Here is a 57,671-nt window from a genome sequence, read left to right on the forward strand (position 1 = left end):
AGGTACGTACGGTTCGGGGGAGAGTTCTTGGAAACCTACCATAGTCAATATGGCAAGGCGCCGGGTTCTTATCCTACGCATATACGACAGAGCAAACTGAAAAGGTAAAGGTCAAACAGTATGCAAAAAAATATGGGAGCATCAAAAAAGGGATCCAAGTGCTGGCTGGCGAGTTATTGGCTTCGGCCAGGGCATAAAACCTAAAAGATCATGTTAAAAAGAGCAGTTTTTATTCTGATGGTGTGTGCGGCTACGATCGCACCGGCGGGGGAGGCCCGAGCGGCAGCCGGGTGGGCGGCGATCATCAAAGCAGCAATTTCCAGGGTGGTCAAGGCAGTGGATTTACTGATTCAAAGAAGGCAGAATGCGGTGATCAAACTCCAGAATGCGCAAAAGGCGCTGGAGAATACAATGGCCCAGTTAAAACTGGATGAAATTGCTGACTGGGTCAAAAAGCAGCGGGATTTGTACAAGGAGTATTACGATGAGCTAAAGAAAGTGAAGGCAGTGATTGCCTACTACTTTAGAATCAAACAGATCGCAGAAAAACAGGTGCTGTTCATCGATGAGTATCAAAGCACATGGGCGCTTTTTCAAAAGGACAAACACTTTACAGCTGCCGAGCTTTACTATATGCAAAAGGTCTATGAGGGGATGCTGGATGAAACGGCAAAAAATGTGGACCTGCTTACGCTGGTGGTGAAATCTTTCAGTACCCAGATGTCGGATGTCAAACGGATTGAAATTATTGACAGGGTTGCTGCTCAGGTGGATAAGATCTACGACGAGCTTAGTAGCTTCAACCGCGAGAACAAGGTGCTGAGTCTGTCCAGGGCTAACAGCAGGTTTGATGCGCAGGTAGTCAAAGCACTCTACGGAATCGAATAGTGATGAGGATTATGAAAACAATATCTATTGCAATTTTAGTGCTGCTTTGCTCAAATCTTTGCCAGGCTCAGAATTTCAGGGAGTGGTTCAGACAAAACGCCACTCAGAAAGACTATCTTATCGGGCAGATTGCCCAGCTGAAAGTTTATTTGGAGCTGACAGAGAAAGGCTACAAGATTGCCAAAGAGGGCCTGGACATCATTGGTCAGATCAAGGAGGGTGAGTTCAAGCTGCACAAGAACCGTTTTGATTCGCTGCTGATCGTGAACCCGAAGGTCGGCTCATCCTCCAGGCTTCAGCAGATCACAGAACTTCACGGCAGAGTGAACGATACCTGTGAGAAGCTGCCTTCTGAGCTAGATCAGGTGTTTAACCCCGGCCAGATGGCTTATATCGAATGGGTTTTAAAGCTGGTGTATGACGACTGTCAGTCGGTGATCAACAACCTTTTTCTGGTGATCAGAAATGGCAATCTGTCGATGAGCGATGATCAGCGTATAGAGAGGATCGAACTTGGTTTCCGGCAGATGCAGGACAATTACAGTTTTGTGAAAAGTTTCGATCAGAAAACAAAGCTGCTTGCTGCTCAGATCAGAAATGAAAACGCTGAGATCGGGTTAAGAAAAAGTATCCATTCCTTAAACTGATGCGTGTTATGAAAAAACTGCTTCTGCTGTTTTGGCTTCTGATCTCATCGGGCATGGCTCCCGCGCGAGCACAGACGGCCGAAGTCACACAGCTGATTTTGAATATTGAAAAGCTAAACGAGCTCAGAAAGATTCTGCAGGAGCTTAAAGCGGGTTATGAGATTCTTTTTAAAGGCTACAATGTGATCAAGGATTTGTCTGAGGGCAATTTTAAGTTACACGAAGCTTTCCTGGATGGACTTTTGCAGGTGAGCCCTGCGGTGAGAAACTACTCGCGGGTAAAGGATATTATCGCTTCTCAGCTTGCGCTCGCAGATGAGCTGGGCAAGGCGCGCGGAAGGCTTAGGGCTTCAGGTCAGTTCACACAGGATGAGCTTGCCTACATTGGAAAGGTATATAATCAGCTTACATCGGCGAGTCTTAAAAACCTTGATGCGCTGACAATGATTCTGACAGCGAAAAAACTCAGGGCGTCAGATGATGAGCGGCTTTCCGCGATTGATCAGCTTTATGAAGAGATTACCGATCAGCTTTCTTTTCTAAGGCATTTTAACGGCAGCGCTTCGATGCTGGCTGCACAAAGAAAGAATGCCATATCGGATACACAGATGCTGCAGGAGCTCTATGATCTGAAACGCTAAAATCACAACAAATGAAAACAAAGATTTTTACAATCACAGGATTTGTGATGCTGGCAGCGCTATGGCCGCATTTTGTCCAGGCGCAGGGTTTCTCTGAGCAGGTCAGGGGCCTGAACGGTGTACTGGACAGCTTGTACAGTGAGATGCTGCCGCTTTGCGGTAAGCTGATCAGTGTAGGCCGTGGCATAGCAGGGTTTGCAGCGATCTGGTACATCGGCTCGCGGATATGGCGCCATCTGGCCAGCGCGGAACCGATTGATTTTTACCCGCTTTTCCGCCCGTTTGTACTTGGTTTTGCGATCCTGATTTTCCCTTCTGTGATCGCGCTGCTTAACGCGGTGCTCTCTCCGACAGTCAGGGGAACGTCTGGTATGGTGCAGGATTCGGACAAAGCGATTGCGCTGCTTCTAAAAAAGAAAGAGGACGCAGTTAAGTCCTCTGCGTTCTGGGAGATGTATGTAGGCGATGATCAGAAAGGATCGCGTGAAAAGTGGCTGAAATACACCTATGGCGATGGCTACTCGGAAGGTTTTACCGACGGGATATCAAATGATATCAAGTTTTATATGGCCAAGCAGTCTTATAATTTCAGAAACTCAATCAAGGCCGCGCTCAGCGAGGTCCTAAGAGTGGTATTTGAATCGGCGGCTTTGTGTATCAATACGATCCGAACATTTCATTTGATTGTGCTGGCTGTGATAGGGCCAATCGCTTTTGGGATCGCCGTCTTTGACGGGTTTCAGCATACACTCACTGCCTGGATTGCCCGCTACATCAACATTTATCTGTGGCTTCCGGTGGCCAACATCTTCGGTGCGATCATTGGCAAGATCCAGGAAAAAATGATAGCGCTTGACATCCGTCAGGTGCAGCAGAGCGGCGATACTTTTTTCAACGCCCATGATATGGCCTACCTTATTTTTCTGATCATCGGAATAGTGGGCTATTTCTCGGTGCCCTCGGTGGCGGGCTACATTATTCAGGCGGGTGGTCAAAATACGCTACTACAGAAGGTAACGACCCTTTTTGCCAATACGGCCATGGCGAGCGCCAACTCGGCATTTCCGGCATCAGGTGGTTTTGGAAGAATGCCACAGAGGCCTCACAAAGGCCAAGCCAACAGTTAGAACCACTTAAACATAGAAAAACGCCATGTTTCAAAAAGCCAAAAACATTGATACGGCATTCAAGCATATCAGGAATTTCACTTTTGTGGCCGTGATCAGCTCCGCGATCTTTTGCTGCTTTACGGTTTTCAAAAGCTTGAAAAGCATTGAAACGGCTCAGTCCAGGGTCTATATTCTGGAGTCAGGAAAAATTCTTGAAGCTTACGCATCTGAGAGAGGGGAGAATATAGAGGTGGAAGCAAGGGATCATATCGCAAGTTTTCACAGGCTGTTTTTTACGCTTGATCCCGATGATAAAGCGATTCAGTCCGGTGTTGCCAAGGCGCTTTATCTGGCGGATGGTTCGGCGAAAAAGCAGTATGATGATCTGCGTGAATCGGGCTACTATACGGGTATCATTTCCGGAAATATCAGCCAGCAGCTTCAGATTGACAGCATCCGGGTACAGACACAGAGCTATCCCTACAGCTTTCATTGCAGCGCCCGCCAGCGGATCATCCGCCCGACCAGCATCGTTACGCGCAGACTGATCACCGAAGGATCACTTCGGACTGTATCCAGATCTGATAACAATCCACACGGATTTTTGATCGAGAAATGGATCACGGTTGAAAACAAGGATATAGGCGTTCAAAGCCGGTAAGGGGCCAAACCGAATTTATCAATCATTAAAACAAGGCAATCATGTTCTACAAATTCAATGCGCACCGCGTAGCGAAAGCTGATAGCGAAAAAGATAGCACTGCGGCCCGAAGAATCTTTCAAAAGCTAACTGCTTTACAGCGGCGCTGGGCAGGTTTGATGAGCACCGGGGCCGGAAAGCTCACATCAAAAGGACTGAAGGCGGTATGTATCATGCTGTTTTTGGCAGGCAGTGTTTTCTGCGGACGGCTGATTGTGCAAGGTCTGATGCATTCTGGCAAATCAAAAATACACGGTGGTGCTGGAGTGATCCGGAATTTTGCCGATGAAATCCAGAAGCGGCAGCGGGCCGAGTACCAGATCAAAATGTATCTGGACAGTCTGGAAAAGGCGGTGGTAGAAGATAGTTTGAATCAGTTAAACCAAATCAAAAAATAACCATGGAAACAAGAGCACATTCGGCCTTATTTGAGCAGAATAAAAAGTTTTACACCTATCTGCCGCTACTGCTACTGCCTTTTTTGACGCTGGCCTACTGGGCGGTAGGAATTAAAATGATCTACAAGAATCAGGTAGCACAAAATGAGCCTCAGGGGCTGAACACGAGCCTTCCCGATCCAAAACTTAAAGACGAGACCGCTTTCAGTAAGCTTACCTACTATAAAAAGGCGACGGATGATTCTGCCAAGATCCGCGAGCAGTTAAAGAAGGATCCTTACAGGAGCGCAGAATTGGCCAGCCGAGACGAGCTCGCAGAAGGGCTTACGATACAGGGGCTTGGGGCCCCGCAGGATCTGAAGCAGAAAGCAAAAACGGTTTCCTATAAAGGCAAAACCTACGGGCAGGGCAGACAAACAGATATCATCAGTAAACTCAAATCTCTTGATTCGGTGCTGGCACAAAGTACCCAGCCGCAGTTTGCAGAGCCGGCAGAAAGACCACTCAGCTCAGATGATTACCTTGCTAAAAAACAGTCACTGATCAGAAGCCTTGAAATCCAGCAGAACACCGCCCAGGGGGACCCCGAGCTTTTAGAGTTAAACGGTATGCTTGAAAAGATTCTTGACATTCAGCATCCTGACAGAGTTGCTCAAAGAACCAGGCAGCAAAGCGCGCAGCTCCCGTCTTTTGCGGTCACAGCCGCCGCAGACCAGACGCCGGTAGCAGACTTCGGCGCTGATTCTACCGGCGACCCGGTTTCACAGATCAGCTTTCAGGCCAACGGATTTTTTTCTTTGGATGATGCTGTTAGTGGCAGCACGGACAACGCCATCAAAGCAGTGGTGCACGAGCAGCAGACGCTGGTGACGGGTTCTAGCATCAAACTCAGACTTGCTACAGATATCTATGTACAGAGAGTGCTGATCCCCAAAGACAGTTTTGTGTACGGGACAGTGAGCGTTAACGGGGAGCGGCTTATGGTTGATATCTCTTCGATCAGACTGAATAGCTCTCTGTTTCCTGTCAGGCTGTCGGTGTATGATATGGACGGGCAGGCCGGGATTTATATACCGGGATCAATATCAAGAAATGTGGCCAAACAATCTGTCAGCCAGGATATACAAGGATTATCTGTGGGCACTCTCGACCCATCAATCGGTGCTCAGGTGGCAGGGGCAGGTATACAGGCGGCCAAGACGCTACTGGGAAGAAAAGCCAGACTTGTGCAGGTATCTGTGAAGGCGGGCTACCAGATTCTTTTAAAAGATGCTGGTCAGAAAGCGATCTGAATTTAAATCACCGTAAAACAAAATTGAAGATGATTAAAAAGAGCAAATTAAGCGGCATAGTGTGCCTGCTTTGGCTGGCTACAGCAGCCATGGCTTTAGGCCAGGACGTAGAGCTTTATGTGATTGAGCCCTTTCCGCTTCAGATCACCTATAACAAGACAGTGAACGTGATCTTTCCTTACGCGATCAAAAGTGTTGACAGGGGTAGCCGTGATATACTGGCTCAGAAGGCCAAAGGGGTTGAGAATATATTACAGCTGAAAGCGGCAGAAAAAAACATGAAACAGACGAATCTGACCGTAGTGACTGCGGATGGAAAACTGTTCTCTTTTGTGGTCGACTACACAGAGCAGCCCACGCAGTTGAATATAGAGCTGATTAAGGTTTTAGAAAACTCCAGAGGAGCAGATGCGCTTTTGGAAAAAGAGCCCAACCAGCAATATCTGAAACAGAGCGCTGAGCGCGTAGCGGCAGACAGGAACAAAATCAAAAGGATCAGTGACGGCTCGGGTAAGGTTAGGCTTTCTTTGACTGGCGTTTACATCGATAAGGAGGTGGTTTTCTACCGGCTTAGGATTGCTAACCGCTCTAATGTTTCCTACGGAATTGAGAGTTTGAGGTTTTTTATCAGCGATAAAAAGCGTGTAAAAAGAGTAGCTACCCAGCAGACAGAAGTTACCCCCTTGCATGTGCATGCTCAGACGCCAGGCATTGATGCTAGCAACGAGCACGAGATGGTGTTTGCAGTTCCCAAGTTCACAATTCCGGATGCCAAGCAGCTGACGATTCAGTTGATGGAAAAAAATGGAGGGCGTCATCTGCGCTTACAGGTGCAAAACAAGACGATTATCAAGGCCAGACCGGTGCTTTGATCAGTTGATTTTTTAAAAGATTCAAACCAGCAGGGTCATGAACGAGAAAAATTTTGAATATCTAAAAGACCAGATCAAGTTTACAGGATTCGGTCAGGATCTGGAAGCAGCGCTAAAAGCGAACCTTGCCAAAGCACAAAACGAGTTCAGGCTGTCGCATACAGCGCAGCATGGGAAAGACGAGCTAAGCTCATCGCTTCATTTTAAAAAATCTGCCCAGAGTGATATGTACTTTTTTAACAGCTACGATGCTGCGCTGAAAAAGGAAAATGCAGAGCAGGCTATCAAGCAGACCTTTTATATCAACCGGCAAGCAGGAAATATCACGCAGAAGGAAGCCTATAATCTGCTCGACGGCAGGGCTGTGAACAAAGATCTGATCAGTAAAGAGGGGGCTTTGTATAACGCCTGGGTGCAGCTTGATTTTAAGGACACTGCGCAAAACGGAAACTACAAGTTTAAGCAGTTTAGTGAAAAGTACGGTTTTGACCTGGAGAAATCAGTTGCGAAACTGCCCATCAAAGAGCTGTCTGATGTCAATGAGAAAACCAGAGTTTTGGAATCACTTGGGAAGGGTAACCGGCAGGCTGTCACCTTTCAACAGAACGTAAACGAACAAAGGGTTTTTCTTGAAGCCAACCCGCAGTTTAAGACTGTGACTGTGTATGATCAGAATAACCGCCGGCTGACAATCGACGGGCTACGGCAGTCTGAAAGGGAGGGGGCTTCCCAGAAGCAAAACGAGAAGAAAGACGCCAAACAGCAGCAGAAGGCGGATAGCGATCAGACAGCACCTAAAACCAGAAAGGGTAAAAAGGTATCTGTTTAGACAGCCCCACAAGGTATGAAGCAATGAAAGTGAATAACACTTACTGAAAGGAATCGGAATAAATCTATGCAAAACGCAGCAGCACTTTTGAAACGGTTCTTTTCTGATATCGAAAAGGACCCGCGCATTGGAATAAAGCACATCGGGCTTTATACGGCCCTGATTCTTCTTTGGGAGAATCAGGGATCAAATGGCCCGCTTGCAGCGTATTCAAGCCAGGTGATGCTGGCTGCCAAGATTTCAAGCAGCGCTACTTTCGTCAAGCTTCTGCACGAATTAGCTGAGTATAACTACATCCGTTACGAGCCTTCCTACTACAAATTCAAACAGAGCCGGATATTTCTGACCGGTATTTAAAAGTCAGTAGAAACCTTAAAGTAAAGTACTATGCAGATCGAACTGGTTACCAAGGAGGACCTGCAGCTTTTTCGTCAGCAGCTGCTAGGCGATTTAAAGTTGCTGATGAATACATCCGAACCAAAGGCCTCTGAGTGGCTGAAAAGCGCCGAAGTCAGAAAGTTTTTAAAAATTTCGGCGGGTACACTTCAAAATCTGCGGATCGCAGGCGTATTAAAGCCGGTGAAAATTGGCGGATTGCTGTATTACCGAAGCCGGGACATTGAAGATTTGTTGAACAAGAAAGCCTGATATATATGAAAACCGATATGCTTTTACGCGCATTAAGTGAGGCCTCCAAGGACGAGAGACTAAACAACTGGCATCTGGCTATCTACCAGGCTCTTATTATCATGTTTGCAAAGAACAGGTCAGAAGGTGCATTTTCAATATCACGAAGCAAGGTAATGAAGCTTTCCAGAATAAAGGCGGCTGCAACTTACCATAAGTACATTCAGGAGCTAGAGGGCATGGGATACATTCAGTATACACCATCGTATCATCCTAAGAACGGAAGTACAGTCAAGCTGATCACTGTCTGAATTTGTATCTGATTTGCTATTTAAGCATTCGGGCTACTTTACTCAAAGGAAGAAGCAGCATTGCAGGTATGCATTTTATATGCCGGTTACTTTCAGAGCTGATTTCAGTAGATGCTTTCCGTTGAAAATCAGAGATTAAATCATATCGAACGGATTCAGATTAGATGTTTGCCATTGGGTGATGGAGAAAAAGAGGGTATAACAGCTTATCTATCAGGAGCGGTATACTCGCGGTAATAAGGTGACGTAATGTATTTCATTCCATGGAAATCGGTGTCGTTTTTAGGAGAGAAGCTGATTTCAAATGAATAGGTGCTGCTTTTGCTGAATGTATCTTTTGGAAAGTTCAAAGAAATAGCAATGCTTTCTCCGGCAGGCAGATTTGGAACAGTCCCTGATCCTTCGACAAGGTGATGGCCGTTAAGCGCCTTCCATCTAAAAATTGTCCCTTCAATATTTCTAAAACTGAAGTTGTTTGTTACGGTCAGAATGCCCTTCTCTGGGGCTTTGAGCTCTGATTCAATGTGTCTGTAGATTTTCTGTAAGTTGCTTAGCACCTTTCTGTTATTGTTGGAGTTGACAGTGCTGTCACCCAGATAAGTTTCATATTTCAGAGTCAAAACACCTGGTAAATCATTGGCGCCGTAGAAAGTATTTGGATATCTTGCAAAGAACGGAATATCCTGATTTAACTTTTTTACTTTAGATCTGTCATCGCTATTTACGTAAAAAAATATAAGTGATCCGAATTTAATGTTTGGAACGTAACCGCCACTGTTGTGGTCGTCGCTGAATATATCTACGTACTCATTAAAGGATCCACTAGCAGTAGCAGTTGGCAAAAGGCTGTGTTCCATTATTGTGTAAAAACCCAGACTGTCACAAAGAGTCAGCCATGATGTATCTAACCTGTTAACTATTGCTGTGTTGGTATTAGAAGATTTGAGGGCTAATATGTCTCTTATCATTTTCTCTTTGTCGGAAAATGTACTTTTGTATCTGACAGTGTTTAGCCTGACAGGTCTGCCGTTAAGAAACGGCAAGCCGTTACGAACAGTGAATTTTGACAAGCTCTGATAAAACTCATAGTCCTGCTGATCCTTTCTATTGTCAATTATCGGCGTAATTTTACCTAAATACCAGGCAGGACTTTCAGCATTCCAAAGCACGAGTTTTCCGTGAATAAGCTCGTCAGCATGAGCAGTTAATAATTTAGGGGGTAAATCTTCTGGTTTGGCTATGCCAAAGACTTTTTTTGAAGTAAATATAATTACTGTGTCTTTATACTGTTTTCGTATAGATGCTGGATTTAGGGAAATACATACAGTTTCGTTGATGTCTTTTGCACTGTATGTTCCGGACTTCCAAATGTATCCACGGCTGTATGTTGCCAAGTCAATCACATCCTTCGCTGAATCCCAACCGCCGTGTTCCAGAACAAGGGTTGGGTTGATTATTTGAAGTTTAACATTAGCTGTATCATAAAGCTGCGCGACGGATTTATCAAATGTCGTTAACAAAATCAATCCAAGTATAAGTGTAAAAATTCTCATGTGTTGTCTGGATAAGCATACTGAAATTTCAACGCTGATATACGTTTTGTATTATACGTTGTCCTGACACAAGTGGTAGAGCTTCCGTATATTTTGCGAGTCACAATCAACGACGGACAGGTTATCAGAATCCGCATACGTTTTGGGGGTGAAATCAGTATTGTCAAAACTTTATGTTTATTCTCTTGTCTAAGCCGAATTGTGTAGTTACAGAAAACCAGGATGGTTATTGGTAGCGGGTCATTTTGCCTAAGTAGGCAAAGCTTGCTAAACCGGAAGGCAAAAGAAGAAGGATTTCACACCTTTTAGAAGCCGCTGTGGAACAGATAGGAAAGTAAATTGTGTCTCACCTAACTCATGGCAGCTACCAAGATGATACATTGATTTGAGAGGTGACGAATTGATATGCTTTTGAGCCATTCTACAAAATCTGATCGCGTCCGGCGCCTGTCTTTGGAACCGGACGTTACTGACGAAAGTAGTAGGGGACTTGCTGGAAAAATCTGAATAATGACAGTCCTATCAGGATTAGCTGTGGCTAGGTCTGCTTTGTAAAGCGTTCATAGACTGAGGTAATTGATACTTGTTTTACGCCATTTTTTGTGTACAAATACCGTTTATTGACAATAACCAGCCTGCCAGCAGGATCTACGACCACAGACTCGGGTTTTACCCATCGATAAGGATTCTCCTTCTCACCTGGTAGTACATGGAGCAACTTCCGGTCTGAGGAAAAATAGAACTGGCGCGCCGTGCCTTGCCGCACAAAAGACATTTGTAGTGAAGGATGATAATCCAGACCCGGACCACCGGCCCATTCTTCGTTTTCCACTTGAATATACTGCTCTGGCCACGCCTGACTAAATATATATGCTGTTCCGGCAGAAAGGTTACCGACATAAATGCGCACTTCTACGTCAAAATGATAGTTTTTTTCTGAAGGCAGTACATCGATCTCCTCAAACAAGTTAGTGGAAGATACACCGTCCATATTTATATCAACGGCTTCATTACTGACAGAGCTAACGATACCATATTTTCCGTGGAACTGATTTTGGAGCGTGGCAACTTTTTGAGCCTCGATAATTTCGGCATCCAATACAGCCTCATCTTTCTTGCAGCCCAATACTGCCAAAAGGAGAATAGGACAAATAAGAAGAAGTCTTTTCATGATTATGGGTTCTTGTTTGATCGAAATTTATAAAAATTATCCAACGAAAGTACAGTGGAGGTTACATAATAATTTCTTTCCGCAGCCTTCTTTATCAAATTGATCTCCGAGCCAATTTTGTACCAGTCTTTCCGCGACGAAATGCAGAGATGAGTTGATTGTACAAAACGAAGACCTTGGCCCCGGTCAGCCTATCGCCACTTGTTCTGTGTTTTATAGTCTTCCGGAAATTAAGTTCTCGGATAATTATTCCGGGTTTTGTCCTACTCAACCTTTTAGATAGTCAAGATCCTATGCTTTTTTTATTCTTTAAAAAGTTCAAGTACTCGAAAAGAGGGTCCCGAAATGGCCTTCTTAAGTATTCATTTTCTTGCTGTTGACAAATTTACTTAGGATTAAAAACGTAACCAGGAACATTATTGCCTGAATGATAAACACAGGATACAGTAGGTCGGATTCTGCATAACGATAGCTAAAACTAATCATAGATATTGGTAGGGTTATTAATAAACCTAACTCGGACCAATCTCCATGGAAGCGGTCATTGGGATAGATTGAACAGACCGAGAAGGTGCCAAATCCAACATATATTAAGGCGATATAAAATGCTAATTTTCGGTTTAGAAGATAATTCATCATAGTTGTATATCAGGCCTGTATTTCCTGTAAGTCTTGCCTCATTTCCTTGTTTTCAGAGCCTATCCAGTTCACCTGCTCGTCGGAATTCACTTTGTCTTACACCTGCTTGCAGCCAACTCCACGCATACTTGCCATCAATTGCCCCCGATCTTATTTAAGTGTTTTGCTGGTTTCCCCTTACCAAAAGGGTTTTGTGTTGCAAGTACTTGGCAGTTAGTTGGTAGCCTACTTTTGACTCAATACTATTACCAGAATCGTAAAAGTAACTTTTGTAGAATGATGATTAGTTGTTTTCGCTGAAAAGATTTTGCTTGCCTGCAAGGAAATACGGTGGTTTCTGTACCAGGAGACTTACCAGTCTTGGTTCGCTTTTTTGTAAGTGGCTGTATGTTGAAGCATCTTTTTGGATCTGAGCTGAAAGCTTAGATGATATTATAAGGACTAGCAAAATCTATGAAAAAGGAAAACCCGGTAACATTTCTTTACGTTACCGGGTTTTCTTTAAGAAGTATTTTTCACATTAAGCACTCATCTACAAAGGATAGAAACCCTTCGCTAGTCAGTATCAAATGATCTAAAACTTCTATATCCAGAACTTTGCCGGCATCTTTTACGCGCTGAGTAAAATTTCTGTCTGCATGGCTTGCTTTGAGCTGGCCTGAGGGATGATTGTGGGCCAGGATCAGGCACGCTGCATTTGCTTTCAAAGCAGCAATAAAGATCATTCTTATGTCCACTGCAACACCTGTCAAGCCACCCTTGGAAACTTCATAGATACCTAGCACACAGTTGGCGCGGCTTAGAAGTATGATTTTGAAGCTTTCGCGAAGTTCCATTTCATCTTCATTCCAGCTGTCTTTCAATATCCTGTACGCATCTTTTGATGTAGTGATTTTAGGACGGTCTGATGCTTTGATTTGGCTTTTGTATACCAGTTCTACTTCAGCTACCATAAGCATAGATGATTTGTTTTGCGTACTTTCCATAATTTCATGATTTAAAGTGATCAGATTCATTATGGTGCAGCAGTTGCCAAGGGATGCTAAGGAAGACAAAGCAACGGAATAAATGAAGGGCATTTGCGGGCGGCAATGTGTTTATGCCGGAATTTTGACTTTCTTCCAGCAAATCCCGGTGGCTAACTTAGCAGCAGAATTGATGTGTGATTCTCTAACAATATTTGGATTTAGTGTCATTCAGAATTTGCCAAATACACATCTCGGTTCAGGAGCATTTCTTGATTGCTGAAGTTGGAGTGTGGCCAAATGCCGCATTTCGGCTTTGAGTAGTTCGGTTTGTGGTGATGTGTTTCCTTTGACTACACATTTGCTTTTCTGTTGACGAGCTAAATTTGTTTTCCTGTCGCTCTTGGAATGACGATAAGGGGTAGTCTACAGCGCTCTGCAATCTGCTACCGAATTGAAAATCTTTGAAATTCATAATGTAAGCTTTGTTATTGATATCATCCGACATGCTGCATGTGTTCAACTTTGTTGCATCAAACAACAAAAAGAAATCGCATTATGAAAACGCAAAAGACATGGTTTATTACCGGGGCGTCCCGGGGGTTTGGTCTGGAAATCACCAAGGCGGTATTGGCATCCGGTGATAGGGTAGTGGCTACTGTTCGCAGCAGACAGGAAGAACTGCTGACAAGTTTCGACAGAAATGCGGAGCTGCTCGTGGTAACAATGGATGTGACGAATGAACTACAGGTTAGTGAGGCGGTGAAGCAGGCAATTAGCAAGTTTGGAAAGATAGATGTTGTGGTTAACAATGCCGGATACGGGTTGCTCTCAGGTGTGGAGGAGGCCACTAACGAGGAAGTAAAGCAGAACTATGAGGTCAACGTCTTTGGAACACTGAATGTAATCCGTGCAGTACTGCCTTTTATGAGGAAGCAGAGGTCTGGTCACATCATAAACATTTCCTCTATCGGAGGGCTTGGGGCATATGTAGGCTGGGGCCTTTATGGCTCGACCAAATTTGCCATTGAAGGAATTACTGAAGCACTTGCCCTGGAAGTAGCGCCGTTGGGTATTTACGCAACGGTAGTCGCTCCCGGATTTTTCCGCACCAATTTCCTTGATGAATCATCACTTTTCAGCAGTAAGCGGGTTATCGATGATTATGCCGAAACTGTTGGGGCCATGCGCGATTTCGCTGCCAAGGTAAGCTACAAACAGCCGGGTGATCCTCTTAAACTGGCCCAGGCATTTGTGACACTGGCGAATGCGGCAAAACCGCCGGTTCATTTGCCGTTAGGTAACGACACGCTTGAACGCTACCGCTCCAAAACAGCTGCCTTCGAAAGAGATATAGCCGAATGGATTGATGTCATTACAGGAACCGACCATGACGATGTAAGAGAAGACAGTTAATTCTTCGTGTGATTAATAGGGGATAGGCGGAAAAACCAGACCTTCGCTTGTATCCAGGTTAGGGTACAAGTGAAGGTGTATGAACCCGACTTATGAATGAAACATTGATAGTAACAGAAGGCAGTAAACTACTTTAAGTCCTGATTTTGAATAGATTTGTATAAAAGAACTATTGACAACGATGATCAAAACAACCCTGGATGCGAATGTGATCGATACCCTGCGCGATTTGCCGGATATGATCCCTGTTTTTCGAGACTACTACGAAAACTGGATGATCCGGGTTTTTGACAGAGAGCAATATGAATGCAGGAATTACCTGTCGCCCAACCGCAGGGATTTTTATAAAATATTGCTGATCACTAAAGGTACGGGTGTGTTCACAATGGGGCTTAACACCTATTACATTGAAGAGCCGACGTTACTCTACATTCATCCCAACGACATCATTTCCTGGAAGAACTTATCAGAAGAATCCGGAGGCCATTATGTATTGTTCAAAAAGGATTTTATCAACAAACACGGCCAACTCAAATCGGTGATTGACAAGTTTGCACTGTTTTCAGATAAGTCCAGGAGTGTGATCCGGTTACAGGATAATGAAGTCCCGGGTGTCACTAGGTATTTCGGACAAATGCAGCAAGAGGAAGTGGCGGACAGTGACTTCAAGGAAGATGCGATGCAGGCATTTTTGCAGCTACTGATGGTTGAAAGCATGAGGGTGGCAAGATATCCTAGACCCGATCAGGTGACAGCAGACTTTACCCACGTTCATCATTTTTTTGATCTTCTGGAAAAGGAAATTTCAGGTATCAATTACAGCACACCAATCCGTATCAAGACAGCCAAAGAGTTTGCTGGAAGCATGCAAATGCATCCGAATTATCTCAATCAGCTATTGAAAAAACATACAGGGCAAAATGCAAGTACACACATTCAAAACCGCATTTTGGATGAAGCAAAGGCGCTTTTGGTACAAACAGATTGGAGTTTGAATGACATTAGTCACAGTATAGGTTTTGCAGAGCAGCCCGGTTTCAATTTGTTTTTCAAAAAACATACCGGATACACACCTGCTGAGTTCAGAAAAAGCATCTAGCTTCTAATGCTCTGTATACAAAGGTGTAGTTTACTTCCCTAAGTATTTTTTGGCAAGACCTTAAGAGGATACCAGTATGTAAATGTACGCTACACCAAGGAGAGTTTTGGCGAATTACAATATTCCGCTTGTTATAATTTATCTTAAATTTTGTCGGTTTGTATCCCGGATGAATTGGATTTGGAAATTTCTTTGGACACTATTAAATATAATTGTGTTTGTAGCAGTGAGGCATTTTTCTCTTTTGAGTATGTTTTTGTTAGGAATGGGAGCGGCTGACCACTACAAGTACGAGAGTTTTGGTTACCTGCCTGGTACAGCAATACAACTTGTGATTTTACTCATCCTGTCTATTAAATAAAGAGTGAAAAGGATCAAAGGTTGGTATCAGAATCTAATCGTTGCTGCCATTCTGATCTTCTTGTCTATTTCAGGTTTTCTAAGCCTGATTCCCTATTCAGTTATACCCTTTTATTTTCTGATGTCTTCTGCCATTTGAACAAGTTCTGCAGGGCGATCGTCCATTTGAGATTAGTTGATTATATACGTTTTACACAACCCTGCGGTGGGAAGTCCAGCTCTGCGTGCTTCCATAACGGGCAGAGGTCGCCACAATTATGTCTTTCAGATATTAGAGACTGGACGTCTTAACCCTGATTACTTGATATTTAGGCATACTATTAGTCGTTTTCTCAGCAACGATTGTGTTACTGCTCTTGTTGGCAACTCTATGTCTCAAAAATAAAATTCTATGTTAACTAAAACTTTCCTGATGCTATTTAGGCCACGCTGCGTAGAACTGAAATGTGTCCATACATGACCGCATTGTCAGTATCGTCTAATCGTGTGGTTATTCTAAATCAGGTCATTGTTATAATCAATTATCCTAACAAATATTCTTCCATGTTATCGGGAGAAATAATAAAGGTTTTCGCACCGGCGTAATTATCTGTAAACGTTTGCGGAAAGCGTCGTTTTTCTCTTGCGCTCCATTTAAACTCGAACGCTGATAGCTCGTCTCCGTGCTCTTCTATAAGATCTATTTCTTGCTGCTGGGTTGTACGCCAAAAATATGAGTTTACGTCTATATCATTATATTGCATATATTTTATGCGTTCTGAAATAATATAATTTTCCCACAAAGCACCAACATCCGTTCTTGATGTAACAGGCTTGAAATTATTGATAATTGCATTCCGTATTCCGTTATCATAAAAGTAAATTTTTTTACCTTTTTTGATTTCATTGCGAACATTCCTGTTTAACGCAGGAAGACGAAATACAACATAGGCTTTTTCGAGTAAATCAATGTATTTATCAACAGTCTTGCTGTCACTACCTATTGTTTGACCAATTTCCTGATAGCTGACCTCGCTTCCTACCTGTAGGGCAAGTGCTTTTAGCAGCTTTTCCAAAAGTAGGGGCTTCTTGATTTGCTCCAGCATCAATAGATCTTTGTACAGATAACTGCTTGCAAGAAGCTTCAATAGCTCTCTTTCTTCTCCTGTATTAGTTACAATTTCCGGATAACTTCCATAAATCATGCGGTGTTCTAGGAGCCTCTTTTCCTGTATCAGCCCGTTTTGCTGTACCATTTCGGCAAAACTCAATGGATACAGCATAAACTCATATTTCCTTCCCGTAAGTGGCTCATTTACCTTACTTGATAACTCAAAAGCGGATGATCCTGTCGCGATTACCTGTACGTCCTTAATCTGGTCTGTAAATAATTTGAGTGTAAGGCCAATATTGGGTATACGCTGAGCTTCATCGATAAACAGAATCTTTTTATTGCCAACTACCAAGCGTAACTTCGCTGCAGTCGTGCTGGTTAAAATTTCACGGACATCAGAGTCATCTCCATTGAGATACATGAATTCTTTTCCGGCGAGCACCGACTCCACTAAGGTCGATTTGCCAGATTGCCTTGGGCCAAATAGCAGAATAGCTTTTCCCTTAAACAATCTTTGTTCTATGCTAGTATGAAGTGTTCTAATAATCATATCACTGGATTTAAATCCTGAAATTACATAATATTATTGGATTTGAATCCATTTAAATAATTATAATAGAATTGTATATCGTTAAAATATCCTGTAAGAGGCTGCTAGATAACTGCCGGTCACCAACCGATTGCAGTGGGGCAGCTTAGAAAGGCAAACCGAGGATATGGATTGGAGCAATGTGTTAAGCCAGTTTTACGCTGAAATGCTGGCATAAGCTCAACAAGTCATACCTTTCTGAACCATCACGAAACTTACGTATCCCTATCCACTTCGTATCGAAAACATGGTTCAAAAAGTAGGTTCAGTCAAAATTTTGGTTTTATATTTGTGAGACTAACTTTTTGATACCAATGAACAAAGTTTTTGGATATGCTCGTGTTTCTACCGTTGATCAGAGCACAGACACACAGATTGAGGCTCTGGAAAGATATGGATGTGACAAGATATTCCAGGAAAAGATCAGTGGCCTTTCCGTGCAAAGACCTAAGCTTGACGAAATGCTTTCTTTATTAAGACAAGGGGACACGGTTGTTGTATCCAGATTTTTCAGATTGGGTAGGGGCAGGGATCATCTTATTAGCCTGGTTGGAGATTTTGCCAGAAAAGGAATTGTGTTCAAGGCGCTGGATCTGGGGATTGATTCGTCCACTCCGGCAGGCAAGATGGTAATTGGTATTTTTGCATCGTTAGCAGAGTACGATAGGGAAATGATCCTGGAGAAGACCAGAGCGGGACAACTGCTAGCAAAAGCGAAAGGAAAACATGTAGGTAGACCCAGTGGTGTAAACGAGGTTAATTTCTTAAAAGTTAAACGGGGCTTTGAAAAAGGTCTTTCCGTTTCGGAGATTGTAAGTTTGACCGGTATAAGTATATCTAGTGTGAAGCGGTACCGAAAGCAAATTTCCGGGAATGGCTTCTAATTTATTTTGCAAGTGGCACTTGCAAAATTGCCAAAAAATAAAGTCTCCCTATTGATGGTATATTGGCATGAATAGCTGAGAGATTAGGATAGGGTTAAGGTCAGTTAGCATAGTTGAGCTGGACCGTAGTCTAAGCAAACTGAGGTTTATTAAGAATAGCCCTCTCCATTTAATAAAGATTTCACGAATTCATGATCTGAAAGATCTGCATACCACCATTTTCCTGGGAATCTTTTTTCGTCTTCAAATCGACGTAAATAGGCTCTTTTGAAAATATGTAGTAGTAGAATATACCCCTTTTTTAGCTCATCATCTGGTAAATTTATCACCTTGGGTAATCCAATTACTAGCCGGTGAGTGAGCAAAAGCACACAAGGAGTCAATGTCGGTTTCAGAGCACTATCCTGAATAGCTAACTCGACATCAGTATCAATAGGCTTAGATTGCCAGATTAGATCGCGCAGGTGCCACAAAACCATTCGCCTCTCATTTTCTGTTAAATTGGAAAATGGGCTAAGTAAGTCGCCTATTGGCCGAACGGATTGAGCAAACTGGTTGAGAGCTATATCGGCTTCAAGGTATCCGGCCTACCAACTACATATTTGTTAGTTGCTGAACTTTGTTAAAGTTTTGCGGATATAGGTCGGTAATGTTTTTATGATTGATTGTGGAGATGTTCAGCAGGGTGTTTTTTAGCCAATTGTACGGATTGACATTATGTTTTTTGCAGATCGCGAAGAAAGAGTATATCATGGCAGCTCGCTGTGCAGCATCGTGTGATCCGGCAAAAAGATAATTTTTCCGACCTAGGGCCAAGCCACGTAGGGAATTTTCAATTTGATTATTGTCGATCAGCAGATTTCCATCGTATAAATACGCACTGAGCGCATCCCAGCGATTATAACTGTACTGCATCGCCTTTCCAATCTGACTTTTAGGCAATGTGCTTTTAATTTCTTCAAAGATCCATTTTCCCAGCTCATTGAGAACCGGAAGGGATTCGGTCAGCCGTAGCTCTTTGACTTTGTCAGTATCCAACATCTGTTGGCTGGCTTTTCGCTCCACCGCGTATAGTTGCTGGATCATTGATAGCGCTTTTTGCGCTTTGGTTTTGTCATTATCCAGCGCTCGCTCAAATTCTCTGCGGATATGCAAAGCTTTGCATATCCGCAGATATGTAAAGAAGAATAATATGCAAAGTTACCCTTGCAAGATGCTGCTTTTCAGCAAATTACCTTCAGTTAACTTTGCATAATGTTTCACTTACCAAACTCTTTAAGCCACCCCATCAGGTTATTGTTTTTCAGCCAGGAAGGGATATTTTCTGGCTTGACTTCGGAGTAAGCACCTTCTAAGGCTTCACGTTTTTTCCTTGAATCAGCTCTCGCGTATATTTCTGTTGTTTTTACGGAAACGTGACCAAGGATATCCCGTATATATACCAGATTTACTCCAGCTTGCAGTAAGTGCATTGCCTTGCTGTGGCGAATCACATGAGGCGTGACAGCGCCTTTTACCATGTCTTTTACTCTTTGTTGAGCAAGCAACACATATTTTGACAGGATATGGCTGATTCCAGCCCGTGTCAATTTTTCTCTTCTGCTGTTACTGAATAGCGGATGTTGGGCTGCGCGAGGTTCAAGAAGATCATTTTCCGCCATATAATCCCTAAGGAACCCCACCTGCGCGTCCATCAGAGGAACTATTCGTGATTTATTTCCTTTGCCCCGCAACCTTACCGTACACGGGCTGTCAAGACGTACCATGGCTGGCGTCAGGTCAATGATTTCCTGCACCCGGGCACCGGTATCATACATGATCGAGAGTAGTGCCAGATCCCTTCTGCCACGTTTCTGGGATAGATCAGGGCCATCCAGGATAGCCTTTATTGTATCCAGCGCCAGATATGTGACCGTTGGTGATGCCGTCTTTTTCAACGGAATGGAGAGAACCTGACCACATGCGTGTAAATACATCGGATCTTCGTATTGAAGATACTTGAAAAATGAGTGCAGGGCTGTTAACCGTGCATTCCTTGTAGAATCGCTGCACCCTCTTTCTGAGTGGAGCCAATCAAGGAAAGCCAGTATATTGTTCTTGGTTATATCCTTTATTTCAATCCTTTCGGCAGTAATCCCCTTTTCGCTTTTCATAAATGTTATCAGCAACATGAAGGTGTCCTTGTATGATAACACCGTATTGGAACTAACCCCACGCTCTGCGGGGAGATACCTGGTCAGGAAGTCGGTCAGGTATTTGGGAAAGACAGTAGTCTTCATAACATTATTTTTTTAGGGAATACATAGCTGCAAACAGCATTTAAGTCTTGTAAAAGTCCGGGATGCATTTCAGATGTAAGCCTGACATATTGCTCGGTGGCATCCAAGGACCGATGTCCCAGGCAAGCCGACAGTATAGGCAGTGCGTAGTTTAGATCTAGTCCATCGCCGGCCATTGTATCCAGTGCATGGACGCTGTAGGTATGGCGCAGATCATGCACGCGAGGGCCCATTCCCTTTCCCCAATGGGGGATCTCAGACTCACAAAGGATTCTCCTGAACCAATTGTAAACAGACTTTCTGGGGCATACTTCGCCATTGTGCGTACGGAAAAACGTATGTGCTGACGGCTTTGGGTATGCATATAAATCACGATGGATACGGTAGCCTTCGCACACATCAGCAAGCGAAGCCGAAATCGGTATACGGCGGTCACATCCGTTCTTGGCGCCTTTGATAAAAATGGTTTTATCATTTAAGTTTACATCCATATCCCTAAGCGCCAATGCCTCGCCTATACGCATACCGGTACCGTAAAGCACCCTGAAGAGTGCAGGGATGGCGCTAAGGGAGGTTTCATGGCGACTGCATTTTAACATCATCTTCTCGGATACTGCAAAAATCGCTACTATCTGCTGCCTTGAAAATATATAAGGTACATGGCTGCTTTGGACCCTTGGCAGCTTGGGGATATGGGATTTGTATCCCAGCGTACATAGGAACTCACAGAGTTGGGCAACATGTGCAATCCGGACATATCTGGTACGTGGCGATTCATTAGGACGCGGCATCGCCCATTTGTCTGCCAGCTCCTTCGTAATGCCGACCGCAGATACGCTTTCGATCAAGACGAAGCGGTCAAAGAGGGAATAGCTGTATCCCATATCAATGCATTTATAACCAAGTCCCTTTTTCAGGCTGATGTACCGCTCCATAAACGGGGCGAAGATGCTTTGGTAGCTTTTCATAGTTTTTCCTGGTTTTTCTTTACTGAAAAAAAGAAGTCGGTTACCCTATCATAGAATGTGGGAGATACAGGGGGCACCTGTAATGCACAGGGTTCCATTGCCTTGGTGTCGATTCTCAGATAGTGTCGTGTGGAATCCGTCGAGCTGTGTCCCAATGTCCCCGATATCACATGGATTGGGGTCTTTTGGTCGAGCAAATTCGCAACCAGGCTGTGCCGTAGTATGTGCGCCCCATGTTTTCTTGTGGACGTATCTATCCCTGCAAGGGTAAGGTAATCGCTGGTTATGGTGCTTACTGTAACATTGGTCAACTGGCCATATGGCGGAGTTAGACAAAGAAAGACATACGGCTGATGGGATACAGGCCTGCCATGTTTGAGGTAGTCGATGATCGCATCGCCGATTTCTGAGGTTAGGGGTAACTCCAGGTTCCGTCCGGTCTTTTTCTGGTCGAGTACAATCTGACACGACTCCCAACACAGATTAGCAAAAGTAAGACCCAGTATATCCGATGCCCTCAAGCCAAGCCGTGCACCGATCAACATGAGGGCATAATCTCTTTTCCCTTTGGGATTCCCCCGGTCGATAACGGCCAGCAAGGACTGTATTTCCTCCTTGGAATAGACAGATGGTAATTTTGCCTGCCTGATATAATTGACTTTCGGGATAATGGCCGATAAGTCGCGGGTATCCGGATAAATGCTATGCAGATGCTTTAGAAAATTCCTTATCGCTCCGAACATCCCGTATTTAGTAGTTACGCTCGTGTCTTTCTGCGATTCCACGAAGGCCACTAGATCGGCCGGTGTGATTGAACCCGCCATCCCGACTCCGTTCCCTTCTAGGAATACAAGCAAAACATGCAGATAAAGCTTGTTGGAAGCCAAAGTGCTTGGAGAAAACCCCGACTCCTGCCTGGACTTAATAAAGCTTTCCATAAGATTGCCGATATCGCCCGTAAAATGGTGGCCTGGCCTTTTACGCTTCACTTGTACGGAGCCCTTCTCTTGAAACTCGGTAAGGTACTGGATCTTTCTGACAACCGATTTTTCATTACGGCTAAGCCCGGAATACGAAAACTGTCCGTAAAGATGTGCCAGAAAATCTTGCCCTACTTCTTTGTCATAAACTTCCAAACCTGAGGCAGCCATGAATTTGACTAGCTTACTCCATAAGTGGTTGTACTTATCAACCGTACTCGGCGAAAATGCCTGGGCGCGTAGATGCCCATTCGCTGAGATTATCAGCGCGTGAATTTTTAAAATAGCCTCTGACATTGCTGAACTTTTAAATGATATGGGGCAGTATTACCCGAACCAAAACGAAGAGTCCAGTTTATTATGTAAAGAAATTTATAGTTAAATAGCCTTATATCAATAACTTACGAAGCCATACTTTGCATACTATTCTTCTTTACATATCTGCGGGCATGTGCCCAACAAGCCAGGTGAGTAACGTCCTTACCTTTTCCGTGCTTTTCGTATACGGCATACCCATCCGTCTGCAGATAGCCTTTGAAACTTTCTAACATCGTTTTTGCACCTGCCGATCCTCTTGTGGGCTGGTAGTCAAAGAGAACAACGCCATCCAGAGGGCTGTGGTACACCCAATAATAGCCTTGGTGGCAAGCGCCTTTCTTCTCACTTTCCAGTACTTTTATCGGACTCTCATCCACCTGAAGATATCCTTTTGTCTTGATTTCGAAGACCAGTTGTTCGTAGAGCGGTTCGAGCTTGATCAAGGCTTCTTTGGTCCAGCCTTCCAGGGTTGAAGATGCAATCTGGATATCTTCTCTGGCAAAACGCTGTTTTTGTCGGTAAAGCGGAAGATGATCTTGATATTTATCGGTTAAAATACTGGCAAGAAGTCCTGCAGATGGTATTCCTTTATCGATGACCCGCTCCGGGAGCTGGCCAATCTTTACACCTTCCCCGTTTTTGGCAGCGTATTTATAGCGTATATATCTTTTGATTAAAAAGCGGGCTGGCTCATAATCGAGCTCTTCGGTAACCTCCTTGCCGATGCATACCATCGCTGAAAGATCTCCAGCAGGGTAAATTTCAATTTCTTCAACAGGTAAATGCGATGGAAGTGCAGCACGGCCTTTGTGATTAGGCCTGCTACGGACGTAGCTGATCTTTTCTTTCAGGATTTCTTCTTGTGCAGCTATTTGGTCGACGGGCGTTTCAAAAGGGAGTGCAATCTGGGCAGGATCCCCTTCGAATCGTTCTCGTTTTTGACCGAATTGCATCCGCTTGTACATCGCAAGCTGCGATTTGAGATAAGCATTTTCATCTTCCAACTCTGCAATACGCACTTCACTGTAGGACTGCTTTCCCTTGTTTACAAGGGCTATTAGTTCTTCCTTTGAAAGCGATTCCAGAGACATTTCCATGCACTAAAGATACAGCTCCAGAAACATTTCAGCTAATAAAATGTGCCTTTTTTTGCGCCTAAATATGGAATCTTGTCTTCTGTATGCTCTTTTGTATCTGTATGCCCTCTACCATCAGAACCAGCTCAGCCCAACTCAAAGACACATGTCCATCCATTGCTTTGGGTAGAGAAAACGTTCCTTTTTCAAGTCGTTTATAATACAAAACAAAGCCTCCATTTTCCCAATGCAGCAATTTGATATGGGTCCGGGGCCGGTTCAGAAAAACGAATACTTCACCGCTTGTGGGATTACGGTCCAGCTCTGCACTTACAAGTCCACAAAGCCCGTCAAAGCCCTTACGCATGTCACAACGGCCCTGGTAAAGAAAATAGCTATGCGATGAACTCAGACTGAACATCAGTATAGCTTGATTAGCTGGGAAAGCACAACAAGGTCTTTGCCTTGGTAATTTATCTTCACACCATTTGGGTAGACAATCTGGCAAGAATCATTTGATGTGGATTGTTGGCCTGATATCTGAACAAAGCCACCTACCTTTTCGACAGGCAACCGCGCGGCCAACTTTTCTTTCCACGCCCAGTAACCAAATTTGGCTACCGTGATGCCATGTGGCTTGCAAAATTCACTCTGAGTTAGGCCACTTTTACGCCATTCCCTTACTAATTTGAACATCTCTTCCGACTGATCCATTTTGATTGGTTTTTAAGTCAAAAGTAAAAACCACGTTTCTCATAAGAAATATGTGGTTCATAGGATGCTTACGCTTCAAGTGTCATATTCGCAGAGAATGTAAAGTTTAACAAGGTATTAATCCTTCTTGATAAGATAACCTTACCTGGTGCGGATCCGGAACGAAATGGTAGAAGTGAGCTGTACTTGTACAAAACCAAGAACTTTCGCCAATCTGCTGCCAGGCTCTTGTTCTGTGTTTTGTTGTTTAACATAAAATTGGTTGTGAAAACAGCCTTTAGTTTTCATCTAGTCAAGAAAAAAGTTAACGCCAATTCTCAGTGGTGTTCTTGAGTTCCCGTCAGCCAATGGTGAATCTGTTGTTATTTGATGCTGGTACATGGCCTCTATAGCCCATTTGGATTTAAACAACCAGGAAAAGCCTCCTGCTATAGAACTGGTAAATTGTGTTTGCTGCATATCTCTAGCTTTGCTATCCACTCTTTGTTGCATTCCCCAAATCCACTTTGGTCCGGCAGATACATGAATGAATGGCTTTACCTTATAGGATGTAATATAGTACCGTCCGAAAATTTCAGGTGTAAGTGAGTGAAAATGTCGTTTTATTATTTGTGTTGCCATGGCGGAGGGTAATTTGTAATCAAAATGATCTGATCCATATGATATTTGGACTCCGCCAACCAGCCTTTTAGCTACCAGATAACCTAATTGTGCAGTTGTTCCAAATGAATATTGCTTTCTTATCATGCCGCCAGCATACCCTCCAGTTATACTACCTCCTGTCGTCCAGTTACCCCGCTGCATTTTATCCCCTACCGGTGTATCTTCATAATTACCTTCAACAAGGTATGGAGCAGCTGCCCATCCTCGTTTAGATTGTCCCTGAGAATCAGCTGATATAACCATACAACCAGCCATTAAAATAAGCAAACAAAATTCAGTTTTTTTCATATATAAAAGACCAAAGATGATCTGCATCAGAATAATAAAGTCTGATGCAGATTTATTTTATACTTAGAAATTTGTCGTACAGGTACGTATTACACCATTTGCCTGCGCCCTATGAGAATTATTAGAATCTGATACTTCAAATGTACAGTCTACGAATATGCATGATTCAAATGTAAATTCGACTTGCCCCTCGTTATCTTTCCAACCTGAGTCCCAGCTAACTGGAAAATCGGCGACAGGAGGAATAATTCCAGATACGTACTGTGTTATTCTTGCATTGACAGTTAGTGCTAATTTATCAATTTTTTGTCTAAACCATACTCCTGCTGTCCTCCTTTGATGCTTGGTTCTTACACCTGCACCTGAATAGAATTCCAATATACTTGTAATCCAGATTTCACCTTTTACTCTTCTGCGTGCTTGATATTCATTTGAACAGGTTTCTACTCTTGCCAATATTCTACCTGATGAAGTAATAGGGACCAAGCGACTTTCAATAGGGATTGACCCAATCCTTGACTTGTTCTCTGTAATATTTTTCAATAGATCGACATTTTTTAAATCGGTGAAACTTAACTCTTCGAACGAAAACCTATAAGCTCTATCCCCGACAATAACATATCCCCTTTCGTTAACAATAGTAGAGAGAACTGGGTCATCTATCATTCTATCAATTTCAGTTTCACCATCTTTATCCGTAATAATTTTTAGCAGACCATTATACTGGTCAATATTTTGTTCAGTAGTTTTTTCTAAATCTTCGTCGCTTAGTTCATTATACTTCGTCCGCATTGATTTGAAGTTACTGAAGTCGCGCTCCCAGATGTCCAGTTTATCTTGATTTTCTCTGAGATACATAAGTGTTGAATCAAACTCTGCCTTGCTACGAAAATGTAATGCATCTTCAAATAGTCCTATACGTGCACTATTCTGGATATCAGCATTATCAACCGGAACCAAGGGGGTTTCAGATTCAAAACCTGCCCTATTACACGCGATTAGGATTATAAGAAATCCAAATAGAAGAGAGATTGCTTTAAATAGTGTACTCATAATAGTTAGATGATTAGGGTGGACTAATAAAGAATACTATGAAATACCCTCAAATAAGGGAACGATGTAAAAGTATTTGTAATTTTTAAAGATAACTATTGCGAAAAAGCAAGAAATTGTTTAAAATGTAACTCTTTGAACACATATGTTATTTTAAGATATATATGGAGTCACTATTACAGTTAATGAGGAGTCATGTTGATTTCAATGACAGTATAATTTGTGATTTAGCTCAGAAAGTGGTGAAGCGAAAACTAAATCGAAGGAAATTTATACTGACTCCGGACTCTCAGCAAGAGTCATTATTGTTTTTAACTACAGGGATCACCCGAAATTTTTACAGAGCAGATACGAAGGAATGGACAAGCCGATTTTCTCAACCTGGGGATTTTATATTGTCTGTAGATAGTTTCATTTTCGATAAACCATCAAAGGAGTATATTGAGACTTGCACTGCTATTGAATTCTGGGAGATCTCAAAGCTAGACTATCTTGATCTTATAACAAGACATCATGAGCTTCATATTTTGACAAAGAAGCTTTCTGATCATCATTTACAACTAGGTATCAACAGGATGTATAATTGGAGGATGCTTAGCCCACTGCAGCGATATGAGTTGTTTTTAAGTGAAAATCCGAATCTGATAATGCAAGTTCAGGGACAGCATATAGCCAGTTATCTTGGAGTTACTTCGTTTGATCTTTCCAGAATAAGGCGCCGCTTTAAGGAGTTAAAAGCAAGTGTAACCTTCTTTGGTATCATTGACATTTCTGAGATGTACCTAGTTATGAGTGGATTATTTTGAACAAATATCTTGTTTAGGGCAGGTTGTGCAGAGAAGTTAAATTTGCCGTATAATAGTAGTTATTTGCCTTAAAACCGATACGTTAAGCTAGATGGTTTTGTGTACGCAAATACGGTGGTATTTGTGTACTCTCAGTGTCTTCAATTTCCCCCCCCATCTAGTTCTTGAGACTATCTCTCTCGGCGCTTTCAAATTACAGAGTGGTACACCAAAACAAATTACTGTATTCTGAGGGATGACATGTTAAACCGTACTTTTTCAGATAGTGAATGGAGACATAAGGGTATCGAAGACTGAGCAGAATCAGGATCAACAATTTGACTCCTTCAACAAAGCAGGTTGCAAGAAAATATTTCAAAAAAAAATTTCAGGCACTTTCACCCAAAGACAGGAGTATTTAAAAATGATCTCTGAGCTTCGTAAAGGAGATGGCATAGTATTCTGGCGAATTGATAGCACCGGCCGGCCGGAGTCTTGGTAGGACAACTTAGGAATTGATAAAGCTCATGGTCGAGTGGAAAGAGATGGGTGCAGACCCTCGGAGTGTTTGGGAAGGAATTAACACTTCTACAAAGATGGGCCGACTCTGGTATATATTGAGCTGTATTCGCCGAGAACGAACGTGAAATGTATTGATACAATCTAAAAAAATCTATGTGAAGTCTTGTTAGATTTTAAATGATTTAACAGATAAAGATTATCATTCGAGCTGGAGAGGGGATATGCTGCAGAGGCTAGAAACAGATATTTGTAAAAACAGCAATGAGCTAATTTTCACTGCTGTTTTTTAATTAACCGTGTTTAGAATAATTCCGAAGGACTAACCAAAGTGCCTGATTATCTTAATTTTTCTTTTTACACCAGAAGTTGGCAGTATGTCCTGAAATACCATGAAAGTTCTGACATTCTCGTTATTACCTTTCCTTCAACCCTAATGTTTTCATTAGCTCCTTAACTGCTACCGACCCGGCACGGTTTGCGCCAATGGTAGATGCAGACGGGCCATATCCAGATAAATGAATTCGGGGTTCTTTGGCAACCATCGTTGCCAATCGACCGGCCATAACAATGCCGCCACTTTCTTCTCTGGGTAGGACGGAATCCAAGTGGTGAAGTGCTCCCCGAAAACCGGTATTCCATAGAATAATGTCAGCTTTTTCTTCTTTGCCATCTTCCCATTTTATGCCATCCTTGGTGATCTCGCTGAACATTGGTAATCGTTCAAGCACGCCTCTTTCTTTCATTGCTATTACTTCGGGAGAAAGTGGTAAGCCAGTCACTGAAACAACAGACAAAGGCGGCAATCCATTCCTAACTCTTTCTTCTACCATAGCTACCGCATTGTGTCCAGCAACGTCGTCAAACGGCCCTTCTCTAAACACCGGTATCTTGCGGGTAACCCAGGTCGTGGTAGTTACTTTTGAAATCTGATCCAACAGCTGAATGGCTGAGATTCCGGCACCGACTACAATCACATGTTTACCTCTGAAGTAGTCGGCAGTTTTAAAATCCTTTGTGTGTAATTGCTCACCCTGGAAAAGATCAGCTCCTAAATATGTAGGGATGAAAGGGTTTTCCCAAGTCCCGGTTGCATTGATAATGCCAAGGGCAGAAAATAAGGTCTGTGAAGAATCCAGGTGGAACCGATCGTTATGAAGGTATACATGGTCAACCTTAAGAGGGCGGTACACCTTTATATCAAATCGCTTCTCATAAAGATCAAAGTAATGCGGCACGGCAATGCTGGCTTGAACGGTCTGGCTTTCGGTAGTTAAAGTATCTTCAAAAGACATGCCTGGCAGGTCGTGAATTCGGTTCACGGTGCTCAAAGTGAGGGATGGCCACCGGTATTGCCATGCGCCACCTGCTGAGGGCGCCTCGTCAAGCACAATGAAATCAGCGCCAGTTGACAGGCCCATCTTTCTTAAATGATAAGCTGCTGATAATCCCGCTTGTCCTGCACCAATAACTGCTATTTTTGTCTTGTAACGTATTTTTTCTCTCATTAATATACTATTGTTTCGAGTTTACTACGGTTGCTTTTAGAGTCAATATGATTAGTTCTCCGAGATTCAATCCAGGCAGTAACAAAGTTAATGATGAAATGAATAGAGCTATTTAGTCAAGCCCTAGAAAACGACTTCGGTTGGTGTTTATAAAATCCATAGGCAATAACCAAGTATTTTGATGTATATGAAGAGGGATAAGTAATCTTTTCCGATTTGACGATAATCTTTTTGAATTTGTTAAGCTTCCAAAGTAAAATACTGAAAACGCTTTACCTTGGATGAGTGAAGCTGATATTTTGCAAATTCTATTTTGATGGCGGTGCTTCTGTACCTTCTCCCCTGGATGTCCCCTTGGGAGGGGGGATTAAATTATCTAGCGAAAATAGTTCAGGCGGAACCATATATGAAGTGCGAGCGAGGTTACGAGAATTGGTGCGAAAATAGCTACGCCCTTTACAATGTCATTTGATGCGAGTTTTGGATCGGAGCATTATGACTGAGCTAGTTAGGATTAAGATGTGCTGTAAGTATACATCCGGACTACTATATAAGTGAGAACTGGCACCTTTGACGGATCCGGGTAGCCCTTACTTGTGAAGGAGTATAATGAGTCAAAATTCGTCACTTCCAAATCTGCGAGAGGGAAAGCGAACGGAGTAATTTTAGATAAGCAATTGAAAATGATGAACAGCGATCTAAATGTCAGGCACGATTGGATTGTCAACGAAATAGAAGAAGTTTATAATCAGCCATTGCTTGATCTGGTTTATCGTGCGGCTACTGTACACCGGCATTTTCACAAGGCTGGCCAGGTTCAGGTTTGTACGCTACTTTCAATTAAAACAGGAGGGTGTCCCGAGGATTGCTCTTACTGCGGCCAGGCCGCCAGGTATCATACGGGCATATCTGTGAAATCGCTTATGTCCAAAGAGCAGGTGGTTGCTATAGCCAAAAGAGCCAGAGAGGCGGGATCTTCCAGATTTTGCATGGCAGCAGCCTGGCGCTAGGTGCGGGATAACCAGGATTTTGAGACGGTGCTGGGCATGGTGGAAGGGGTTAATGAGCTGGGACTTGAAGTATGTTGCACATTAGGAATACTTTCCCAAAGCCAGGCTGAACGTTTACAGAAAGCAGGTCTATATGCCTACAATCATAATCTGGACACTTCTAAGGATCATAATGATCAGATTATCAGCACGCGGACATTTGATGACAGGTTAAAAACGCTCAGCCATGTACGTAAAGCGGGAATATCTGTATGTTCAGGGGGAATTATCGGTCTTGGCGAGACGCATCAGGACCGGATCAGTATGCTGCATACACTTGCCACGCTGCCTGTTCATCCGGAATCTGTTCCCTTCAACGCGCTGGCCCGCGTTGAAGGGACGCCGCTGGCTGATTTCCCCAAAGTCGACCCATGGGAGATGGTCAGAATGATCGCTACTGCAAGGATCATTATGCCCAAAGCAATGGTCAGACTCAGTGCTGGCCGTGCGGAGATGAGTACAGAAGAGCAGTCGTGGTGTTTCATGGCGGGAGCAAACTCCATTTTTACAAGTGAGAGCGAAAAGCTCCTGGTTACGCCCAATCCACGACTAGCAGATGATCGGAAGATGTTTACGCTTTTGGGGTTGAAACCCATGGTCTTAGAAGATCAGTCAGTCGTCTAAGAAGTGTATATCACATATTATCAGAATGGCCAGTGATAGCTGGCCATTCTGATAAAGTTTGCAGAAAATAGATACAGGTAAAGGTTGCCATATCACAATAGACTGGTCCAAATTATATGTCAGGACTATCGATGTTGCCTTATATACTCAGACGGAGAAATTTCATACAGTTCCTGAAAAGTCTTTCTGAAGTGTTTGATATCTTCAAATCCCACCAGGTTCGCCACCTCTGATACCCTGTATGTCGTTGTAGCCAAAAGCTGTGCGGCACGTTTTATCCGGATGTCACGTATGAACTCGACCACCGACTGACCGGTAATTGATTTGATGTGCCTGTAAAAGGTGGACTGACTCATTCCCATTTCCCTGACAAGAAACTGGACATTAAATTCAGGATTTGCCAGGTTAGACTCAACAATGGACATAGCCTTTTCCAATAGTTCCCTGTCAGAATTCGGAATAACGATATCGGTGGGCTGCATCAATAATTGTTTTTGATAGTACTCTTTTAGCCGTCGTCTTTCTCTGAGCATTACTACCACTTTAGCATAGAGCAAATTGGGATTAAACGGTTTTGCCATGTACTCGTCAGCACCAATCTGTATGCCCTCCAGTTCGTTAGCGGCGGTAGATCTGGCAGTCAGCAGCAATACCTGAATATGTTGTGTTTTAGGATTTTGTTTGATCTTCTGGCAAAGTTCCAGTCCATCACTACGAGGCATCATTACATCACTGACAACAATGTCAGGTACAGTTTCCTGCGTTTTCTCCCAACCATCTATTCCGTCAACGGCGGTGAGCACCGTAAAAGAAGATGAGAACAAATCAACAAGATAATTTCTTACTTCTTCACTATCTTCTACTATCAACAACCGGTAAGCGTTTAACTGAGTAGGATTACTATCCAACTGTTGCAGTTCGACTTTATTCAGATCGAGGATAAGTTCCTGAGCAGGTAGTTCAGATTGGACTTGTTTTTCGATGATTTGCTCATCAGACAAATGTTTCCTTCCAAAAGGTAATCTGATTGTAAATATTGATCCTTCAGATGGCTTGCTTTCGACAGTAATATTGCCATGATGCGCCAGCACAAACTGTTTAACAAGCGACAGTCCAATACCTGTGCCGACCATTCTCAAAGTTTCTGTTTCTGAAGCCTGATAGTAAGGGTCAAAAATTTTCTGCTCATCACCAGGCTGCATACCAATCCCCCAGTCACGCACTGTGATTTGCAGGAAGTTGTCTAACGGAGCTTCTGCCTCAAATAACGCATCTTGACCGGCAGTTCCTGCTATGGATATACAAACTCTTATTTTCCCGCCCTCAGGGGTGAATTTTAAAGCATTTGATAGAAGATTCACAAGAATTATTTCCAGTTTGTTCTGATCAAAATAGACCTCCGGATCAATATCTGGTTTTTGAATGGCGTAGTCAATATGGAGCTCCTGTGCTTTTAGCTTGAAGATCAGGAATACTTCCTCAATAAAACGAACTGCTTTTGATTTTTGTGCTCTGAGCGACACATGTCCTGACTCCAGTTTTCGGAATTCCATTAACTGGTTCACAAGTTCTAGCAGCTTGTGGGTTTGCTTGTGTACCAGCATCATTTTCTCTCTTGAGGTATTCTGATTGTCATTTCCTTCGGAAACAAGTTCCTCCATAGGGCCAAGGATCAGCGTCAGGGGTGTGCGTAGTTCATGAGAAATATTAGTGAAAAACCGAAGCTTGCTGTTGGTCATCTCCTTTTCTTGCTCAACCCTGAAAGTTTCCAATGCCAGCTTACTTTTCAGGGACTGCTTAGCCATTTCGATTCTCCGGTAGATTGCAAAAGCCGTCATCGCAAGGAGGGTATAGAGAAGATAGGCCCACCAGGTTTTCCACCAGGGCGGAGCCACGATGATATGTAGTGATGCAGGCTTTTCAGACCAGATGCCATCATCATTGCTCGCTTTTACCAGAAAAGTATAGCTTCCTGCGGGAAGGTTGGCAAAAGTGGCCATGCGTTGTCCCGCAGTAGTTTTAATCCAATCCCGGTTGTATCCTTCCAATTTGTAGGCGTACTGCTGCTTGGATGGATTGACAAAATTTAAACCTGTGAACTCAATCGAAAAATCATTCTCCTTGGGTTGAATGTGGATATCCTGTAAGTCTGAAAGAGGTTTTTGTAAAAGAACTCGTCCATTAAGTGTATCTCCGATTCCGACTACCTGATTAAGTATTCTGAATTCGGTGAATTGGACTACGGGCGGGAGACTATTGGGTTTAACAAGTTTCGGATCAAAGTAGGTAATGCCATTTGTCCCACCAAAGTAGAGCTTGCCATTGTCTGCCGCGTAAGCAGCCCCAATCTTGAAGGAATTGCTTTGTAGGCCGTCGGATACATCGTAATAGAATACCCGTTTTGTTTCGGGGTTGAATTGGTATAGCCCTGCACCTCCGATCCAGATGTTACCATCCCGATCCTGAAGCAGGCTTTCTATATCAGTTTCAGAAATCCATGGACTGTACCGTTTGATAATTTGATTACCTGATGGTTCTTTTTCCAGTTTATGTAAACCGCCTCCAATGGTCCCGATCCACAGGTTTGATTGTTTATCAAGCAATAGGGGCCAGGTATAATTGGTCTTCAAACTATGAGGATTGCCCGGCTCGTGACTGAATTGTTGGATAAGCTTCAGTTGACGACCGTCAGTCTGCATTTTCAGAAGACCGACGTCACGTGTTGCAGCCCAAAGAATATTTTCTTGGCTGTCATAACACAAGGATGTGAACTGAACTGTGGGAAGCAGTTTGTCATGGCTATTGTACCCACGGATAAATGTTCCGTTTTTATTATAGGAGTAAATCCCGGCATTGAAAGATGCGATCCAGATTGTGCCTTGCTTATCTTCGACGATACTTTCAATACTGATGCTATACCAGGGAGCAAAGTCGGAAGAGGCAGCGATACGTTTCAATGGTGAACTTCCATCACTTTTCATAGTAAACAACCCTCCATAACGTGTGCCTATCCATAACGTTCCGTCAGAAGCTTTGTAGATACAGGATACATCTGTTCCATTGGTGGAACCCGACAACTCTCTGTTGAGGTAGTTCTGGTAAGTTTCTGTTTGTGGATTGTAGCTGGCAAAGCCATTTCTTGTTCCTATCCAAAGCTTGTTGTCAGCCTGGTTATGGTAGATAGCATTGATGTAATTATCTGCTGGAGTGCTCTTCTCTGTGACATGCCGTCTCAAATGGCCGAATGGTTTTGAACGCAGATTGAGGAGGTTAAGCCCGCCGGCAGACGTAGCAAACCAGAGATTATTGAAGCTGTCCTCCTGCACTTCATGCACCCGCACTGAATTAATACTGTATGGATCTGAATCCATGGGCAAGAAAGTGCGTATTTCCTGTTGATTAATAGGGGCATCAGATCCGGTTGGGTTGATACTACTGGCAAGAAGGAGGCCATGTCTGGTGCTGATCCAAAGTCTGTGAAGAGAATCTACGAAAAGATTTTCAATCAGCGCAAATGTTAGTGTGACTGCTTTGGGGGCAATTCTCTCTGCTGCCGGTAGCTCACTTTTGCTTGCACGCAGAATTTGGTTTTCAGCCCCGATCCACAGGTCTCCATGCCGGTCTGCATGCAGGGCTCTGATATCACTGGTGCCCAGAAAGCGGACTTGTCTCGCACCTTGTTTACTCAGATCAGAGCTCTGGTTTTTGTAAAACCACAATCCATTAGCAAGGGTGCCAATCCATATATTTCCTATGTTATCTTTTACAATCTTACTGATGGGGGGATCGCTCGCATTGATGCCCAGACGGATTCGGTTGGCGCCGGTGATTTTTTGTTGACCGTCAAGCTGCAAAACGATTACTCCATGGCGCTGCGTTCCCACCCACAACCGATTATGCTTGTCGGATACTATTGACATTACATTGGTAGAAGAGAGAAAATTAACAATTTCGGGTAACTGGTTTGCACCAGGCATTTGAGCGATAGGCAGGAATCTGTCATGCAGGGCATCATACCAAAACAGACCAGCTCTTTCAACACCTACCCATAGCGCTCCGGAAGAAGCGACATGCATTGAGCGGATTCTGTTAGCAGATATGCCGGTCTGGTCGTCTAGCGATAAGTCATAACGCCTGATCTCGTAGCCATCATATCGGTTAATGCCCTTATTGGTCCCCACCCAGATAAAGCCCGCTTTGTCCTGAATCACGCACATCGCGTCACTGTGAGACAAGCCCTGATCAACCGTAATTTGCTCGAAGCGGAACTGTTCCGGCACACGCTGAGCAGAACTTGTCAGCATGGTAAAAACAAACAGGAACAAACAAAGAAGACTTTCGTATAACTTTTTAAGCATAGAGGATTTTCAACCGGATCCCGAAGCGACAGTAGCAGTGGAATGTTTTGTAATGGTATGACAAATTTATTAAAGATTGTGCTTTTTCTATGTTTCGGACAAGTTTTACATTTAATCTGGTTGAAAGTGCCTAAAATATGTAAAAATGACACTTAATGCTGATTTACCCCCCGCTATTTGGCGGAAAATCCCCCCTCTACTGTGCACACTTCCATCTATTTTTGCACTATTCAAATATTAAATTTCTCTTTTGGGTAGTGATGTGTTCCCCCAATATATATTAAGATCATTCCTTACCCTTACTTAAAACACTGGCAGAAGTGCATGCTCACAGCACACGATTTGCACCTCTATATCCTGAAGCATTTCAGAATACTGATGGCGCTGGGTGGCACTAGAATATGTCCACCAAAACAAAGACAACCAATTATTATTTATCCTTTAACTAACAGCTTTCCTTTATGAAGAGACATCTGCATTTTGTTCAGAGCACTATCATCCCTAGCCGGTGGATAGGGTTTTTCCTGCTCATATTTTATTGTCATTTATCCCTTAGCAGTTTTGGGCAAGCTGGTGGAATCACCGTCACTGGCCGCGTAACTGATACGAAAGGTGAGTCACTGCCTGGTGTGAATATCATGGTCAAAGGCTCTAAGGAAGGAACCTCTTCGAATGTTGAGGGAAATTATACTTTGAAGGTGCCATCTCAGAATTCTATTCTGGTATTTTCATATGTGGGCTATGTGGCTCAGGAAGTAAGTGTGGGCACGCGTAAAAATATTGATCTTACGCTGGCCGAGGACGATAAATCTCTGGATGAAGTGGTTGTGGTAGGTTATAGTTCGATGAGAAAGAAAGACCTTACAGGTTCGATTGTTCAGATTCGTCCCGACAAAATAGCAGATCAAAACCCGAATACTACGCAGGATATTCTCAGAGGAACGCCTGGCGTAACGATCGGTTTCGATCCATCTGCGAAGGGGGGAGGTTCTGTGCAGATTCGCGGGCAACGCTCAGTTTACACAGCCAACGGGCATAATGATCCACTGATCGTTTTGGACGGAATGATCTTCTATGGTGAATTGTCGGAAATTAACCCTGACGATATCAGTCAGATAGATGTATTAAAGGATGCTTCGGCAGCGGCTGTATATGGTGCCAAATCGGCTAACGGTGTTTTAATCATCAGTACTAAAAAAGGTCAGAAAGGTAAACCCAAAATCAATTTCACTTCCAATCTGGGCTTTGTTACCATGGGCGCTAACCGTAATGTTTTTGACGCGGATGGCTACATGAAATACAGACAGGACTGGTATACTGCGCCAACTTATGGGTTGAACACGGCCACAGGAAATTATGAAGCCTATAGATCTGGCTTTGCAACGCAACCGGGGTATCATGTGCAGCCTACAGATGCGAATCTGTCCAAATATGGTGTGAGTCTTGATCAATGGAGAGGTTATACCGGTTCGTCAAACGGATCTGCTAGCGATCAGGAAATATGGGCGAAACGGCTCTTGCTGCAAGGAACTGCACTTGACAACTTCCTGACGGGACAAACATTTGACTGGTACAAACATAGCTTCCGCACAGGGGTAAATCAGGATTACAACCTGAGCGCGTCCGGGGCAACTGACAATATTAACTATTACATGTCATTTGGTTACCTTAATAACGAGGGGGTTGCGAAAGGTAATACTTATAGAGCTATTCGTTCTAATATGAAGGTGGAAGGAAAAATTACAAAATGGCTGGACATTGGAGCCAATGTAAACTTCCAGCATCGTACAGACGGTGACCTGGCTGTAGACTGGGGAACTCAGATTATCAGAAATGCTCCTTATGCCAGTTACAAGGATGCAGATGGAAACCTGCTTGTTCGTCCAATGGGTGATAATATGGTTAACAACTTTGGCTATAACTATGATTTTGACCGGCAGTACAGAGATCTGGATAAAGGATATACGATATTCAATACCATATTAACTTCTAAAGTGAAATTGCCATTTGATATCACCTACTCCTTTAATTTCTCTCCGCGTTACCAGTATTTCCATGACCGTTATTGGGAATCGGCCAGTCATCCAAACTGGAGAACTACGAACGGACTTGTGAACCGCGAACAAACACAACGTTTCGACTGGTCGCTGAACAATACAATCAATTGGGATTATACCTTTGCTGACGTACACCGTGTGAGTGCAACCCTGGTTCAGGAGGCAGAAAACAGACAATCCTGGATGGATCGCGTAGAAGCGAGGAATATCATGCCGAGTGATGCATTGGGATACCATGAAACTTATTACGGGGATAAAAACAGAAGTAGCTTTGATGCCAATGATGTAAAAGAAACAGCGGACGGGATGCTGGCAAGGTTGTTCTACGCGTATGATGACCGATATATGATCACTGGTTCTGTACGTCGCGATGGCTACTCGGCTTTTGGAACTTCGAATCCCAGAGCAACATTCTTTTCGGTAGCTGGTGCCTGGACGTTCAGCAATGAGAAATTCTTCCGCTGGGCGCCACTCAATAATGGTAAACTCAGGCTTTCTTGGGGACAAAATGGTAACAGATCGCTGTCAGATCCTTATCTGGCTCTGGCTAACCTCGGTGCTGGCGTAGGCGCGACTATGGGTTATCTGGATGCAAGCGGCAACCTGATTCAATACCGTTACCTGACAGTAGGCCGTCTTGCAAATCCGAATCTTCACTGGGAGCGCACAGAAGCGTTCAACTTTGGAGCAGATTTAGGCTTTTTCAAAAACAGGATCTCGACGACAATCGATTTTTACAATACGCCTACAGTGGACATGATTATGAACCGTACATTACCTGGGTTTACAGGTTTTGGAAGTATTACCACTAACTTGGGTAAAGTAGAAAACAGAGGTTTTGAGATCAGTATCAACTCACAGAATATCGCTACCAAGTCGTTTACCTGGAATTCAGTATTCGGGTTCTCGAAGTACAAGAATACTATCAAACACCTGTATTACATTTATGACAATGTTTTGGATAGTGATGGTAATATCACAGGTACGAAGGAAAGAGATGATATTTCAAACGGTTGGTTTATCGGACAGCCGATCAGCTCGATCTGGAACTATAACGTGACCGGAATATGGCAGGCTAATGAAGCTACAGAAGCTGCAAAATATGGTCAGCGCCCTGGTGATCCGAAAGTAGCCAATAGTTATACTCAGGACGACAGGGTTGGTGCAGATGGAAGCCGTACACCGGTTTACAACGACAATGACAAACAGTTCTTGGGACAAACTGCCCCGCCAATTATGTGGTCATTGAGAAATGATTTTACTTACAAGAACCTGAATTTCTCTTTCAACCTGTATTCCTACATGGGACATAAGAGTCTGGATTGGTCCTACCTGAATCAAGATAATGGAACGTCTCTGGTGACAAACTTGGCTAATGCCTATCAGAAAGAATACTGGACTTTGGAGAATCCTGTAAATCATGTAGCGCGCTTGGATGCGAAAGGACCATCAGGTGTGAATGCACCCGGAAGGCTTTACAACAGATCTTTTATTCGTCTTGAAAACATATCAATCGGCTACACAGTACCCTCCAAACTATTGTCCAGCTGGCATATTGATAACCTGAGAGTTTTTGGTTCTATCAGAAACGTGGCAGTATGGAAGAAGGATAAAAACTGGGATTACTGGGATATCGAGACCGGGGGAATTGCTCCGCGCATGTTCAATCTTGGGTTAAATGTGTCGTTTTAAAGAATTACAACAATGAAAAGTATATATCAAAAATTAAGATTGAATTTGAAGCCGGGTAAGGTGCTTCTGACCTTGGGCGCTTTGGCAGCCAGCGTTACAGGCTGTAAGGAAGATTATCTCAAACCTGAGCCATTGTCACTTTTTGAACCAGGGCTGACTTTCTCAACAAAAAGTGGATTGGATGCTGCGCTGGCCATCTGTGACAGACATATACGCTCTTACTGGACTTACTTTGAGTATACGGATCTGAGTCTTCCGATAAGTACAGAATACATGTTTTCGGAAATGGCCGTCCATAGCAAAACCGATGACGGAAACATTTTTGCAGATGTTGCTACCCGGTTGACTCCCACCGATTTGCCCGAGAGACTGTCTTATTTTTGGGGAGAGTCGTATAACGGCATTAAATACGCTAATACAATCCTGAGCTTTATAGGAAATGTAGAGGGTTTGAGTGAGGATATCAAAAATGAGTACAGAGGAAGAGCTCTTTTTCACCGCTCGTTCCGTTACATGGCGCTTGCTTTTGAATTTAAGGATGTTCCCCTGATCACTAAAATTCTGGAGGTTCCCAAGTTGAACTATCGGTCAACAAGCAGAGAGGCAATCCTGAAGATGATTACTGCTGATATGGAAAAGGCAGTAGAGTGGGTGCCTAATCAATCGCAAATGGCGCTCACAGGTCTTGTGAATAAAGGAGCTTGTCGCCAGCTACTGATCAAATGTTATCTGGCAACAGGCCAATTTGACAAAGCGATTGAACAGGCCGATTTGCTAATCAATCAATCTGGTTATTCTTTGATGCAGAATAACTTCGGAAACGATATCAGACCCTATGGTGCTACATGGCCTGTAACACGTAACGTGGTTTGGGATCTGCACCGTCCTGAAAACAAGGCGATCGGAACGAATAAAGAAACAATCATGGTGATGCTCAATCGTATCAATACAGATATGGGGATCAAGATGAATACAATGCGAAACTGGCTTCCTTTAATGGACTATTCAGGGACTAAATCTCCGGATGGAAAGCAAGCATTCCGATATTTCCCTTCATCAAATGGCAACTTCAGAATAAATCACGATTATGTACATGCGCTAGGTCGGGGAATTGGGCACATCAGACCCACCTACTTTGCACAGAAGTCACTGTGGTATGTAAACGGCAAAGACGACCCAACTGATTTGAGACATAGCAGCGCGACTGGAAACTGGGTACGTATGGATTCTTTAAAATATAATGATCCCAGCAGCACCTATTATGGAAGGAATGCAAGTTTGAGAACTCCGACGGGAGCAATGGCAACGGATGATACGATCAGATGCTGGTTTGACTGGCCTCATTATAAATACTATATCGAAGATCCGAACGAAACACAAAATGCGAACGAAGCTAATCATAGGGGAGGAGCTGGTGACTGGTATCTGTACCGTCTGGCAGAAACGTACTTGTTACGTGCTGAAGCCAAATTTTACAAAGGAGATATAGCAGGTGCAACAGCCGATGTAAATACGATTCGTCAGCGTGCTAAGTGTACGCAGTTTTACACTGCTGTAACACTTGGAGATATCATGAACGAGCGGGCGCGGGAACTCCATATGGAAGAGTGGCGCTTTACGGAGCTGAGTCGCGTTTCCTATTCTTTGGCTCTTTCCGGAAAAGCGGATGAATGGGGGAATACATATACTGTTAACAACCTCGCTCAAAAAAGTTATTGGTTCCAGAGAATCGAGCATTACAGCGACTTTTACAATAAGAGTAAGGTCACTGTCAGGAACCGCTCCTATACGATGGGAGCCCATAATATTAACTGGCCAATACCACAGTCAGCCATCAATGCTAATTCAGGAAACCGGCTTAACCAGAATCCCGGTTACAGCGGCTACGATCCAAGCGTTGTTCCGTGGCAGACATGGGAAGAGGCAGTTGCTGATGAAGATAAAGTTCAATAATGTTGACATAGCTGTTGAATCGAATTTTGTCAGGATTGATAAATATAGCTTACAGAGCCAACTGCCGTTTCGGTGGTTGGCTTCCTGCCATTTTACTGTTTGCAATACTGAAACCGATTATTCTCTCATTTTCTAACTATATCAATTACAGGTTAATTACTTATGATAACTCATTTTAAAATATACGCTCTGCTTTTGCTATGCGGTTTGTTTTCAATCACTGGTGTCAATGCCCAAAATGCACGGCTGGCGAATTTCAAACCTGGCCAGCTTTGGTATGACGACAAAGGTGAGCTCATCAACGCGCATGGAGGCGGAATTCTTTATGACAAGGGAACATATTACTGGTTTGGCGAAAAGCGCGGCCAACATGCTTCTCAGGGTGTGACTGTATATACATCGAAAGACCTTTATAACTGGACTAACAAGGGATTGGCCTTGGCAAAATCTTCGGATCCGGAAAGTGAGATTGCGGCTGGAGGGATCATGGAGCGTCCGAAGGTAATTTACAATGCGAAGACCAAAAAATATGTGATGTGGTTTCACCTTGAATTGCCCGGCAAAGGGTACAGCGCTGCTCGTGCAGGAGTTGCAATTAGCGATAAGGTAACAGGCCCTTATAAGTATTTGAAGAGTTTCAGACCCAATGGCCATATGTCGCGGGATATGACCTTGTTTGTTGATGAAGACGGATCTGCCTACCATATTTATTCGGCAAGAGAAAATTATGATTTGCGCATAACCAAGCTGAAGGATGACTATCTGAGTGCAACTACAGCTGACACTTTGCTATTTAGCAATCACCGCGAAGCTCCGGCTGTATTTAAAAAGGATGGTAAGTATTTTATGATCACGAGTGGATGCACGGGTTGGGATCCCAATGCCGCTACTTTGCACGTGGCGGAGTCTTTATTTGGTCCCTGGAAACCTTCCGGAGATCCTTTGCGAGGACCTCTTGCAGAGAAAACTTTCGGCGGACAGTCTACTTACATTCAGCCGGTTCAAGGGAAAAAGGATACATTCATTTTTATGGCTGACAAGTGGAATCCCAAAGATCTGATGGACAGTCGCTACATCTGGTTGCCAATCAGTTTTGAGAATGGTAAGCCTTTCGTGGAATGGACAGATGAGTGGAAGTTGTAGCAGCTTGGATAATTAATTAAATGTATCGCTGCCGGACTTCTGTGATAAGTTGGACTCATATTTTAGTGGAGCATTTGATTTGATCAGAAGCTCCACTTTCTGCGTTTTAGCAGCGATGTAATTTCAAATGACAATTCAAGCAACAGAATACTTGTTTTAAATCAGTAATCCCTTTTTTAACAGTTCTATGAGTTGTGAATTTTTGATTTTCAGTGATTTATTGATCCATTCTTTTAGCTGCACGTGGTTTATAGGCTTTGTTTTTGCGGAAGGGGGCATCAATTTCTCATCGGAAATCTTCTCAGCTGTTACTCTCTGTGCCGTCCATGAGACGTTGTCGTGTGGGAGAAACACTTCCAGCATCATTCCGGGGAGTCCGTTAAATGATTCCGGCCCACCCGAGAAATGGATTTCATTGGTATAGAAAGCTACCACATAAATTGAATCCATGATCAGCCCATTTGCCCTGAGGACAAAACCAGTTCTCCGATTCTCAACTTCGCGAACAGTGATGAAGACAGGAAACGGTAATAGAGGAGACAAGTCGCAACATTGAAGACAATCCCGATTTCCAGCGAGAGGATTCCCAATGCATTAGTTCCTCGCCGCATGTTAAAATACCAAATGGGCGCTACACACTTTCTGCCAAGGTCAGAAATACTGCTGGTTTTTCCGACCTTCATATGCATGCCGAAAGTGGTGGAAAGCGAGTTAGGTATAAAGTGAAAAAAGACAATCCACAATGGAAAACTGTAGAATTGAAGAAAATTAAGGTTAATGATGGTGAACTGAAAGTTGGATTTTCCGCTAGAGGGAAAGCCGGTGCTTCTTGCCAGGTTGATGATGTTTCGCTTGTTAAGGAGGAGTGAAGTTTATGTATCGGACCAACTATCCCGCACATTTTGACTGTATTTTCTGTCGAAATGAATGGTTGTATCCCGGCAATTGGTTGAATTTATTAAGCAACAGGTCATATGTCGACATTTTTCTTAGTGACTTCTGGAGCAAATACGGCTTAGTCTCTTCAATACTTAACTCGGGTGGATTAGTAAGAAAATTTTACAACCCTCTGCCGATGTTTACCCATATGCTACTGAAATAGGTTTGGAAAATTTGCGTTGAAAAGATGTCGGAAGCCTACCAAAATCTCTTCCGCCAGAATGTAGCCTAAAGAATATAACTGATTGGTGCTGCATATCCGGATCCGGAGTCGTCCGCGGCTGGGGTAAAATTTCATTCACACTTATACATCCAGGTAGTGTTTGTCTCAGATCCGGAACTCACCGACTTGCTTTTTATCGGGTAGCCAGCATCGTTATACTCGTAGCTCGCAGCATAATCACCGTAGCCATTCCAGAAATTTCTGGTGGTATTGGTACGTTTAGTGAGGTTACCAAGTTCAGAGAAATCCATTCCCTCCCTGATCATTGTGTAATTTCTCCAGTTTCTGCTACTTTTCGGAGACTTTTTGCCGTCAAACTGATGGATTGATCGGATCTCCTCTTTACGGTCAAGCGTTTTCCCATCTATAACTGTTTCCGAGTTCATAGAAAAAGTCATCTTTTTAGAAGTCGTATCAACATCATATGTAATGCGGCTAATATTCTCCAGTTCGAGCATGACCCTTATTTTTTCCAGCTCGGATGATTGAGAATTATACAGTTCCATACCAGCTGCCAGAAAATCATCGAAATCCGGTTTATAAATATTCTTTAATTTATATTTTCCTTCTGAAAAGAAAACGGTCTGGATTAGATGATTGTCTTTGTCGTATTCATGAATATAAATGAAGGTTTTATCATCCATCCCGTAGTCCAATCTGGTTCTGATGTGAACTTTAACATTTCCTCGTTCATCATATTCAATCTGATGAATTAATCTTGGTGCATAGTCGGTGCTTCTTATTTGGTTATTACCACCATAAACTAAGTTAATATCCGGCCATCCTCCCCTGGATTCAATCCTGATAAGTCTTGCCGCATCATCATAATTATAAGTTACAGTATCTGCACTCGATGTTCCATTGCCCAAGTTTTTTACATCAAAAATAGCAGACTGTAATTGGCATCCGTTTTCTATCTGTGGTTCCGGAAGATTTAGTTCTGGCCCCGTTTTACATGCTGACAGAATAACTGTAGTTATAAGAGAAAATATAAGTTGTCTGATCATGCCAATGAGTATGTTCATTTAGACAAAGATATTAAATTGTTTTTTGGACGTACATGATTAGTCTCCGCTAGTTACAGAAAAGGGCATGATAAAGTGTAAAAGATCGTGAAGGGAATGGGGAATGAATTGAATACCAGAACGATAAAAAGTTATATATAATAAATACGGGAATTGCCAGTGAATTTAATAATCTGTATTAAGTTGGAGACAGTACAGGAGTTGTTCACTCAAAAAGAAATCCTTCTGTGGCACTATTGGAGTACGAATTAACGCCCTCTGAATAAAAGGCCTCTTGCTTGCCTTGATCCAGGAACGCCCCGCTCCGTTACGGTTGGCTTACTCGTCTCTGAGCAAACAGCCAATCCAATATTCCGGGTGTGTAATTTAAGCTTGGGTTGAGGTAGTGCCCGACGTCTGCAAACTCTGTGTATCGAGGATGTCCCCCTGCTTGCTGTATAGCTTTGATAACATCCCGCGCTCCATCAACGGGTACGTTCCTGTCTGTTGCTCCATGGAATGCCCAGATAGGGACATCCACCATGTTTTTAGCCAAAGCAGGATCACCGGCTCCACTTAACGGAACAGCAGCGGCAAACAGATCCGGACGTGTTCCAATGAAGTGCCAGGTTCCATAGCCGCCCAGCGAATGGCCGATCGCGTAGATGCGGTCAGGTTCAATGCTAAATTCTGCTTTCAGGGCGCGCAGCAAGTCAAAAACAATCGTATCGCGGGTAACCAGATGTGGCAATCCACCCCAGCTGGTGCCATGGGCGATCTGAGGAGCCAGGATAAAGGCTGGGTATTTTTTTCGATTTTCAGGTTGTGTTAGTTGTTGGATTTCCCAGCCAGCCAGTTGCCGGACATTATCTGTCCCATAACCCGCTCCGCCATGCAGGCTAACCACCAGTGGATAGCGTAGGTTGGGATCATAACCCTCTGGCGTCAGCAGCCGGTAGGAGAGTATGTCCCCATGCCTGCCCTTAAATGTACGGGCCTTAAAAAACCGAGCTTGTGTGACAGCCTCCGGCTGCGGACGGGTAGCTCTTATTCCTTCGCCCATCAGTCTTACACCCAGGAACAGGAACATGGCCAGGCCGAGTAGACGGACTGTGAGGACCAGAGTTGTTTGTCGTGAAGCTTGGGGCGAATCTGAGGACTTTGACTGGACTGCAGAAAGTTGCCGAAAATAGCCGATAAAAAGCAACGGCTGTAAACAGGCGATACAAGACAGGTACAGTTGCCACCTCTCGATCGCTGGTGTACTTCGACCGCCATGCACCTGCATCGACCATATTAGCAGGACCAGGGCAATGCAGGTTATAAAGAAGCTTGATATGCCGGCAGTCTTCAGCCATCCATTTTTTCCCGCGCGCGAAAGTACCAGGCTACCCGCGGCCAGAAGATTGGCAGCAAGGTCTAATATCAAAATTAGGGGATAGTAGCGTTGAAATTCCTTTGTGATTGGAACCAGGATACAATAAACCAACACTACGCGCAGCAAGGTGGTTGAAAAAGCGATTAAACCCGTTACAAAAGCTGCCTTAAAATGCTGATCATAGTAAGACCGTAGTATAAATGCAGTAGTAAACGAAGAAATTACATTAGCCAGTAAAAAGAAACTGGCAAACGAGTTCTGTGTCAGCAGGTCCGTGCCAACTGTGAGATATAGCAGACAGTGGAAGATGCCCATTCCTACAGAAAGACCCAGGAAAAAAATGGCGTGACTATTGAATGTTTTTGTCATGATAAGCATAGGAAAAGCTAAATCCAGCGGCATGCATACCTCACGTTCATTACCTGATGAGCAAAGATCGTGAGCACCTACCCATTAAGGTAAATGTTTAGGTATTTTACTGCATTTTAGGATTGTACCGGGGCCATTTTTCCAAACCTCCTTATACATTGGCAAAGAATATTGACGCAACAAAAACTGCTGAATTAAATGGCAGCTATAGGTCAGACATGAAGTTTACCTAGCTGATTATTTTTTACAAATTCATTGCCTGTTTTTGTCCTATATTGCTTTTCACGCAAAGGATATACGTGCCTGTAGATAGGTTGTATCGCCGATTTTCCCCATTGCACATTGTTTTGGTTCGCGGGATCTCCAAAGTTGTATTAATGATGTGAGACATTCTCCAAATAGCGGCCCACTATTTGGAGCCATACTTATCCAAAGACAACATTGCCTTGCAAACGGCCTGTGGGTAAGGTACATCCCTTTTAACATTGTATTTTTCAAGCTCAGCGATCAGAATTGGCAAATAAATGAACTGTCTGCCTTTGATATAATGATCCTTTAATCTTTCCGCATCTTCTATGTTTCCCAGATTTCTGCCAATAATTACCTCTCCGGCTCTGACAAAATGCTCCGACAAACAGCTTTCCCATTTGGTGTAAGCTTGATTGGACATAGCTTCACGGATGGGTTCGTATAATCGCCTTGTTTTATTGATAAGCTCTAACGGAAGTGCATTGACTGCAGGATTCACAAAAGAATGCCCAAACTCATGTGTGCTAAGTTCGAGTAAATGCTGTTTATTGGAAAAACCCATGTCGGGTTTTACGCTTCCTCTGAATGAAGGCGGGGAGAATGTGCCAAACACATGTACGGCATGTGATTTCAGCTTTGTATTATAATTAATGCCAAAGCCCATACTGGCTGGAATTGTCAGGCTTGGTATCAACACATAAGAATCGAAGTGACCTTGATAAAAAGCTTCCATTTGAGTAATAAATCGGCTGTCGGGAAGGCCAGCATTCACCTGAACAACAGCATTCTGGTAAAGTGGCTTGCTTTGATGAAGGTAGGTGCTGAAATCGACTTCCTGATAAAGTTCATTCATCGCAGTGATGAATGTATCCGCATTTTTTCTGGCTTGCAAAGAATCTTTTTGGGGGGAGAAGCGGACATAGTAGCTCAGGGGAATAGAGTCGTTGAGTTTCGCATTGGGAAAATCTTCGAGCTGTAAAAGCAAAGCAATGAAATAGTCCAACCAAATATGCTCGGCAAATCCTATGGCGAGTGAAAGGTTTTTGCTGTTTTCAAACTTTTTGTAGCGCTGGTAGAGATCCAGTCCATAAGCATAACGAGCTCTGGTTTTTGCGGAATAGTTGAGGTCGGTTTCTGATTGGCGGCCTTCATAGCCCAGAAAATAGACAAATCCCAGCAGCTCCACATTGGTATTGACCTGCACCTGGATACGCTTATCTTCCTGCATTTGAGCAAGGGAAAAGGTGGCGGAAAACGATGGGGAACAACAAATTACAAGTAGGTAAAGGCATGCTGACCGGAACATGACATCGCTGTTTAAGGGTGGCTGATATTTTGACCACAAAGCAATGGTATTTTTGGTCGAAATGCGTCAAGGTACACGCTAGCAGATGTCCAGACTCCTGTTTTCGGACTTATTTCAATAAGTTGTCACTGTTTGCAGTGAGCAGATAGCTTGACGGCAATTTGCCTGTATGCTGTTTGAAAACCTGATTAAAAGTTGACTTTGAGCTGAAGCCAGACTCTAGAGCCAGAGCAAGAATTGTTTTGTGCTGTTGCCCCGGATCCGCTAATTTGGAGATTACCTCCTGTACCCGGTAGGTATTAACAAAAGTGCTAAAATTAGCTTCGCAATAATTATTGATCAGATGCGACACATAACGGACAGGCAAATTCAAACCGGTGGCGAGTTGATCAACTGTAAGCTTAGGTTGCGTGAAAACTTTATCTTTTTCAAATGCAGATTTCAGCCTTTGCATTTCTGTTGCATCATCATACATAGTAAACTCGCTTTTCTCAGGACTGATTCCTGGCAGTTGAGGAAGACGGAAAAAATCAATATCAGCGTAACCAATATATCCGAGTGTAAAGAGACAGGCTGTGATCAGTAATTCAATGCCAGCAAAAACCGGTAGGTGCAGCACTACACCCGCAATCCACAGTACGGTGAGAATAGAAAGGAAGAATAGCAGTCCGTACATTCTGAACAGGCCCTTAGCTCCTAATCTGACTTGTTGCCTGGAAAACCGATAGTGGAGCTTTATAAGGCGTTGTGTATAAACGGACAAAACAACAACCATTCCGATAATTGGCAATAGTTCTGTAAGAAAAAACCAAACCGGGTTTTTGAGTAATGATGGCACGTTACTGTTATAGTTACGCCAATAGAACCGCCAAAATGCGTTGACACTGATCTCTATCAGGACAGGAATGAAAACCAGCCAATTCTTTTTTTCGAATATATAATTATCATAAGTTGTCAACTGCATCAAAAACCATAAAGCCAAAGGCAGCAGAAGGTAACTCTGAAAAATCCAGAAGGCAAAAGCACCAGGTACACTGTGATAATGCACCTGCATTCCCCAGGCATTCAAGAGTTCCATGGACATTACATACAATATGATTCCAAGAAATAGGGCAGGCCTCTTGTTTGAAAATCCTTTGACGATCAATGCGAAAGTCAGCAACATACCCTGACCGGTTGCCAAAAGAAAAAAAGCCGCTTTCCAGTTACCCATTTGTTATAGAACTAAAGTAATACGGATTCCGAGAGCTAAAATGGTATTACGCTCCGAAGAGTGTCCGAAGCAGTTTTCAATTTTGATTAAAAAATCAGCCATAATTGGCTATACTGGGACAAAGTTGAGACCGATGTCTAAATCTGCGAAGGTTTTTTCAAATTACAGCAATTGCCAAATAAACAAACTAATAAATACTACTTGTAACAATATGTAACTATTCCTGACTGCGTTCTTGATTTTCAGTACTTGTATAGTCCATATACTTACAACTGACAATGCCAATAATAATATTGAGATGTTAGAAATTGACAATGGTAGAGGTAGCATTTCTGAAACTGCATCTAAGCGAGATTCATGGTCGGTGTAACTTTGATACATCAATAGCCATAGTCCATGGTAGTAGATATTTGCTAGAAGCGAAAGTAGTGAAATAATCCCTTTGATCTTCATATTAATTTGATGGTAGATTACTTATGATATAGGTTTTTAAGGTATTCTCAACCTATGCCATCCCAGCCACGGTGCTCACAAACTTTCTTTGCTGCTCCCTGAGCGATTGATTGGTCTTCAGCTGGTAAAATTTCTCTTTTGAAATAAGCCCCAGCCAATCTTCTGCTGGTATGATGCCATGGCTGTGAAGTTCTAATCTAACCATTATTTCCATGGGTAGATTTCGAGAATTCTTGACGTAATGGTTTAGCTCTGTTGCACTTGTGTTAATCTCTGAAGCCAAGCTTTTTTGTTTCTTCCCTAAAATCCGGATATATGCTGCCAAGAAAAATCCGACAGTTTTTTCTGAGTCAAAATGATCTCCATTCAAATATTCTTCAATCTGAAAACGTAATTGCATCAGAGTCAGGGTGCGTTCATCTTCGGAGCTAATTATAGCTCTTTTTTGCCTGAGCACTTTCTGTAATGATGCACTGGTTTCCTGTTTTTCCTTTTCAGTTAGGGCAGCAGGGAAAATATGACTTTCTGCAAGCTGCTTTGGATCATGCTGTCTTAAAAGATCATCGAACAATTCATTATCTTCCATAATCATCTAGTAGTTTAATTAACGATCTATCTTCCATAAAAAGACTTTTACCGGCGATTTGAAACCTGTATAGTTGAATGTAGTGTTTAATGAGTATCTATTTTATGAGTGTAGATATGTAGTTTTACGCCGGAATAATGCTCACCGAACTGCTTGCTACATATTGCTAAAACATGCATTTTTTTTGGTCATTTTTTATAAATAGAAAATATTTAAATGTTTAATATACATATCTTTAGTGTTTTTGTGAACCTATTGGACAGAAGTGAAACAGTGTCAAACTAGAGTACGATGTTGTATGTGTGTGCATTAAAAGGCCCTTCATAAAACTGGAACCCATTTATATTTTTTCCTCGTAAGGAGTTTTTTAAAGAAGGTTTTCCCCTCCCAGGGTCAATAATTTTATTTATCTCCTGTTGTGAAAACCAAGATATCTCATATAAGCCTTTATCTTGCTTAGTCAGATTGTCATTTATAACAAAATATAGGTTGGAAGAACTATTGGATTCGATAAATGTAAAAGGGGGCATCGGCTTATCACGTATGTATCCGTACATGTTGTTGTAAAATGTTGTGATTAAGTTATCACCAGATATCGGAGTATTTGATATTTTTTTCTTTAATTGGTTGGAGTTTACATCTTCATTTGGATTCATTTGAATGTAGGAAAACAGTAGCATATCTTCACGAGTCATGCAATTGTTATTTATTTGGTAACTTACTTTTGCAAATTCTCCTAATAATTTACTATTGCAAGGAACATTGAAGTCCACTTTTTTTACCGATGAAGTATTTAGAATAAATAGTTTTTTATTTGATTTATTGAATACTTTTACTTCTAGTAAAGTTTTTCCCGGCAAGCTGTCAACGTATATTTTATTATAATAAATGTCTACTACTGATTCATTATTGCACGACATCAAAATTGTCGTCGTGATCAAGTATATCATAACACTCCATTTATTTCTTATCATTTTGGGGAAATAATTGGTCTTAATAGATATTAAATTATCATCCAAGTTTTCTATGGAATAATCGAGGATAATGAGTATGAAGATAATATTTTTTTATATACATGTTACAATTGGCAAACTATAAGAAAAATATAGTGTTAGGTGTCCTTGTTATCAGCAGCATCATAGAGGCATCGTATTGATTTTCATACCAAAACACAAACAGCACCGGTAGTAGGACTCCGGTGCTGTTTACTAAGCTAAACTAAGCTACTTCAATTTCTCACGAAGCTTCTTCATATCCTCACTCACTTTCACATCCACGATCTTTGCATATTGCTGGGTCGTTTTAAGATTTCTGTGGCCGAGCATTTTTGATACACTCTCCATCGGTACTCCATTGGTCAGCGTAACCGTTGTGGCAAAGGTGTGTCGGGCTAAGTGAAATGTGATTGTTTTGTTGATCCTGCAGAGCACGGCGATTTCTTTCAAGTACGAGTTCATTTTCTGATTGGACAACACTGGTAAAAGCTGTCCTTTGCGCTCACACTGTGGGTGTGTCTCATACTTTTTCAAAATGGATAGAGCTTGCGGTAATAGCGGAATCCGGGATGGCGAATCTGTTTTTTGCCTGTTTATCACAAGCCACTCTTCACCGTCTATCCCGATTATCACTTCCGATCTTCTCAATTTGTATACGTCTATGTAGGCAAGCCCCGTGTAGCAGCAGAAGAGAAATATATCACGGACCTGACTTAACCTCTCATTGTCGAATTTCTTTTTTACAACCCTTGCAAGCTCATCTGCTGTGAGCGCTGTTCTGTCTACCTCTCTTTTGCTCATTTTGAAGGCGTGAAACGGATCTCTTTGCAGCCAGCCGTTCTTCACACAGATGATCACGATCTTTTTGAAAGTAGCCAGGTATTTCATGGCTGTATTATGACTAATGTTCTTCACGCTTTTTAGCCAATACTCGTAGTCTGCAATGAAATCATAATTGAGTTTAAAGATATCCAGATCATCCTTCTTGTATTTATAGCGGATAAAGTCTCTGGTATGTTCCAACATGGTCTTATAGCGAGAAAGTGTTCCGGGCGCGTAATCTTTATTGACAAGCCCGGCGACACGGTCGTTGTGCTCCAGGAATAAAGCGATAATAAATCTTGATTTGGCTGCTGTTCCATTCAGATGGTTGCGGATGATCTCAGCAGTGATCTCTTCGTCTGCTTCGACGAGTCTTCTGTGGATCTCGTAGACCTTTGCCTGTAGGGTATCAAGATATGCGTTCAGCGCCCGTACATCTTCCTTGGTTCCGTTCTTGCGGCCCGCATCAATATTCCATTTCTCTGGTTCGCAGTCACGCTGTGCGGTGAGCTCTACGCGCCTTCCATCAATGGTGATGCGGATGTAGATAGGCAATTTTCCACCGGAATAGTTGCTGCGTTTTTTGAGGTAAAACAGCAGCGAAAAGTTTTTTGTAAGCATATCAATTGTTTTTTAGTGGTTAAAAATACAATTGCGGGCCTTCCAAAATCAAGATGTTTATCCTCTGAACAGGTTGTTAATCAGAAAGTTACAAGCTTTCTGGTGAGCACTTTTGTCTCCGGGGAAAGTGCTCACCGAGGTGCTCACTACATTATGCGAAAACATGCATATTTTGGTCATTTCCGGGAAACAAAAAACCCTGTAAATGTTTAATTTACAGGGTTTTAGCGCTTTTTGTGAGCCTATTGAGCAGAGAGAGAGGGATTCGAACTAATTTAGTAATTGTTTGATAATTAACTTGTTAGTTCGTTATTTTCATTTACCTCCCACGATTCTCCCATGCATCAAAATTCCCATTAAATATGTTCGTAATTTTCTGATTATCAGATAGTAATCAATCCTTTTGCTAACTTAAAAATTTGCTATGTCAATCGCAAGCGTTGCTAGCAAATGTTTAAATAACTTGACAAATAAATGTTTTAAGTACAATTTTGTGACTAGTAAAATTATATTTTCGTAAGTAATACTGGTTTTGTACATTCCAGTAATGTTCTGGAATTTTTTTGGTTTATTATGATAGTATTTTCTAGAGAGTCCAAGTAAGTGGATAATGAATACTAAATCAGCTAATAGCTACCATTGTTCGCTGGCAACAAAAATTCTTCCATGTTATCTGGAGAGATAATATATGTTTTCGAATCATAGTTATCTGTAAAGGTTTGAGGAAAGCGTGGTCTTTCCTTTGAGCTCCATTTGAACTCGAACGCTAATAGCTCGTCCCCATGCTCTTCTATAAGGTCTATCTCCTGCTGTTGGGTTGTACGCCAAAAATAGAAGTTTGCATCTAGACCTCTATATTGCAAATACTTCAGGCGTTCAGAAATGATGCAGTTCTCCCACAAAGCGCCAACATCGGTTCTTGATATAACCGGCTTGAAGTTATTGATAATCGCGTTCCGTATCCCGTTGTCATAAAAGTAAACTTTCTTGCCTTTTTTGATTTCGTTGCGAACATTTCTGTTTAATGCAGGGAGACGAAACACAACATAGGCCTTTTCAAGTAAATCTATATACTTATCGACAGTCTTACTATCACTACCAATTGTCTGACCGATTTCCTGATAACTGATCTCGCTCCCTACCTGTAGGGCAAGTGCCTTTAGCAGCTTTTCAAGTAGTATGGGCTTCTTTATTTGCTCCAGCATCAATAGATCTTTATACAGATAACTACTTGCGAGAAGTTTCAATAGCTCTCTTTCTTCTCCTGTATTAGTTACAATTTCTGGATAACCTCCATAAATTATGCGGTGTTCTATGAGTCTCTTTTCTTGTATCAGCCCATTTTGCTGTACCATTTCGGCAAAACTCAATGGATACAGCATAAACTCATACTTTCTTCCCGTAAGCGGCTCATTTACCTTACTTGATAACTCAAAAGCAGATGATCCTGTCGCGATTACCTGTACGTCCTTAATCTGGTCTGTAAATAATTTGAGTGTGAGGCCAATGTTGGGTATACGCTGAGCTTCATCGATAAACAGGATCTTTTTATTGCCAACTACCAAGCGTAACTTCGCTGCAGTCGTACTGGTTAGAATTTCACGGACATCAGAGTCATCTCCATTGAGATACATGAACTCTTTTCCGGCGAGCACCGACTCCACTAAGGTCGATTTGCCAGATTGTCTTGGACCAAATAGCAGAATAGCTTTCCCCTTAAACAATCTTTGTTCTATGCTAGTATAAGTGTTCTAATAATCATATCCCTGGATTTAAATCCTGAAATTACATAATATTACCGGATTTGGATCCATTTTAATTATTATAATTGGAATGTATCTCATTACCTATCCTGTAAGAGGCTGCTAGATAACTGTCTGTCTCCAACCGATTGCCGTGGGACAGCTTAGAAAGGCAAACCGAGGGTATAGATTGGAGCAACGTGTCAAGCCAGTGTTTACGCTGAAATGCTGGTATAAGCTCAACAAGTCATGCCTTTTTGAGTCTGGAATCTTCATGGACACGGTGATAACAGGGTGTACCAAAATAAACTAATGTTTAAATCGATACACATTTTAGATTTATAAATCATGGAAGAAATCGGCTACACGGCTTATTTTTAATCGATACTTTAAATCGGTACAGTTTCACCTTTTCTATTCGGTAATTTAAAATTCAGGTAGTATTTTAAACGCCTTCTAATATACCCTTCCACCTGAGAGAAACGACACAAGTTGCACCAAGCAGTCTGAACGGCAATCACACTGCCCGATCCATTCGCTTCGCTCCCGTGTTGGTGTTGCCTAATCAGCCTTCCGCTTAGTGCCTGTTTGCATCGTTCTCCAACGGTGGAAGGGCAATTAAAGGGAAAAAATATGAACACTGAACAATTAACCAAAGAGGATCTTGCTGGGTTTACAGGAACTGAGCAATGGTACCGGCACCCCGTCGTAAAAAACACGTTGTATACTGATGGAGTTAAATATGTTGCTCAAAAAGCTGGAGCTTACTGGCTTGTTGATGAAATTACATTTCAGCAGTATCATCCACGGATCAAAAATGAGGAATTTCAGGTTTGGAATCTTAAAGTCGATCTTGAAGGATCTACTGCTGTACTTACTTGTGATGATGGTAACGACCGCATACTATTTACGAAACCAATTGGATACACCGACTTTCCGTTAGAAGAAATTAAAATCTATGTGGTAGGTAATGTGATTTTACTACCAAGTGAATACTGAATTGAAAAGCTGCTTCTTAGGGAGCAGCTTTTCACTATTAGGCTCATATGATAAGCATAGTTGTCGAGCCATCTTATCAAACAAAAATATGTTATGGGAATAAAGATTGTAATGGTTTGCTAACACGCTTTTTCCCTTTCAGGAATTGACACTTTCAGTTATTTATTACATAATTATTACCTCGACTTTCTGCGAAAATATAGGCGAAGCTTATTTCTGAGAACCAGAATTCAAATATTGCCCTATTGCGGCACCTAGGTCATATATAGTTGCTTTGGGCAGGCTCTTTTGCAGGATACTGCTGGCAGCGGCCGAACGATAACCAGATGCACAGTGTACCAAGATCGGTTTATTGGTGGGCACCTCTGAAAGGCGATCGCTTAGGTCTTGCAAAGGGATATGGATGCTGTTCCCGAAAGCGGGATTTTGTTTTACTTCTTTTTCTGTTCTTACATCTAAGATCGTGTAGGAATCATCACTTGCGTTAAATTTATTAGCATCAAAAGGCTCAGACTTGACCCCATCGGTTGCGTCATAAATAAATGCACCTTTTATTCTGGCTTCATACCCGATAGCAGCACACTTCTTTATAGCCATCTCCAGATTTGTCTGATCAGTGCCAGTTACATAGAATTCCGTATCAGGTGCTACCAGTGTCCCAAGCCATGTTTCAAAAGCCCCGGCACCTTGTATGTTTATGGCATTTGGTAAATGGGATGCCTTAAAGTTAGCCGCCAGGCGGGTGTCAATTATCAAATCATGTGGTTTGGGCTGATGGTTTTTTGTGAAATGCTTAATCCTTGACAGGCTGGTCGCCAGCTCCGGTGCACCTTGCATATTCAGCTTTACATCAAAAGGGAAGTATTTGGGGATAAAGGGCTGGTCCGCCAGTAGTAAACTTACAAACTGTTGTTTGGTCCTTTTTTCAAATGCATAGTTATGCTGCTTTTCATAGCCGATTGTTGAGCTGGCAGCTTTCCGGATTGATTTTCCACATAGCGAGCCTGCACCATGCGCAGGATAGACTATCACATTCTCATCGAGTTTGGCAAATTTCTGATGAAGGGTATCGTACATCATTTCAGCGAGCCGCTCACGTTGCGCCTGTACATCCTTAGAAAAATCGCGAAGGTCGGGCCTACCTACATCACCAATAAGCAGCGAGTCGCCGCAGAACACCGCGATGTCTTTGCCTGTATCTACCAGAACAGCTGAAATGTGGTCAGGTGCATGACCGGGTGTATACATGGATCTGAGAGCGACTTGAGGCGTCAATGGTATAAACTTACCGTCATCAAAGGATGTAGCTCTATATTGCGGTTTAGTCAGGCTGCTAGCGTAGATGGGCACATCGAGTTTTTTTTGCATTTCCAGATGTGCACTAACAAAATCTGCATGTGGGTGCGTTTCAATAATTCCCACAATGACAGCATTGTTTTTTATTGCAAAGTTATAGTAAGCCCGCGGGTCCCGTTGCGGATCAATGACAATCATCTTTTTACCCGCTACAACCGCATAAGAATAATGTGCCAGTCCCTTCTCCTCAAACTGCTCAATTGTATAGTTGTCAGAAGCAGCTGTTTGACTGATCATGTTGTAAGGATCAACTCCTGACAGTATTCCTAATCCTGCCAACTTAGCCATAAAGTGTCTACGTTCCATTCTTATTGTTGTTTTTTATTTAGTCCGCCCTGTATACTATTGATTGGAGGGGCATTTCTATGATTTACCTTGGTATGTTACTGACCAGCAACGGTCATACTGGAATTGGTCCTTATGCCGCAAGGAAATCTTCGGTACTTTTTATCTCCGCATAGAAAAATTCTAATGCAGCTAAAAATGCATGGTGCACATCATCCGCTTTCACGGTTTTTCCGTTAATTTCCAAATCCCTTGATGCGCAGGTATCTCCAAGAACCGTGCATTTATAACCAAAGTCAAATGCTGCTCTTGTGGTTGCGTCCACGCACATGTGGGTCATCATTCCCGTAATAATAACTTCGGTTACGTCATTTTCTTTTAAGTACTCCCCAAGCCCGGTTTCTCTAAAACTATTTGGATAATACTTTTGGAAAATTTTTTCTCCGGCAAGTGGTTTCACATTTTCGTGAATTTCTACACCGGATGTTCCCTCTACGAAAATCGGCAAGGCTTCGGGATCAGATGATAAGTGCTGGATGTGTGCAATGGGGAAATTGTTTGCTCTGAAATGGTTAAGAACCTTGCGGGCGTTTAGACTCGCTGTTTCAGGATTTACCAACGGAAGACCTCCGTTTTCAAAATATTCATTCTGAATGTCAATGATAATCAATGCTTGTTTGCTCATAATCATATTTGTTATTCAGCAAAATTAACATCCATTGAAATGACTGATTATACCAAGTTATACGGGAAACATACCATTTTGATAATCTGCTAAAAATTCTGTGGTGGGCATTGCCGTTTAACGCTCAAAAAACGTTGCATTATTTCCGAACGAATTATCAAAATGGTAGCATTGACCATGCACTTGGTAGTATTGTATTTACTGACCGCCTCTAATTTTGCGGGTGTTTACCAGTACAGGCTTTATGCCCGATATTCAGCAGTGCATGAAACAGAAAGATGCCATAGATTTTGGCAAAACAGATATATCCAGGCTATATACTTCCATTTTTATTCC

At 42.7% G+C, this 57,671-nt stretch carries 50 protein-coding genes and 3 pseudogenes (1 of these 53 running past the window's edge); 25 read left to right on the forward strand and 28 right to left on the reverse strand.

Annotated features, from left to right (window positions below; all coding sequences use genetic code 11):
* The first annotated feature begins 47 nt into the window (after window positions 1-47).
* From DSL64_RS29555 to DSL64_RS15385, 13 genes are all read left to right on the forward strand, one after another.
* Window positions 48-197 carry a TraG/VirB4 family ATPase gene (locus DSL64_RS29555; RefSeq protein ID WP_374755834.1) on the forward strand — a complete coding sequence of 50 codons (150 nt, stop codon included), beginning with the start codon at window positions 48-50 and terminating at the stop codon, window positions 195-197.
* Between the two features lie 13 nt (window positions 198-210).
* Window positions 211-888 carry a conjugal transfer protein TraI gene (locus DSL64_RS15330; protein ID WP_115831799.1) on the forward strand — a complete coding sequence of 226 codons (678 nt, stop codon included), beginning with the start codon at window positions 211-213 and terminating at the stop codon, window positions 886-888.
* Window positions 889-899: 11 nt separating this feature from the next.
* Complete coding sequence (locus DSL64_RS15335; protein WP_147300370.1) at window positions 900-1,535, forward strand: hypothetical protein; 636 nt, start codon at window positions 900-902, stop codon at window positions 1,533-1,535.
* Between the two features lie 8 nt (window positions 1,536-1,543).
* Complete coding sequence (locus tag DSL64_RS15340) at window positions 1,544-2,176, forward strand: TerB family tellurite resistance protein (RefSeq protein WP_115831801.1); 633 nt, start codon at window positions 1,544-1,546, stop codon at window positions 2,174-2,176.
* Window positions 2,177-2,187: 11 nt separating this feature from the next.
* Window positions 2,188-3,303, forward strand: coding sequence for a conjugative transposon protein TraJ (traJ, locus tag DSL64_RS15345; RefSeq protein WP_115831802.1), 1,116 nt, complete (start codon window positions 2,188-2,190; stop codon window positions 3,301-3,303).
* Between the two features lie 25 nt (window positions 3,304-3,328).
* Window positions 3,329-3,946: a conjugative transposon protein TraK gene (traK, locus tag DSL64_RS15350; RefSeq protein ID WP_115831803.1), complete on the forward strand. Its 618-nt coding sequence runs from the start codon at window positions 3,329-3,331 to the stop codon at window positions 3,944-3,946.
* Between the two features lie 41 nt (window positions 3,947-3,987).
* A complete protein-coding gene (locus DSL64_RS15355; RefSeq protein WP_115831804.1) occupies window positions 3,988-4,383 on the forward strand; it encodes a hypothetical protein in 396 nt (131 codons plus the stop codon).
* Window positions 4,384-4,385: 2 nt separating this feature from the next.
* On the forward strand, window positions 4,386-5,675 hold the full coding sequence (gene traM, locus DSL64_RS15360) for a conjugative transposon protein TraM (protein WP_115831805.1): 1,290 nt from the start codon (window positions 4,386-4,388) through the stop codon (window positions 5,673-5,675).
* Window positions 5,676-5,704: 29 nt separating this feature from the next.
* The gene (traN, locus tag DSL64_RS15365; protein ID WP_115831806.1) at window positions 5,705-6,547 is read left to right on the forward strand and encodes a conjugative transposon protein TraN; all 843 of its coding nucleotides are present in this window, start codon (window positions 5,705-5,707) and stop codon (window positions 6,545-6,547) included.
* Between the two features lie 37 nt (window positions 6,548-6,584).
* Complete coding sequence (locus DSL64_RS15370) at window positions 6,585-7,376, forward strand: hypothetical protein (RefSeq protein WP_115831807.1); 792 nt, start codon at window positions 6,585-6,587, stop codon at window positions 7,374-7,376.
* Between the two features lie 66 nt (window positions 7,377-7,442).
* On the forward strand, window positions 7,443-7,733 hold the full coding sequence (locus DSL64_RS15375; protein WP_115831808.1) for a hypothetical protein: 291 nt from the start codon (window positions 7,443-7,445) through the stop codon (window positions 7,731-7,733).
* A gap of 30 nt (window positions 7,734-7,763) precedes the next feature.
* The gene (locus DSL64_RS15380) at window positions 7,764-8,024 is read left to right on the forward strand and encodes a helix-turn-helix domain-containing protein (RefSeq protein ID WP_115831809.1); all 261 of its coding nucleotides are present in this window, start codon (window positions 7,764-7,766) and stop codon (window positions 8,022-8,024) included.
* A gap of 5 nt (window positions 8,025-8,029) precedes the next feature.
* Window positions 8,030-8,314, forward strand: a complete 285-nt coding sequence (locus tag DSL64_RS15385; RefSeq protein ID WP_115831810.1) for a hypothetical protein — start codon at window positions 8,030-8,032, stop codon at window positions 8,312-8,314.
* A 206-nt stretch (window positions 8,315-8,520) separates the two neighbouring features.
* Here DSL64_RS15385 and DSL64_RS15390 read toward each other — a convergent pair whose 3' ends face one another.
* From DSL64_RS15390 to DSL64_RS15400, 3 genes are all read right to left on the reverse strand, one after another.
* Window positions 8,521-9,867, reverse strand: coding sequence for a beta-galactosidase domain 4-containing protein (locus DSL64_RS15390; RefSeq protein WP_115831811.1), 1,347 nt, complete (start codon window positions 9,865-9,867; stop codon window positions 8,521-8,523).
* Window positions 9,868-10,405: 538 nt separating this feature from the next.
* A complete protein-coding gene (locus DSL64_RS15395) occupies window positions 10,406-11,038 on the reverse strand; it encodes a hypothetical protein (RefSeq protein ID WP_115831812.1) in 633 nt (210 codons plus the stop codon).
* Between the two features lie 1,154 nt (window positions 11,039-12,192).
* Window positions 12,193-12,663, reverse strand: a complete 471-nt coding sequence (locus DSL64_RS15400) for a JAB domain-containing protein (RefSeq protein ID WP_115831938.1) — start codon at window positions 12,661-12,663, stop codon at window positions 12,193-12,195.
* Window positions 12,664-13,200: 537 nt separating this feature from the next.
* Here DSL64_RS15400 and DSL64_RS15405 point away from each other — a divergent pair.
* Window positions 13,201-14,058 carry an oxidoreductase gene (locus DSL64_RS15405; RefSeq protein WP_115831813.1) on the forward strand — a complete coding sequence of 286 codons (858 nt, stop codon included), beginning with the start codon at window positions 13,201-13,203 and terminating at the stop codon, window positions 14,056-14,058.
* A gap of 181 nt (window positions 14,059-14,239) precedes the next feature.
* Entirely contained in the window at window positions 14,240-15,157 is a 918-nt protein-coding gene (locus DSL64_RS15410) for an AraC family transcriptional regulator (protein WP_115831814.1), read from the forward strand.
* 881 nt (window positions 15,158-16,038) lie between these two features.
* Here the strand turns inward: DSL64_RS15410 and DSL64_RS15420 are convergent.
* Window positions 16,039-17,160 carry an ATP-binding protein gene (locus DSL64_RS15420; protein WP_115831816.1) on the reverse strand — a complete coding sequence of 374 codons (1,122 nt, stop codon included), beginning with the start codon at window positions 17,158-17,160 and terminating at the stop codon, window positions 16,039-16,041.
* A 353-nt stretch (window positions 17,161-17,513) separates the two neighbouring features.
* Between DSL64_RS15420 and DSL64_RS15425 the strand changes: the two genes are divergently transcribed.
* Window positions 17,514-18,083 (forward strand): recombinase family protein, encoded by a 570-nt coding sequence (locus DSL64_RS15425; RefSeq protein ID WP_115831817.1) that lies wholly within the window; start codon window positions 17,514-17,516, stop codon window positions 18,081-18,083.
* A 149-nt stretch (window positions 18,084-18,232) separates the two neighbouring features.
* Here the strand turns inward: DSL64_RS15425 and DSL64_RS29560 are convergent, their stop codons facing one another.
* The 10 genes and pseudogenes from DSL64_RS29560 to DSL64_RS15475 all read right to left on the reverse strand — a co-directional run bounded on the left by DSL64_RS29560 (window position 18,233) and on the right by DSL64_RS15475 (window position 26,422).
* The gene (locus tag DSL64_RS29560) at window positions 18,233-18,649 is read right to left on the reverse strand and encodes a DUF5958 family protein (protein WP_374755835.1); all 417 of its coding nucleotides are present in this window, start codon (window positions 18,647-18,649) and stop codon (window positions 18,233-18,235) included.
* A 28-nt stretch (window positions 18,650-18,677) separates the two neighbouring features.
* Window positions 18,678-19,235: pseudogene (locus tag DSL64_RS15435) on the reverse strand (IS66 family transposase); the annotation flags it as partial.
* A 107-nt stretch (window positions 19,236-19,342) separates the two neighbouring features.
* Window positions 19,343-20,362 carry a site-specific integrase gene (locus DSL64_RS15440; protein ID WP_115831819.1) on the reverse strand — a complete coding sequence of 340 codons (1,020 nt, stop codon included), beginning with the start codon at window positions 20,360-20,362 and terminating at the stop codon, window positions 19,343-19,345.
* On the reverse strand, window positions 20,359-21,330 hold the full coding sequence (locus DSL64_RS15445) for a tyrosine-type recombinase/integrase (RefSeq protein ID WP_115831820.1): 972 nt from the start codon (window positions 21,328-21,330) through the stop codon (window positions 20,359-20,361). The genes DSL64_RS15440 and DSL64_RS15445 overlap by 4 nt, the downstream gene beginning before the upstream one ends.
* Window positions 21,327-22,607, reverse strand: a complete 1,281-nt coding sequence (locus DSL64_RS15450; RefSeq protein WP_115831821.1) for a site-specific integrase — start codon at window positions 22,605-22,607, stop codon at window positions 21,327-21,329. Before DSL64_RS15450 ends, DSL64_RS15445 begins: the two co-directional genes overlap by 4 nt.
* Before the next feature lie 131 nt (window positions 22,608-22,738).
* Window positions 22,739-23,725: pseudogene (gene tnpC / locus DSL64_RS15455) on the reverse strand (IS66 family transposase); the annotation flags it as partial.
* A 58-nt stretch (window positions 23,726-23,783) separates the two neighbouring features.
* Complete coding sequence (tnpB, locus tag DSL64_RS15460; RefSeq protein WP_115831822.1) at window positions 23,784-24,125, reverse strand: IS66 family insertion sequence element accessory protein TnpB; 342 nt, start codon at window positions 24,123-24,125, stop codon at window positions 23,784-23,786.
* Window positions 24,125-24,418, reverse strand: coding sequence for an IS66 family insertion sequence element accessory protein TnpA (gene tnpA, locus DSL64_RS15465; protein ID WP_115831823.1), 294 nt, complete (start codon window positions 24,416-24,418; stop codon window positions 24,125-24,127). Before tnpA ends, tnpB begins: the two co-directional genes overlap by 1 nt.
* A 288-nt stretch (window positions 24,419-24,706) precedes the next feature.
* The gene (locus tag DSL64_RS15470) at window positions 24,707-25,396 is read right to left on the reverse strand and encodes an outer membrane beta-barrel protein (RefSeq protein WP_115831824.1); all 690 of its coding nucleotides are present in this window, start codon (window positions 25,394-25,396) and stop codon (window positions 24,707-24,709) included.
* A 36-nt stretch (window positions 25,397-25,432) separates the two neighbouring features.
* Window positions 25,433-26,422, reverse strand: coding sequence for a hypothetical protein (locus tag DSL64_RS15475; protein WP_115831825.1), 990 nt, complete (start codon window positions 26,420-26,422; stop codon window positions 25,433-25,435).
* 164 nt (window positions 26,423-26,586) lie between these two features.
* On the opposite strand from DSL64_RS15475, the gene DSL64_RS15480 reads away from it, so the two are divergent.
* A complete protein-coding gene (locus DSL64_RS15480; protein ID WP_115831826.1) occupies window positions 26,587-27,228 on the forward strand; it encodes a Crp/Fnr family transcriptional regulator in 642 nt (213 codons plus the stop codon).
* 265 nt (window positions 27,229-27,493) lie between these two features.
* Entirely contained in the window at window positions 27,494-27,709 is a 216-nt protein-coding gene (locus DSL64_RS29565; protein ID WP_158547930.1) for a recombinase family protein, read from the forward strand.
* A 433-nt stretch (window positions 27,710-28,142) separates the two neighbouring features.
* Here the strand turns inward: DSL64_RS29565 and DSL64_RS15490 are convergent, their stop codons facing one another.
* Window positions 28,143-29,234, reverse strand: a complete 1,092-nt coding sequence (locus DSL64_RS15490) for an NAD(P)-binding domain-containing protein (protein ID WP_115831828.1) — start codon at window positions 29,232-29,234, stop codon at window positions 28,143-28,145.
* Window positions 29,235-29,920: 686 nt separating this feature from the next.
* On the opposite strand from DSL64_RS15490, the pseudogene bioB reads away from it, so the two are divergent.
* A pseudogene (gene bioB, locus DSL64_RS15495) lies at window positions 29,921-30,907 on the forward strand (biotin synthase BioB).
* 125 nt (window positions 30,908-31,032) lie between these two features.
* Here bioB and DSL64_RS15500 read toward each other — a convergent pair.
* Entirely contained in the window at window positions 31,033-35,265 is a 4,233-nt protein-coding gene (locus tag DSL64_RS15500; protein ID WP_115831829.1) for a hybrid sensor histidine kinase/response regulator transcription factor, read from the reverse strand.
* A 461-nt stretch (window positions 35,266-35,726) separates the two neighbouring features.
* Between DSL64_RS15500 and DSL64_RS15505 the strand changes: the two genes are divergently transcribed.
* The 3 genes from DSL64_RS15505 (at window position 35,727) to DSL64_RS15515 (ending at window position 42,110) form a co-directional block, all read left to right on the forward strand.
* Window positions 35,727-39,014 carry a SusC/RagA family TonB-linked outer membrane protein gene (locus DSL64_RS15505; protein WP_115831830.1) on the forward strand — a complete coding sequence of 1,096 codons (3,288 nt, stop codon included), beginning with the start codon at window positions 35,727-35,729 and terminating at the stop codon, window positions 39,012-39,014.
* Between the two features lie 12 nt (window positions 39,015-39,026).
* Window positions 39,027-40,967 (forward strand): RagB/SusD family nutrient uptake outer membrane protein, encoded by a 1,941-nt coding sequence (locus DSL64_RS15510; protein ID WP_115831831.1) that lies wholly within the window; start codon window positions 39,027-39,029, stop codon window positions 40,965-40,967.
* Window positions 40,968-41,129: 162 nt separating this feature from the next.
* On the forward strand, window positions 41,130-42,110 hold the full coding sequence (locus DSL64_RS15515) for a glycoside hydrolase family 43 protein (protein WP_115831832.1): 981 nt from the start codon (window positions 41,130-41,132) through the stop codon (window positions 42,108-42,110).
* A gap of 156 nt (window positions 42,111-42,266) precedes the next feature.
* Here DSL64_RS15515 and DSL64_RS15520 read toward each other — a convergent pair whose 3' ends face one another.
* Window positions 42,267-42,560, reverse strand: coding sequence for a GLPGLI family protein (locus tag DSL64_RS15520; RefSeq protein ID WP_115831833.1), 294 nt, complete (start codon window positions 42,558-42,560; stop codon window positions 42,267-42,269).
* 2 nt (window positions 42,561-42,562) lie between these two features.
* Complete coding sequence (locus DSL64_RS15525; protein ID WP_115831834.1) at window positions 42,563-42,799, reverse strand: hypothetical protein; 237 nt, start codon at window positions 42,797-42,799, stop codon at window positions 42,563-42,565.
* On the opposite strand from DSL64_RS15525, the gene DSL64_RS15530 reads away from it, so the two are divergent.
* Entirely contained in the window at window positions 42,794-42,979 is a 186-nt protein-coding gene (locus tag DSL64_RS15530) for a hypothetical protein (protein ID WP_115831835.1), read from the forward strand. The two genes, DSL64_RS15525 and DSL64_RS15530, sit on opposite strands and share 6 nt — an antisense overlap.
* A 364-nt stretch (window positions 42,980-43,343) precedes the next feature.
* Here DSL64_RS15530 and DSL64_RS15535 read toward each other — a convergent pair whose 3' ends face one another.
* The 8 genes from DSL64_RS15535 to DSL64_RS15570 all read right to left on the reverse strand — a co-directional run bounded on the left by DSL64_RS15535 (window position 43,344) and on the right by DSL64_RS15570 (window position 53,992).
* On the reverse strand, window positions 43,344-44,297 hold the full coding sequence (locus DSL64_RS15535; protein WP_115831836.1) for a hypothetical protein: 954 nt from the start codon (window positions 44,295-44,297) through the stop codon (window positions 43,344-43,346).
* A 307-nt stretch (window positions 44,298-44,604) separates the two neighbouring features.
* Window positions 44,605-46,023, reverse strand: coding sequence for a carboxylesterase family protein (locus DSL64_RS15540; protein ID WP_158547931.1), 1,419 nt, complete (start codon window positions 46,021-46,023; stop codon window positions 44,605-44,607).
* Between the two features lie 409 nt (window positions 46,024-46,432).
* Complete coding sequence (locus DSL64_RS15545) at window positions 46,433-47,500, reverse strand: DUF4932 domain-containing protein (RefSeq protein WP_158547932.1); 1,068 nt, start codon at window positions 47,498-47,500, stop codon at window positions 46,433-46,435.
* Window positions 47,501-47,687: 187 nt separating this feature from the next.
* A complete protein-coding gene (locus DSL64_RS15550) occupies window positions 47,688-48,791 on the reverse strand; it encodes a helix-turn-helix domain-containing protein (RefSeq protein WP_115831839.1) in 1,104 nt (367 codons plus the stop codon).
* Between the two features lie 505 nt (window positions 48,792-49,296).
* On the reverse strand, window positions 49,297-49,830 hold the full coding sequence (locus tag DSL64_RS15555) for a hypothetical protein (protein WP_147300371.1): 534 nt from the start codon (window positions 49,828-49,830) through the stop codon (window positions 49,297-49,299).
* A 281-nt stretch (window positions 49,831-50,111) separates the two neighbouring features.
* Window positions 50,112-50,804 (reverse strand): hypothetical protein, encoded by a 693-nt coding sequence (locus tag DSL64_RS15560; protein WP_115831841.1) that lies wholly within the window; start codon window positions 50,802-50,804, stop codon window positions 50,112-50,114.
* Between the two features lie 249 nt (window positions 50,805-51,053).
* On the reverse strand, window positions 51,054-52,268 hold the full coding sequence (locus tag DSL64_RS15565) for a site-specific integrase (RefSeq protein WP_115831842.1): 1,215 nt from the start codon (window positions 52,266-52,268) through the stop codon (window positions 51,054-51,056).
* A gap of 626 nt (window positions 52,269-52,894) precedes the next feature.
* The gene (locus DSL64_RS15570; RefSeq protein ID WP_199539404.1) at window positions 52,895-53,992 is read right to left on the reverse strand and encodes an ATP-binding protein; all 1,098 of its coding nucleotides are present in this window, start codon (window positions 53,990-53,992) and stop codon (window positions 52,895-52,897) included.
* Between the two features lie 651 nt (window positions 53,993-54,643).
* Here DSL64_RS15570 and DSL64_RS15575 point away from each other — a divergent pair.
* Window positions 54,644-55,009: a DUF6876 family protein gene (locus tag DSL64_RS15575; protein ID WP_115831939.1), complete on the forward strand. Its 366-nt coding sequence runs from the start codon at window positions 54,644-54,646 to the stop codon at window positions 55,007-55,009.
* A 210-nt stretch (window positions 55,010-55,219) separates the two neighbouring features.
* Here the strand turns inward: DSL64_RS15575 and DSL64_RS15580 are convergent, their stop codons facing one another.
* Together DSL64_RS15580 and DSL64_RS15585 are read right to left on the reverse strand one after the other, a co-directional pair.
* Entirely contained in the window at window positions 55,220-56,671 is a 1,452-nt protein-coding gene (locus DSL64_RS15580) for an MBL fold metallo-hydrolase (protein WP_115831843.1), read from the reverse strand.
* Window positions 56,672-56,783: 112 nt separating this feature from the next.
* On the reverse strand, window positions 56,784-57,341 hold the full coding sequence (locus tag DSL64_RS15585) for a cysteine hydrolase family protein (protein WP_199539406.1): 558 nt from the start codon (window positions 57,339-57,341) through the stop codon (window positions 56,784-56,786).
* A gap of 259 nt (window positions 57,342-57,600) precedes the next feature.
* Here DSL64_RS15585 and DSL64_RS15590 point away from each other — a divergent pair, with 259 nt between their 5' ends.
* A protein-coding gene (locus DSL64_RS15590) for an MATE family efflux transporter (RefSeq protein WP_115831941.1) crosses the window boundary here: on the forward strand, window positions 57,601-57,671 show its start. It continues 1,300 nt past the right edge of the window; 71 of the gene's 1,371 nt are visible here — the first part of the coding sequence; its start codon is at window positions 57,601-57,603; its stop codon lies off the right edge, out of view.

Source organism: Dyadobacter luteus (assembly GCF_003383615.1).
Lineage (GTDB): Bacteria > Bacteroidota > Bacteroidia > Cytophagales > Spirosomataceae > Dyadobacter > Dyadobacter luteus.

Excerpts from the sequence above, each read along its gene's own strand:
- DSL64_RS15330 (WP_115831799.1), top strand. The coding sequence starts at position 211 with ATGTTAAAAAGAGCAGTTTTTATTCTGATGGTGTGTGCGGCTACGATC.
- DSL64_RS15335 (WP_147300370.1), top strand. The coding sequence starts at position 900 with ATGAAAACAATATCTATTGCAATTTTAGTGCTGCTTTGCTCAAATCTT.
- DSL64_RS15340 (WP_115831801.1), top strand. The coding sequence starts at position 1,544 with ATGAAAAAACTGCTTCTGCTGTTTTGGCTTCTGATCTCATCGGGCATG.
- traJ (WP_115831802.1), top strand. The coding sequence starts at position 2,188 with ATGAAAACAAAGATTTTTACAATCACAGGATTTGTGATGCTGGCAGCG.
- traK (WP_115831803.1), top strand. The coding sequence starts at position 3,329 with ATGTTTCAAAAAGCCAAAAACATTGATACGGCATTCAAGCATATCAGG.
- DSL64_RS15355 (WP_115831804.1), top strand. The coding sequence starts at position 3,988 with ATGTTCTACAAATTCAATGCGCACCGCGTAGCGAAAGCTGATAGCGAA.
- traM (WP_115831805.1), top strand. The coding sequence starts at position 4,386 with ATGGAAACAAGAGCACATTCGGCCTTATTTGAGCAGAATAAAAAGTTT.
- traN (WP_115831806.1), top strand. The coding sequence starts at position 5,705 with ATGATTAAAAAGAGCAAATTAAGCGGCATAGTGTGCCTGCTTTGGCTG.
- DSL64_RS15370 (WP_115831807.1), top strand. The coding sequence starts at position 6,585 with ATGAACGAGAAAAATTTTGAATATCTAAAAGACCAGATCAAGTTTACA.
- DSL64_RS15375 (WP_115831808.1), top strand. The coding sequence starts at position 7,443 with ATGCAAAACGCAGCAGCACTTTTGAAACGGTTCTTTTCTGATATCGAA.
- DSL64_RS15380 (WP_115831809.1), top strand. The coding sequence starts at position 7,764 with ATGCAGATCGAACTGGTTACCAAGGAGGACCTGCAGCTTTTTCGTCAG.
- DSL64_RS15385 (WP_115831810.1), top strand. The coding sequence starts at position 8,030 with ATGAAAACCGATATGCTTTTACGCGCATTAAGTGAGGCCTCCAAGGAC.
- DSL64_RS15390 (WP_115831811.1), bottom strand. The coding sequence starts at position 9,867 with ATGAGAATTTTTACACTTATACTTGGATTGATTTTGTTAACGACATTT.
- DSL64_RS15395 (WP_115831812.1), bottom strand. The coding sequence starts at position 11,038 with ATGAAAAGACTTCTTCTTATTTGTCCTATTCTCCTTTTGGCAGTATTG.
- DSL64_RS15400 (WP_115831938.1), bottom strand. The coding sequence starts at position 12,663 with ATGGAAAGTACGCAAAACAAATCATCTATGCTTATGGTAGCTGAAGTA.
- DSL64_RS15405 (WP_115831813.1), top strand. The coding sequence starts at position 13,201 with ATGAAAACGCAAAAGACATGGTTTATTACCGGGGCGTCCCGGGGGTTT.
- DSL64_RS15410 (WP_115831814.1), top strand. The coding sequence starts at position 14,240 with ATGATCAAAACAACCCTGGATGCGAATGTGATCGATACCCTGCGCGAT.
- DSL64_RS15420 (WP_115831816.1), bottom strand. The coding sequence starts at position 17,160 with ATGATTATTAGAACACTTCATACTAGCATAGAACAAAGATTGTTTAAG.
- DSL64_RS15425 (WP_115831817.1), top strand. The coding sequence starts at position 17,514 with ATGAACAAAGTTTTTGGATATGCTCGTGTTTCTACCGTTGATCAGAGC.
- DSL64_RS15440 (WP_115831819.1), bottom strand. The coding sequence starts at position 20,362 with ATGAAGACTACTGTCTTTCCCAAATACCTGACCGACTTCCTGACCAGG.
- DSL64_RS15445 (WP_115831820.1), bottom strand. The coding sequence starts at position 21,330 with ATGAAAAGCTACCAAAGCATCTTCGCCCCGTTTATGGAGCGGTACATC.
- DSL64_RS15450 (WP_115831821.1), bottom strand. The coding sequence starts at position 22,607 with ATGTCAGAGGCTATTTTAAAAATTCACGCGCTGATAATCTCAGCGAAT.
- tnpB (WP_115831822.1), bottom strand. The coding sequence starts at position 24,125 with ATGTTCAGTCTGAGTTCATCGCATAGCTATTTTCTTTACCAGGGCCGT.
- tnpA (WP_115831823.1), bottom strand. The coding sequence starts at position 24,418 with ATGGATCAGTCGGAAGAGATGTTCAAATTAGTAAGGGAATGGCGTAAA.
- DSL64_RS15470 (WP_115831824.1), bottom strand. The coding sequence starts at position 25,396 with ATGCAGATCATCTTTGGTCTTTTATATATGAAAAAAACTGAATTTTGT.
- DSL64_RS15475 (WP_115831825.1), bottom strand. The coding sequence starts at position 26,422 with ATGAGTACACTATTTAAAGCAATCTCTCTTCTATTTGGATTTCTTATA.
- DSL64_RS15480 (WP_115831826.1), top strand. The coding sequence starts at position 26,587 with ATGGAGTCACTATTACAGTTAATGAGGAGTCATGTTGATTTCAATGAC.
- DSL64_RS15490 (WP_115831828.1), bottom strand. The coding sequence starts at position 29,234 with ATGAGAGAAAAAATACGTTACAAGACAAAAATAGCAGTTATTGGTGCA.
- DSL64_RS15500 (WP_115831829.1), bottom strand. The coding sequence starts at position 35,265 with ATGCTTAAAAAGTTATACGAAAGTCTTCTTTGTTTGTTCCTGTTTGTT.
- DSL64_RS15505 (WP_115831830.1), top strand. The coding sequence starts at position 35,727 with ATGAAGAGACATCTGCATTTTGTTCAGAGCACTATCATCCCTAGCCGG.
- DSL64_RS15510 (WP_115831831.1), top strand. The coding sequence starts at position 39,027 with ATGAAAAGTATATATCAAAAATTAAGATTGAATTTGAAGCCGGGTAAG.
- DSL64_RS15515 (WP_115831832.1), top strand. The coding sequence starts at position 41,130 with ATGATAACTCATTTTAAAATATACGCTCTGCTTTTGCTATGCGGTTTG.
- DSL64_RS15520 (WP_115831833.1), bottom strand. The coding sequence starts at position 42,560 with ATGGATTCAATTTATGTGGTAGCTTTCTATACCAATGAAATCCATTTC.
- DSL64_RS15530 (WP_115831835.1), top strand. The coding sequence starts at position 42,794 with ATGCATGCCGAAAGTGGTGGAAAGCGAGTTAGGTATAAAGTGAAAAAA.
- DSL64_RS15525 (WP_115831834.1), bottom strand. The coding sequence starts at position 42,799 with ATGCATATGAAGGTCGGAAAAACCAGCAGTATTTCTGACCTTGGCAGA.
- DSL64_RS15535 (WP_115831836.1), bottom strand. The coding sequence starts at position 44,297 with ATGAACATACTCATTGGCATGATCAGACAACTTATATTTTCTCTTATA.
- DSL64_RS15540 (WP_158547931.1), bottom strand. The coding sequence starts at position 46,023 with ATGACAAAAACATTCAATAGTCACGCCATTTTTTTCCTGGGTCTTTCT.
- DSL64_RS15545 (WP_158547932.1), bottom strand. The coding sequence starts at position 47,500 with ATGCAGGAAGATAAGCGTATCCAGGTGCAGGTCAATACCAATGTGGAG.
- DSL64_RS15550 (WP_115831839.1), bottom strand. The coding sequence starts at position 48,791 with ATGGGTAACTGGAAAGCGGCTTTTTTTCTTTTGGCAACCGGTCAGGGT.
- DSL64_RS15555 (WP_147300371.1), bottom strand. The coding sequence starts at position 49,830 with ATGGAAGATAATGAATTGTTCGATGATCTTTTAAGACAGCATGATCCA.
- DSL64_RS15560 (WP_115831841.1), bottom strand. The coding sequence starts at position 50,804 with ATGATAAGAAATAAATGGAGTGTTATGATATACTTGATCACGACGACA.
- DSL64_RS15565 (WP_115831842.1), bottom strand. The coding sequence starts at position 52,268 with ATGCTTACAAAAAACTTTTCGCTGCTGTTTTACCTCAAAAAACGCAGC.
- DSL64_RS15575 (WP_115831939.1), top strand. The coding sequence starts at position 54,644 with ATGAACACTGAACAATTAACCAAAGAGGATCTTGCTGGGTTTACAGGA.
- DSL64_RS15580 (WP_115831843.1), bottom strand. The coding sequence starts at position 56,671 with ATGGAACGTAGACACTTTATGGCTAAGTTGGCAGGATTAGGAATACTG.
- DSL64_RS15585 (WP_199539406.1), bottom strand. The coding sequence starts at position 57,341 with ATGATTATGAGCAAACAAGCATTGATTATCATTGACATTCAGAATGAA.